The 56,645-nt window shown below is 69.9% G+C and carries 45 protein-coding genes (2 of these 45 only partly in view); 17 read left to right on the forward strand and 28 right to left on the reverse strand.

From position 1 onward, the window contains the following. The 4 genes from G4D77_RS13335 to G4D77_RS13350 all read right to left on the reverse strand — a co-directional run. A protein-coding gene (locus tag G4D77_RS13335) for a nitrate reductase subunit alpha (protein ID WP_016446635.1) crosses the window boundary here: on the reverse strand, positions 1–3,556 show its 5' portion. It extends 299 nt beyond the left edge of the window; only the first 3,556 of its 3,855 coding nucleotides appear in the window; the start codon lies at positions 3,554–3,556; its stop codon lies beyond the left edge, outside the window. Positions 3,557–3,623: 67 nt separating this feature from the next. Further along, positions 3,624–5,084, reverse strand: coding sequence for an MFS transporter (locus G4D77_RS13340; protein WP_213757968.1), 1,461 nt, complete (start codon positions 5,082–5,084; stop codon positions 3,624–3,626). A 16-nt stretch (positions 5,085–5,100) separates the two neighbouring features. Then, positions 5,101–6,429, reverse strand: coding sequence for an MFS transporter (locus tag G4D77_RS13345; protein ID WP_154835943.1), 1,329 nt, complete (start codon positions 6,427–6,429; stop codon positions 5,101–5,103). 156 nt (positions 6,430–6,585) lie between these two features. Beyond that, on the reverse strand, positions 6,586–7,548 hold the full coding sequence (locus tag G4D77_RS13350; protein ID WP_154835945.1) for a helix-turn-helix transcriptional regulator: 963 nt from the start codon (positions 7,546–7,548) through the stop codon (positions 6,586–6,588). Positions 7,549–7,678: 130 nt separating this feature from the next. Between G4D77_RS13350 and G4D77_RS13355 the strand changes: the two genes are divergently transcribed. From G4D77_RS13355 to G4D77_RS13365, 3 genes are read left to right on the forward strand one after another with little or no spacing between them, the layout of a single operon-like run. Continuing rightward, the gene (locus tag G4D77_RS13355) at positions 7,679–9,673 is read left to right on the forward strand and encodes a TonB-dependent receptor (RefSeq protein WP_154835947.1); all 1,995 of its coding nucleotides are present in this window, start codon (positions 7,679–7,681) and stop codon (positions 9,671–9,673) included. 26 nt (positions 9,674–9,699) lie between these two features. Continuing rightward, positions 9,700–10,767 (forward strand): class I SAM-dependent methyltransferase, encoded by a 1,068-nt coding sequence (locus tag G4D77_RS13360; protein ID WP_154835949.1) that lies wholly within the window; start codon positions 9,700–9,702, stop codon positions 10,765–10,767. Next, entirely contained in the window at positions 10,764–12,005 is a 1,242-nt protein-coding gene (locus G4D77_RS13365) for an MFS transporter (RefSeq protein WP_047326289.1), read from the forward strand. The genes G4D77_RS13360 and G4D77_RS13365 overlap by 4 nt, the downstream gene beginning before the upstream one ends. 4 nt (positions 12,006–12,009) lie before the next feature. On the opposite strand, the gene G4D77_RS13370 is transcribed toward G4D77_RS13365, so the two are convergent. Together G4D77_RS13370 and G4D77_RS13375 are read right to left on the reverse strand one after the other, a co-directional pair. Beyond that, positions 12,010–12,681 carry a response regulator gene (locus G4D77_RS13370; RefSeq protein WP_012203037.1) on the reverse strand — a complete coding sequence of 224 codons (672 nt, stop codon included), beginning with the start codon at positions 12,679–12,681 and terminating at the stop codon, positions 12,010–12,012. Positions 12,682–12,709: 28 nt separating this feature from the next. Then, complete coding sequence (locus tag G4D77_RS13375) at positions 12,710–14,608, reverse strand: type IV pili methyl-accepting chemotaxis transducer N-terminal domain-containing protein (RefSeq protein ID WP_154836435.1); 1,899 nt, start codon at positions 14,606–14,608, stop codon at positions 12,710–12,712. Positions 14,609–14,769: 161 nt separating this feature from the next. Here G4D77_RS13375 and G4D77_RS13380 point away from each other — a divergent pair, with 161 nt between their 5' ends. Next, complete coding sequence (locus G4D77_RS13380; protein ID WP_126311217.1) at positions 14,770–15,654, forward strand: ChaN family lipoprotein; 885 nt, start codon at positions 14,770–14,772, stop codon at positions 15,652–15,654. A 3-nt stretch (positions 15,655–15,657) separates the two neighbouring features. On the opposite strand, the gene G4D77_RS13385 is transcribed toward G4D77_RS13380, so the two are convergent. Then, positions 15,658–17,613: a putative bifunctional diguanylate cyclase/phosphodiesterase gene (locus tag G4D77_RS13385; protein ID WP_016451962.1), complete on the reverse strand. Its 1,956-nt coding sequence runs from the start codon at positions 17,611–17,613 to the stop codon at positions 15,658–15,660. Between the two features lie 73 nt (positions 17,614–17,686). Here G4D77_RS13385 and purU point away from each other — a divergent pair, with 73 nt between their 5' ends. From purU to G4D77_RS13400, 3 genes are all read left to right on the forward strand, one after another. Beyond that, a complete protein-coding gene (gene purU, locus G4D77_RS13390) occupies positions 17,687–18,535 on the forward strand; it encodes a formyltetrahydrofolate deformylase (protein ID WP_013804418.1) in 849 nt (282 codons plus the stop codon). 19 nt (positions 18,536–18,554) lie between these two features. Further along, the gene (locus tag G4D77_RS13395; protein WP_016451963.1) at positions 18,555–19,478 is read left to right on the forward strand and encodes a LysR substrate-binding domain-containing protein; all 924 of its coding nucleotides are present in this window, start codon (positions 18,555–18,557) and stop codon (positions 19,476–19,478) included. 151 nt (positions 19,479–19,629) lie between these two features. Beyond that, positions 19,630–21,141, forward strand: a complete 1,512-nt coding sequence (locus tag G4D77_RS13400; RefSeq protein ID WP_154836436.1) for an FAD-linked oxidase C-terminal domain-containing protein — start codon at positions 19,630–19,632, stop codon at positions 21,139–21,141. 87 nt (positions 21,142–21,228) lie between these two features. Here G4D77_RS13400 and G4D77_RS13405 read toward each other — a convergent pair whose 3' ends face one another. After that, positions 21,229–22,251, reverse strand: coding sequence for a hypothetical protein (locus tag G4D77_RS13405; RefSeq protein WP_016451965.1), 1,023 nt, complete (start codon positions 22,249–22,251; stop codon positions 21,229–21,231). Positions 22,252–22,370: 119 nt separating this feature from the next. Here G4D77_RS13405 and G4D77_RS13410 point away from each other — a divergent pair, with 119 nt between their 5' ends. Continuing rightward, on the forward strand, positions 22,371–22,793 hold the full coding sequence (locus G4D77_RS13410; RefSeq protein WP_016446649.1) for a hypothetical protein: 423 nt from the start codon (positions 22,371–22,373) through the stop codon (positions 22,791–22,793). Positions 22,794–22,862: 69 nt separating this feature from the next. Here the strand turns inward: G4D77_RS13410 and G4D77_RS13415 are convergent, their stop codons facing one another. The 7 genes from G4D77_RS13415 to G4D77_RS13445 form a co-directional block, all read right to left on the reverse strand. Then, positions 22,863–23,213: a DUF4148 domain-containing protein gene (locus G4D77_RS13415; RefSeq protein ID WP_016446650.1), complete on the reverse strand. Its 351-nt coding sequence runs from the start codon at positions 23,211–23,213 to the stop codon at positions 22,863–22,865. A gap of 186 nt (positions 23,214–23,399) precedes the next feature. Further along, positions 23,400–24,152 (reverse strand): carbon-nitrogen hydrolase family protein, encoded by a 753-nt coding sequence (locus tag G4D77_RS13420; protein ID WP_016446651.1) that lies wholly within the window; start codon positions 24,150–24,152, stop codon positions 23,400–23,402. Then, the gene (locus G4D77_RS13425; RefSeq protein WP_154835953.1) at positions 24,149–25,636 is read right to left on the reverse strand and encodes a purine-cytosine permease family protein; all 1,488 of its coding nucleotides are present in this window, start codon (positions 25,634–25,636) and stop codon (positions 24,149–24,151) included. Before G4D77_RS13425 ends, G4D77_RS13420 begins: the two co-directional genes overlap by 4 nt. A 200-nt stretch (positions 25,637–25,836) precedes the next feature. Then, positions 25,837–29,010 (reverse strand): CusA/CzcA family heavy metal efflux RND transporter, encoded by a 3,174-nt coding sequence (locus tag G4D77_RS13430; protein WP_154835955.1) that lies wholly within the window; start codon positions 29,008–29,010, stop codon positions 25,837–25,839. A gap of 23 nt (positions 29,011–29,033) precedes the next feature. Then, positions 29,034–30,407, reverse strand: coding sequence for an efflux RND transporter periplasmic adaptor subunit (locus tag G4D77_RS13435; protein WP_154835957.1), 1,374 nt, complete (start codon positions 30,405–30,407; stop codon positions 29,034–29,036). Positions 30,408–30,437: 30 nt separating this feature from the next. Next, positions 30,438–31,739: a TolC family protein gene (locus G4D77_RS13440; RefSeq protein WP_154835959.1), complete on the reverse strand. Its 1,302-nt coding sequence runs from the start codon at positions 31,737–31,739 to the stop codon at positions 30,438–30,440. A gap of 176 nt (positions 31,740–31,915) precedes the next feature. Continuing rightward, positions 31,916–32,326: a hypothetical protein gene (locus G4D77_RS13445; protein WP_223275155.1), complete on the reverse strand. Its 411-nt coding sequence runs from the start codon at positions 32,324–32,326 to the stop codon at positions 31,916–31,918. A gap of 153 nt (positions 32,327–32,479) precedes the next feature. Here G4D77_RS13445 and G4D77_RS13450 point away from each other — a divergent pair, with 153 nt between their 5' ends. Genes G4D77_RS13450 through G4D77_RS13460 form a run of 3 tightly spaced genes read left to right on the forward strand, consistent with a single transcriptional unit; the run spans position 32,480 to position 35,024 of the window. Then, on the forward strand, positions 32,480–33,169 hold the full coding sequence (locus G4D77_RS13450; RefSeq protein WP_070081018.1) for a heavy metal response regulator transcription factor: 690 nt from the start codon (positions 32,480–32,482) through the stop codon (positions 33,167–33,169). Beyond that, the gene (locus G4D77_RS13455) at positions 33,166–34,560 is read left to right on the forward strand and encodes a heavy metal sensor histidine kinase (protein WP_154835961.1); all 1,395 of its coding nucleotides are present in this window, start codon (positions 33,166–33,168) and stop codon (positions 34,558–34,560) included. The genes G4D77_RS13450 and G4D77_RS13455 overlap by 4 nt, the downstream gene beginning before the upstream one ends. A gap of 35 nt (positions 34,561–34,595) precedes the next feature. Then, positions 34,596–35,024, forward strand: coding sequence for a hypothetical protein (locus tag G4D77_RS13460; RefSeq protein ID WP_043789224.1), 429 nt, complete (start codon positions 34,596–34,598; stop codon positions 35,022–35,024). Positions 35,025–35,031: 7 nt separating this feature from the next. Here the strand turns inward: G4D77_RS13460 and G4D77_RS13465 are convergent, their stop codons facing one another. Genes G4D77_RS13465 through G4D77_RS13490 form a run of 6 tightly spaced genes read right to left on the reverse strand, consistent with a single transcriptional unit; the run spans position 35,032 to position 41,776 of the window. Then, entirely contained in the window at positions 35,032–35,469 is a 438-nt protein-coding gene (locus G4D77_RS13465; protein ID WP_154835963.1) for a PaaI family thioesterase, read from the reverse strand. Then, the gene (locus G4D77_RS13470; protein ID WP_012203026.1) at positions 35,466–35,690 is read right to left on the reverse strand and encodes an acyl-CoA carboxylase biotin carboxyl carrier protein subunit; all 225 of its coding nucleotides are present in this window, start codon (positions 35,688–35,690) and stop codon (positions 35,466–35,468) included. The genes G4D77_RS13465 and G4D77_RS13470 overlap by 4 nt, the downstream gene beginning before the upstream one ends. A gap of 11 nt (positions 35,691–35,701) precedes the next feature. After that, positions 35,702–37,063, reverse strand: coding sequence for an acetyl-CoA carboxylase biotin carboxylase subunit (locus G4D77_RS13475; protein ID WP_154835965.1), 1,362 nt, complete (start codon positions 37,061–37,063; stop codon positions 35,702–35,704). Beyond that, positions 37,060–39,168: an acetate--CoA ligase family protein gene (locus tag G4D77_RS13480; protein WP_154835967.1), complete on the reverse strand. Its 2,109-nt coding sequence runs from the start codon at positions 39,166–39,168 to the stop codon at positions 37,060–37,062. The genes G4D77_RS13475 and G4D77_RS13480 overlap by 4 nt, the downstream gene beginning before the upstream one ends. A gap of 10 nt (positions 39,169–39,178) precedes the next feature. Next, positions 39,179–40,198 carry a Bug family tripartite tricarboxylate transporter substrate binding protein gene (locus G4D77_RS13485; RefSeq protein WP_154835969.1) on the reverse strand — a complete coding sequence of 340 codons (1,020 nt, stop codon included), beginning with the start codon at positions 40,196–40,198 and terminating at the stop codon, positions 39,179–39,181. Positions 40,199–40,228: 30 nt separating this feature from the next. Continuing rightward, positions 40,229–41,776, reverse strand: a complete 1,548-nt coding sequence (locus tag G4D77_RS13490) for an acyl-CoA carboxylase subunit beta (protein WP_154835971.1) — start codon at positions 41,774–41,776, stop codon at positions 40,229–40,231. A 222-nt stretch (positions 41,777–41,998) separates the two neighbouring features. Between G4D77_RS13490 and G4D77_RS13495 the strand changes: the two genes are divergently transcribed. Both G4D77_RS13495 and G4D77_RS13500 read left to right on the forward strand, forming a co-directional pair. Then, entirely contained in the window at positions 41,999–43,681 is a 1,683-nt protein-coding gene (locus G4D77_RS13495) for a sigma-54 interaction domain-containing protein (protein WP_070081019.1), read from the forward strand. Positions 43,682–43,797: 116 nt separating this feature from the next. Beyond that, complete coding sequence (locus tag G4D77_RS13500) at positions 43,798–44,799, forward strand: arsenic resistance protein (protein WP_154835973.1); 1,002 nt, start codon at positions 43,798–43,800, stop codon at positions 44,797–44,799. Here the strand turns inward: G4D77_RS13500 and G4D77_RS13505 are convergent. Both G4D77_RS13505 and G4D77_RS13510 read right to left on the reverse strand, forming a co-directional pair. Next, positions 44,775–45,719, reverse strand: a complete 945-nt coding sequence (locus tag G4D77_RS13505) for a siderophore ABC transporter substrate-binding protein (RefSeq protein ID WP_154835975.1) — start codon at positions 45,717–45,719, stop codon at positions 44,775–44,777. The genes G4D77_RS13500 and G4D77_RS13505 overlap by 25 nt on opposite strands. Before the next feature lie 121 nt (positions 45,720–45,840). After that, entirely contained in the window at positions 45,841–47,868 is a 2,028-nt protein-coding gene (locus tag G4D77_RS13510; RefSeq protein ID WP_154835977.1) for a ligand-gated channel protein, read from the reverse strand. Here G4D77_RS13510 and G4D77_RS13515 point away from each other — a divergent pair. Next, complete coding sequence (locus G4D77_RS13515) at positions 47,867–48,034, forward strand: hypothetical protein (protein ID WP_193726178.1); 168 nt, start codon at positions 47,867–47,869, stop codon at positions 48,032–48,034. The two genes, G4D77_RS13510 and G4D77_RS13515, sit on opposite strands and share 2 nt — an antisense overlap. A 166-nt stretch (positions 48,035–48,200) precedes the next feature. Here G4D77_RS13515 and G4D77_RS13520 read toward each other — a convergent pair whose 3' ends face one another. Next, complete coding sequence (locus G4D77_RS13520) at positions 48,201–49,505, reverse strand: DUF445 domain-containing protein (protein ID WP_074920757.1); 1,305 nt, start codon at positions 49,503–49,505, stop codon at positions 48,201–48,203. Between the two features lie 120 nt (positions 49,506–49,625). Between G4D77_RS13520 and G4D77_RS13525 the strand changes: the two genes are divergently transcribed. Continuing rightward, positions 49,626–49,883 (forward strand): DUF3297 family protein, encoded by a 258-nt coding sequence (locus tag G4D77_RS13525; protein WP_016446670.1) that lies wholly within the window; start codon positions 49,626–49,628, stop codon positions 49,881–49,883. A gap of 123 nt (positions 49,884–50,006) precedes the next feature. Here the strand turns inward: G4D77_RS13525 and hmpA are convergent, their stop codons facing one another. Further along, positions 50,007–51,233 carry an NO-inducible flavohemoprotein gene (hmpA, locus tag G4D77_RS13530; protein WP_017407870.1) on the reverse strand — a complete coding sequence of 409 codons (1,227 nt, stop codon included), beginning with the start codon at positions 51,231–51,233 and terminating at the stop codon, positions 50,007–50,009. A 120-nt stretch (positions 51,234–51,353) separates the two neighbouring features. Between hmpA and norR the strand changes: the two genes are divergently transcribed. Both norR and G4D77_RS13540 read left to right on the forward strand, forming a co-directional pair. Further along, the gene (gene norR / locus G4D77_RS13535; protein ID WP_154835979.1) at positions 51,354–52,925 is read left to right on the forward strand and encodes a nitric oxide reductase transcriptional regulator NorR; all 1,572 of its coding nucleotides are present in this window, start codon (positions 51,354–51,356) and stop codon (positions 52,923–52,925) included. 124 nt (positions 52,926–53,049) lie between these two features. Beyond that, positions 53,050–54,231 (forward strand): Fic family protein, encoded by a 1,182-nt coding sequence (locus G4D77_RS13540; protein ID WP_016451984.1) that lies wholly within the window; start codon positions 53,050–53,052, stop codon positions 54,229–54,231. Positions 54,232–54,240: 9 nt separating this feature from the next. Here the strand turns inward: G4D77_RS13540 and G4D77_RS13545 are convergent, their stop codons facing one another. From G4D77_RS13545 to G4D77_RS13555, 3 genes are all read right to left on the reverse strand, one after another. Continuing rightward, positions 54,241–55,155, reverse strand: a complete 915-nt coding sequence (locus tag G4D77_RS13545) for a DMT family transporter (RefSeq protein ID WP_047219585.1) — start codon at positions 55,153–55,155, stop codon at positions 54,241–54,243. A gap of 88 nt (positions 55,156–55,243) precedes the next feature. Further along, positions 55,244–55,663, reverse strand: coding sequence for an FKBP-type peptidyl-prolyl cis-trans isomerase (locus tag G4D77_RS13550; protein WP_016446675.1), 420 nt, complete (start codon positions 55,661–55,663; stop codon positions 55,244–55,246). Between the two features lie 38 nt (positions 55,664–55,701). After that, a protein-coding gene (locus G4D77_RS13555; RefSeq protein ID WP_012203005.1) for a pyridoxal-phosphate-dependent aminotransferase family protein crosses the window boundary here: on the reverse strand, positions 55,702–56,645 show its 3' portion. It continues 199 nt past the right edge of the window; the window shows 944 of its 1,143 coding nt (coding positions 200–1,143); its start codon lies beyond the right edge, outside the window; its stop codon occupies positions 55,702–55,704.

Genomic DNA, 56,645 nt, shown 5'->3' on the forward strand with positions numbered 1-56,645 from the left:
GCGCCGCGATGGCGCCGTTGGCGTTGTACAGCTCCACCCAGTCGTTGTCGGCGATGCCGGCGCTCTTGGCGTCGTCCTCGCTGAGCCAGACGATGGGGCCGCCACGCGCCAGCGTGAGCATCATCAGGTTGTCGCCATAGGTGGAGTGAATGCCCCACTTCTGGTGCGGCGTGATGAAGTTCAGCGCGATCTCGGGGTGGCCGTTGGGCTTTTGGCCCTGCACTTCCTGCAGCGCCTTCATGTGCACGGGCGGGCGGTAGCTGACGAAGCCTTCGCCGAAGTCGCGCATCCACGGATGGTCCTGGTAGAACTGCTGGCGGCCGGTGAGGGTGCGCCATGGGATCAGCTCATGCACGTTGGTGTAGCAGGCGTTGTAGCTGACCTTCTCGCTTTCCAGGCCCGACCAGGTGGGCGAGCTGATGATCTTGCGCGGCTGGGCCTGGATGTCGCGAAAGCGGATCTTCTCGTCCTCGCGGTGCAGGGCCAGGTGGGCGTGTTCGCGCCCCGTCTGCTTCGACAGCGCCTCCCAGGCCTTGACGGCCACGTGGCCGTTGGTCTCGGGCGCCAGCATCATCACCACCTCGGTGGCGTCGATGTCGGTGACGATGCGCGGGCGGCCCTGGCTCACGCCTTCCTCGCGCACCAGGCCGTTGAGCTCGCCCAGTTGCTCCACCTCGGTCTCGGTGTTCCAGCCGATGCCCTTGCCGCCGTTGCCCAGCCTGTCCATCAGCGGGCCCAGGGCCGTGAAGCGCTTGTAGAGGTTGGGATAGTCGCGCTCGACCACGGCAATCTGCGGCGCGGTCTTGCCGGGGATCAGGGCGCACTCGCCCTTCTTCCAGTCGCGCACGCCATCGGGCTGGGCCAGCTCGGCGGGGGTGTCGTGCATCAGCGGCGTGAGCACCACGTCCTTTTCCACGCCCAGGTGGCCCACGCAGACCTCGCTGAAGGACTTGGCGAAGCCCTTGTAGATCTCCCAGTCGCTCCTGGCCTGCCAGGCCGGGTCCACGGCCGCCGACAGCGGATGGATGAAGGGGTGCATGTCGCTGGTGTTGAGGTCGTTCTTCTCATACCAGGTGGCCGTGGGCAGGACGATGTCCGAGTACAGGCAGGTGGTGCTCATGCGGAAGTCCAGCGTGACCAGCAGGTCCAGCTTGCCCTCGGGCGCCTTGTCGTGCCAGCGCACTTCCTGCGGCTTGGCCGAATGGCCGGCGCCGGGCCGCCCCAAGCCGGCCGCCCCCTGGGGGGAGGCGCGCAGCGCATCGGGGGGGTCTTGTTCTCCAAGGTCTTTTCCTTGCACGCCATGGGTGGTGCCCAGCAGGTGCTTGAGGAAGTACTCGTGGCCCTTGCCCGAGCTGCCCAGGATGTTGGAGCGCCACACGAACATGTTGCGCGGCCAGTTGGCCGGGTGGTCGGGGTCCTCGCAGCTCATGGACAGCGAGCCGTCCTGCAGGGACTGCACCACGTGGTCCTTCACGTCCAGGCCCTGGGCCTGGGCGTCGCGCACCAGCTGCAGCGGGTTGGCCTGCAGCTGCGGCGCACTGGGCAGCCAGCCCATGCGCTCGGCGCGCACGTTGTAGTCGATCATGGCGCCGCCGTACTGGCTGCGGTCGGCCAGCGGGGACAGCACCTCTTCCACGCCCAGCTTCTCATAGCGCCACTGGTCGGTGTGGGCGTAGAAGAAGCTGGTGGAGTTCATCTGGCGCGGCGGGCGCAGCCAGTCCAGCGCAAAGGCCAGCGCGGTCCAGCCGGTCTGCGGGCGCAGCTTTTCCTGGCCCACGTAGTGCGCCCAGCCGCCGCCGCTCTGGCCTATGCAGCCGCACAGCATCAGCATGTTGATGATGCCGCGGTAGTTCATGTCGCAGTGGTACCAATGGTTCATGGCCGCGCCGATGATGACCATGGACTTGCCGCGCGTCTTCTCGGCGTTGTCGGCGAACTGGCGCGCAATGGCGATCACCTGGTCACGCGGCACGCCGGTGATCTTTTCCTGCCAGGCCGGGGTGTAGGGCGCATCGGCGTCATAGCCGCCATCAGCGCCCTCGCCTTCCAGACCGCGGTGGATGCCGTAGTTGCCCGCCAGCAGGTCGAACACGGTGGCCACGATGGCCTCCTCGCCGTCCAGCACCATGCGCGAGACGGGCACGCGGCGCAGAAGCACATCCGTGCCCTGCTCGTTGGCGTCGAAGCCCGGCGACTGCAGGCCGCCGAAGTAGGGGAAGGCCACGTCGGCCACTTCACTGTCCACGCCCTGGCCGTCCAGCACCGAGAGCTTGAGCTGCACGTCGTTGCCCGTGCGCGCCTCCTTGGATTCGAGGTTCCACAGGCCCTCGTCGGCGCGGCCGGCCTCGCCCCAGCGAAAGCCGATGGAGCCGTTGGGCAGGGCCACGCCGCCGTCCTCGCCGTAGGCCACGGTCTTCCACTCGGGGTTGCTGTCCTGGCCCAGGTGGCCGTCGAAGTCGCTGGCGCGCACATAGCGCTCGGGAACCAGGGCCGTGCGGCCGTCGGGCAGTTGCTGGCGCTTGAGGCGGATCAGCAGCGGCAGGTCGGTGTAGCGGCGCGCATAGTCCTCGAAATAGGCCGGGCGGCCGCGCTCGCCGAAGTAGAACTCCTTGAGGATGACGTGGCCCATGGCCATGGCCACGGCCGCGTCCGTGCCCTGCTTGGGGTGCATCCACAGGTCGGCCAGCTTGGCGACCTCGGAGTAGTCGGGCGTGACGGCCACGACCTTGGCGCCCTTGTAGCGGACCTCGGTGAAGAAGTGGGCGTCGGGGGTGCGCGTCTGGGGCACGTTGGAGCCCCAGGCGATGATGAAGTTGGAGTTGTACCAGTCGGCGCTCTCCGGCACGTCGGTCTGCTCGCCCCAGGTCTGGGGGCTGGCCGGCGGCAGGTCGCAGTACCAGTCGTAGAAGCTCATGCACACGCCGCCGATCAGGCTCAGGTAGCGGCTGCCTGCGGCATACGAGATCATGGACATGGCCGGAATCGGCGAGAAGCCGATGATGCGGTCCGGCCCGTGCTTCTTGATGGTGTAGACGTTGGCCGCCGCGATCATGCGGTTGACCTCGTCCCAGCTGCTGCGCACGAAGCCGCCCAGGCCGCGCTGCTTTTGCCACTCGCTGCGCGCATCCTCGTTCTCGACGATGGCGGCCCAGGCATCGACCGGGCTCCTGGCCACGGCCAGGGCAGCGCGCCAGTGCTTGAGCAGCCGGCCGCGCACCATGGGGTATTTGACGCGGTTGGCGCTGTACAGATACCAGCTGTAGCTGGCTCCGCGCGCGCAGCCGCGCGGCTCGTGGTTGGGCAGGTCGGCGCGCGTGCGCGGGTAGTCGGTCTGCTGGGTCTCCCAGGTCACGATGCCGCCCTTGACGTAGATCTTCCACGAGCACGAGCCCGTGCAGTTCACGCCGTGCGTGGAGCGCACCACCTTGTCATGCGCCCAGCGGTCGCGGTAGGCGTCTTCCCAGGTGCGGTCCTCGCCCGTCACCTGGCCATGGCCGTTGGAGAATTCCTGCCGGGGCAGGGAGAAGTAGGAAAGCTTGTCCAGAAAATGGCTCATCGCGGGACTCCTTGTTGTTCGTTGCGGTGCGTTGCTGTTCGGTGCAGTAGTGCTTGCAGCCCAGGGCTCAGCAGGGCATCTCGGCGTTCCTGCGCGCGTAGTACCACCAGGTCACGCCCACGCACAGCACATAGAAGGCGGCAAACACCCACAGCGCCAGCTCGGGCCCGCCCGTGGCGGCGATGGAGCTGCCGTAGCTCTTGGGGATGAAGAAGCCGCCGTAGGCTCCCAGCGCGCCCGCAAAGCCCAGGGCGGCCGCGCCTTCGGTATTGCCCTCCTTGAGGGCATGGGCCTGCGCTTGCTCGCTGGGATGGGCGCCCAGTTCGCTCTGCTTGAGCGCCAGGAAAATCGCCGGGATCATGCTGAAGGTCGATCCGTTGCCGATGCCCGTGGTCAGGAACAGCACCAGGAACATCAGGAAGAAGCCCATGAAGCTGCCCTCGGCGGGACCGAAGCCCAGCGCGTAGCCGCCGCTGCCCTTGGGCAGGAAATACAGCACGCCCACCACGGCCACGGCCATGACGAGGAAGTTCCAGAACGTCACGCGCGCGCCGCCCGCCTTGTCGGCCAGCCAGCCGCCAAAGGGCCGCGACAGCGCGCCCAGCAGCGGGCCCAGCCAGGCATAGGCCAGCGGATTGACCGCCGGGAACTGGCTCTTGATCAGCAGCGGAAAGCCGGCGGCAAAGCCGATGAACGAGCCGAAGGTGCCCAGGTACAGCAGGCACATCACCCAGTTGTGCTTGCGCCGGAAGATGGCGGCCTGGGCCGCGAAGCTGGCCTTGGCGTCGGCGATGTCATTCATGCCGAACCAGGCGGCCAGCGAGGCGATGGCGATCCACGGCACCCAGATGAAGGCCGCGTTCTGCGCCCAGACCCGGGTGGTCTCGCCGGCCTTGGTGATGGTCTGCGCATCGCCGCCGAAGACGCCGAAGATGCCGGCCGTGATCACCAGCGGGCTCAGGAACTGCACCACCGACACGCCCAGGTTGCCCAGGCCCGCGTTCACGCCCAGGGCCGAGCCCTTGCGCTCCTTGGGAAAGAAGAAGCTGATGTTGGCCATGCTGGAGCTGAAGTTGCCCCCGCCCAGGCCGCACAGCAGGGCCAGGATCAGCATGGTCGGATAGCCGGTGCTGGCGTCCTGCACGGCGTAGCCGATGCCGATGGCCGGGATCAGCAGCGAGGCCGTGGACAGCGCCGTCCAGCGGCGCCCGCCCATCAGCGGCACCATGAAGGAATAGAAGATGCGCAGCGTGGCGCCCGACAGCGCGGGCGCCGCCGCCAGCCAGAACAGCTGGTTGGTGGAGTAGGTGAAGCCCAGCGCGGGCAGGTTCACGGCCACCACGCTCCAGACCTGCCAGATGGCAAAGGCCAGGAACAGGGCGGGCACCGAGATCCAGAGGTTGATCCTGGCGATGGCCTCGCCCTCGCGCTCCCAGAACTGCCTGTCCTCGGGGCGCCAGAGGGTCAGCACGCTGCCGGGGCGGCTGCGCGCGGATGCCTTTGCGGCGGTCTTGGTGTTCGCATGCATGTGCAACTCCTGCGGTTCAGCGCGCGGCCGGCTGCACATCGCTGTGGCCGCCGTGGCTGTTGAGCACGTCGGTGCGGCGCACCTCGGTGAAATACATCCAGATCAGCGACACCCAGACCACGCCGTACAGCAGCATGAAGGCGCTGGAGCGGATGCCCGTCCAGTCCAGCAGCACACCGAACAGGATGGGCAGGATGAAGCCGCCCAGGCCGCCGGCCAGGCCCACGATGCCGCTGATGGCGCCGATGTTTCCGGGGTAGTCGTCGCTGATGTACTTGAAGACGCTGGCCTTGCCGAAGGCCATGGCAATGCCCAGCACGAACATCAGCGCGGTGAAGGCATAGACGTTCAGGCCCAGGTGAAAGCGGGTGCTGCCCTCGGTGGTGAGCACCGTGAAGTCGGTCTGCGGATAGGACAGCAGGAACAGGCAGATCCAGCACACCCACAGCACCCACCAGGTCACGCTGTGCGCGCCGTACTTGTCCGACAGCCAGCCGCCGATGGCGCGCAGCACGCCGCCCGGCAGAGAAAAGCAGGCCGCCAGCAGGGCCGCCACGCGGATGTCCAGGCCGTACTCGCCCACGTAGTACTGCACCATCCACAGGCTCAGCGCCACATAGCCGCCGAAGACGATGCTGTAGTACTGGCAGTACTTGAGCACGCGCGGGTCCTTGAGCGCCTTCAACTGGTCGCTGAAGCGCACGTTGCTGGGCACCAGGTGGGCCGGGTCGCTGTGGCTGAACAGCCAGAACAGCACCAGCGCGCCCAGCATGATGGCCGCATAGGCATGCGGCACGGCGGCCCAGCCGAAGGCCACCAGGATCACCGGCGCCACGAACTTGTTGACCGCCGCGCCCGAGTTGCCCGCGCCGTAGATGCCCATGGCCATGCCCTGGCGCTCCTTGGGAAACCAGCGCGCCACATAGGGCGTGCCCACCGAGAACGAGCCGCCCGCCAGGCCCACGAACAGGCCGATGGTCAGGAAGTGCCAGTACTCGGTGGCATAGCCCATCACCCAGATCGCGGGCACGGTGACGGCCATCAGCACCGCCATCACGATGCGCCCGCCGAAGCGGTCGGTCCAGATGCCCAGCGGCACGCGCACCAGCGAGCCCGTGAGCACGGGCATGGCCGTGAGCAGGCCGAACTGCGTGGCGTTCAGATCCAGCATCTTCTTGATGGGGATGCCGATGATGCCGAACATCATCCAGACCATGAAGCAGACCGTGAAGGCCAGGGTGCTGACGGCCAGGACCGACCAGGCCTGGCGGTCGTGGCGTGTGCCTGTGCCTGTGCTGGTGCTCTTTCGGGGGTCGCCCTGTGCGGTGGGCGCTGTGTTTGCCATTTTGTTTTCCTCGTGGGGGCTATGGCTTGCATGGTCCCGCGCGAGGGCTGCGCCGCACATCCGCCAGCCGTACGCTCGGACAAGGCGGAAGAACTAGGAGCGCGCAGGCGGGCCTAGTTCCAAAGAACTATCGAGGACAAAAAAGCTTGACGCAGATCAGGAGCGGCGGCCGAAGACCGATTTCGGGCTGCGCCCGTAGAACCGCGTGAACGCGGCACTGAAGTTCGACGGATGGGCATAGCCCACCTGCCAGCCGGCCTGGGCGACCTGGCAGCCGGTCTCCAGCAACGCCCAGGCGCGGCGCATGCGCAGCTCCAGCAGCAGGGCCTGGGGCGTGGTGCCGAAGACCGCGCGAAAGCCCTGCTTGAGCCGGTGCTCGCCCAGGCCCACGGCGGCGCTCAGGTAGGCCAGGGTCAGCGCGCGGTCCATCTGGGTGGACAGCAGTTCGCGCGCCTGCTCCAGCCGGGCCAGTTCGTCGGCCGACCAGCGCGGTGCCGCCCTGGCCGGCTGCGGCGCAGGCGCGAGATGCCGCAGCTCCAGCGCGGCCAGGCTCAGCATGGCGATGTGGCGGTCCAGCGCATCGGTGGGCTGGTGCCCGGGCGGCTGGGCCAGGCGCCGCGCCAGCGCCAGGCTGGCCGGCAGGCTGGCACGGTGGTCCAAGGGCCGCACGCCGGCCGCGCCGTCCACCTGCGTCAGCCGCCGCGAAAGCTCGGCCCCCAGGTAGCGGTCCAGCGCTGCACCCGACAGCAGCAGGCGCAGTTGGCGCACGGTCTGGCCTGCCGCATAGCGGCGCTCGCCCTGGCTGCCGCGAAAGGCTGCCAGCGTGGTCTGCCCTGCGCCGAAGCGCAGCGCCGCGCCCGTGCGCGCCACAAAGCCCGATTGCCCGGCCAGCCCCAGCGTGATGACCAGGGTGCGGCCCTGGTCCGAGGCATCGGCCTGCACGCTGTCCTCCACCAGGTCGCGCAGCGGGCAGTAGTGCGAGCGCGCCAGCACGATGCCGTCGCCCAGCGTGAAGCGCTCCGCATGGCAGTCGCCCAGCTCGGCGGGCAGGGCATGCCGCGTCCAGCCCGGTGCACAGGGCTGGGGCAAGGCAAGCGAGGAAGGGATGCGGGAGGTCATGGGAGAGGAATGGATGCGCGCTTCGCATAGGAAATGCTCCGGCGCGCATACGTTTTCAAATGATAGCGATTCTCATCTTCCCTAGCATCGGTCTCCAACGAGATTCCCTTTTGGAGAGGACGAGAAAACCATGGCATTCCCCCTTCGCTGGCCGGCCGCGCTGGCCCTGGCCCCCTTCACGGTGGCGGCCCAGGGCCAGGCGCCCGAAGCCACCCTGCCCGAGATCACGGTCACGGTGAACAAGCAGGCCGAGAGCCTGGACGCCGTGCCCGCCAGCGTCTCCGTCTTCGACGGCGCGGCGCTGGAGGCGGCCGGCGTGCGCGGGCTGGACGCGCTGTCCGCCCAGGTGCCGGGCTTTGTGTTCCAGGCCTTCGGCCAGTCGGGCGTGCAGCCGCCCGTGATGCGCGGGCTGACGGCCAACTTCGTGTCGTTCTCCTCGTCCACGCTGCTGCTGGTCGATGGCGTGCCCACGCTGATGGCCCAGGGCTTCGAGCACAACCTGCAGGGCGTGGACCGCGTGGAGGTGCTGCGCGGCCCGCAATCGACCTTGTACGGCCGCAATGCCGAAGCGGGCGTGGTCAGCATCGTCACGCGCCAGCCCGGCGACACGCCCTATGCATCGATCAGCGCCGAGGCCGGCAACCACGGCCAGCGCGCGGGCAGCTTCGAGCTGGGCCGCGCCCTGGTGCCGGGCCAGCTCTACATCGGCCTGTCGGGCGAGTGGCGCGCGCAGGACGGTTTCATACGCCAGCAGGCGACGGGAGCGCGCGTGGACGACCGCGAGCGCGCCAACGGCCGCCTGGCCCTGCGCTGGACGCCCACGGCCGAGACCGAGGCCACGCTGCGCTACGCCCAGCAGCGCTGGGACGACGGCGCCGCGCAATGGGGCAGCATTGCCGCGCCACGCGCCACGGTGAACTCGGGCACGGACAGCTGGAACCGCTCGCGCGGGCAGACGCTGTCGCTCGATGTCTCGCACCGCTTTGCCTCGGGCCTGCGGCTGCGCTCCATCGCCGCGCGCAATGTCTTCGACGACCGCGTGCTGCAGGACACGGACTTCCAGCGCGCCGACCTGCTCCACGTGCGGCGCGACTACCGCCTGGCCACGACCTCGCAGGAACTGCGCCTGGAGGGCGAGGCCGCGGGCCTGTGGAACGCGCGCTGGCTGGCCGGCCTGTACCTGGACCGCGACGACCATGACCTGCGCTACGAGCAAAAGCTGCCCGCCGCGCTGATGCGGCCCACGGCCGGACTCAAGGGCAGCACGGCGGCGCTGTTCACGCACTGGACCGTCCCGCTGTCCGAGCGCTGGACGCTGGCGGCCGGCGCGCGCGCGGAGCGCAACCGCGTGGAACTGGCCCCCGTGGGCGCGGCGGCGCGCAGCGACGACTGGTCGCGCTTGAGCCCCAAGCTCTCGCTGCAATACCAGTGGTCGCCCCAGGGCCAGGTCTACACCAGCCTCAGCGAGGGCTACCGCGCGGGCGGCTTCAACGTGTTCTCTCCGGCCATGGGCTATGCGGCCTACGAGCCAGAGACCGTGCGCGCCTGGGAGATCGGCACCAAGGGCCGGCTGCTGGGGCAGCGCCTGCGCTATGCGGCCTCGGTCTACACCCAGCAGGTGCGCGACATGCAGGTGCAGCAGATGGGCCTGCCGGGCGTGGTCTACATCACCAATGCGGCGCGGGCGCGCTCCAGGGGTGCGGACTTCGAGCTGGGCTATGTGTTCGGCGGCGGCTGGCAACTGCAGACCGCCCTGGGCCTGAACCGCACGCGCTTCGGCAGCTTCCGCGACGGCGCCGCCGTCTACGACGGCCACCGCAACCCGTTTGCGCCCGACATGACGGCCCATGTGGCGCTGCGCTACGACGCGCCCGGCCGCTGGTGGGCGCAGGCCGCCGTGCAGGGCACGGGCAAGGTCTACCTGGACGCCGCCAACGCCTACCGCCGCCCCGGCTACGGGCTGCTCAACCTGTCGGCCGGCTATGCCCAGGCGTCCTGGGAAATCGCCGCCTACCTGCGCAATGCCGCCAACCGCCGCTATGACGCCGTGGGCTACCTCAACGGCCAGGTCGTGGTCTACAGCCCGCCGCGCGAGTTCGGCGTGCGGCTGACCTGGCGCATGTGACTCCCTTTCGTGAAAAGGACCTTCCGATGAATACACCCCGCTGTGAATCCCCTACCCACGCCCCCTCCCACGCCCTGCAGCCGCTGTGGGACCTGGCCGCCGCCCAGGTGCAGGCCGAGGCCCTGGTGCTGGCGCTCGAATCGGGCGCCCTGGACCGGCTGGCCACGCCCCAGACGCCGGCCGAGCTGGCCCAGGCCCAGGGCTGGAACGAGGCCAATACCTCCCACTGGCTGGAATTGCTGTGGAGCATGGGCCTCCTGCGGCGCGGCCGGCACGAGCCCGTGAGCTACCTGCTGGCCACCGACGCGCTGCGCTACCTGCACAGCGCATCGCCCGAGTCCTGCGGCGCGGCCTGGCTGTTCCGCCTGCGCTCGCTGCGCCACTCCGCCACGCTGCTGCGCGGCCTGGTCGAGCACGGCCCTGCCGGGGACGGCTCGGCCTGCAGCGCCCCCTTGGCCACGGGCAATGCCGAAGGCTGGGCCGCCGCCGCGCGCGCCCAGATCGGCCAGGAGCAGCGTGCCGTCAGCGTGCCTGCTGCGCTGAACCTGCTGCAGCAGGTTCCCGAGGCAGGCGCCGCGCGCCGCATGCTGGACCTGGGCAGCGGCCCCGGCTGGATCGCGCTGGCCCTGCTGCGCCGGCAGCCCGCGCTGCAGGCCAGCGTCTTCGACTGGCCCGAGGCCGTGGCCGTGGCGGCGGACAACGCCCGCCAGTCCCGCCTGTCCGACCGCTTCACCGCCCTGGGCGGCAATCTGGCCACGGACAGCATAGGCAGCGGCTACGACCTGGTCTGGTGCTCGTCCGTGCTGCACTTCGTGCCCGATGCGGCAGCCGTGGTCGCCAAGGTGTTCGACGCGCTGGCGCCCGGCGGCGTCTTCGTCTGCGCCCATGCCGAGGTGGATGAGACGCCCGAAGCCGCCCTGCGCACCCTGCCCTACTACCTGCCCATGCGCCTGCTGGGCCGCAGCGTGACGCGGCGCGGCGAGCTGCAGGCGCTGCTGGCGCAGGCGGGTTTCGAGCGCATAGAACGCATCGAGTCGCGCGAGTTTCCGATGGCGCCGCTGGCCGTGCTCGTGGCGCGCAAGGCCGCGCCATGAAGGCCGCAGCTCCCCGCCCTGTCTGGCTGCTCCAGGCACTTTTCGGCTGGCTGCACCTGGCGCTCACCGCGCCCAGCGTCTACCTCTGGCTGGGCCTGCCCCTGGTCATGCGCCAGCATGGCTGGTCGGGCACGGCCATCGGCCTGTTCCAGCTGGCGGGGCTGCCCGCGCTGATCAAGTTCGCGCTGGCCGCGCCCGTGGAAGCGCGCAGCGCGAACGGCCAGCCGCGCTACCGCGCCTGGGCGCTGGCCCTGTGCCTGGCCTATGCGGCCGTGCTGCTAGCCCTGGGCTGGCAGCAGTTGCTGGCCGAGCGCCTGTGGCTGTTCGGCCTGGCCTTCGCGGCCGCGCTGGCCGCCACCTGGGCCGACATTCCCGTCAGCGCCCTGGCCATCCGCCTGCTGCCCGCGTCCGAGCGCATGCGCGCCGGGGGCGTGCGCGCAGCGGCGCTGTCGCTGGGCGCCATCGTGGGCGGCGGGATGATGCTGCTCATGCAGGCGAAATGGGGCTGGCGCGCGCCCTTCCTGTGCCTGGCCGGCGCACTGGCGCTGGGCGCCCTGCTGCTGGCCTGGGTGGTGCGCCATGAGCCGGGGGATGCGCCCTCGCCCCTGCTGCTGCCTGTGCCCAAAGCTGGACTGGCCGCCATGGTCCGCGGCTATCGCGCCCAGCCCGGCGCCTGGCGCTGGACCCTGGTGCTGGTCAGCTACTTCCCCTTCATCGGCGCGGCCTGGTTCTACCTCAAGCCGCTGATGCTGGACCACGGCTTCGCGCCCGCCCAGGCCGCCCTGCTGGCCGGCATGGGCGGCGGCGTGGTGGCTGCGCTGGCGGGCGCGGCCTCGCCCCTGCTCACGCGCCGCCTGGGCACCCGGCGCGCCCTGCCCCTGTATGCGGGCTGCAACGTGGCGGCGCTGGCGCTGCTGGCGGCCGTCATCGCAGCCGGCGCCCCGGCCCCGGGCCTGATCGCGGCCGTGGCCTGCGTGGCAGCAGCCATGGGCGCCTCCTCGGCCTGCGTCTTCGGACTGATGATGCAATTCGCCCGCCCGCGCTGGCAGGCCTTCGACTACGGCCTGCAGGCCAGCCTGTTCGCCGCCAGCCGCATGCTGGTGCCGCTGGCCGCCGGCGTGGCGCTGGACGCCATGGGCGCGGCAGCCATGCTCACCGGGCTGACCGTAGCGGCCGCGCTGGCCTGGGTGTGGGCGCTGCGGTGTGCGGGGGATGGGTGGGCTTCAGCCACGGCGTAGCCCGCTAATCCCGCTGCCGCTCCGACGCATACACCGCCGCCTGCACGCGCGAGCTCAGGCCCAGCTTGCGCAGGATGTGTTGCACATGGATCTTGACCGTGGTCTCGGCAATGTCCAGCGTGCGGGCGATTTCCTTGTTGCTGGCGCCTCGGGCGATCTGGACCAGCACCTCTTCCTCGCGCGGGGACAGCGGCGAGGCCGGGGCCTCGTCCGGCTCGGGCGCCTGGGGCTCGGGCGCGCCCTGGGACTGGAAGGCGGCCACCAGCTTGCCCATCATCTCGGGGCTGACCACGGGCTCGCCGCGCGCGGCGCGGCGCAGGGCTTCGGACAGCAGGTCGCCGTCGATGGTCTTGAGCAGATAGCCCTGGGCGCCGTTGCGCAGCGCGGCCGCCAGGTCCTGGCCGTCCTCGCTCACGGTGAGCATGACGACGCGGCTGCCGGGCGATGCGGCCCGCAGGCCCGCGATGGCATCGACGCCCAGCACGCCGGGCAGGTGGTTGTCCAGCAGGATGACCTGGGGCGCCAGCGCGGGTACCAGGCGCAGGGCCTCGCCCGCGTCGCCGGCCTCGCCGACCACGCGCAGGCCTGCGTCCTGGGCGATGAGGGCGATCAGGCCGCGGCGGAACAGCGTGTGGTCGTCGATGACGAAGACGGAGATGGGGCTGGAGAAGGACATGGGGCGGCTTTTTTCTTCCGGGAGCGTGTCACGCGTTCGAGGGGAGGGCCTGCGCCGGCGCCCCGGCCGAGGCCGACGGCGGCAGCTCGATCAGCACGCGCGTGCCCTCGCCGGGGCGGGAGTGGACATGGACCAGCGCCTGGGCCAGCAGGGCGCGCTCGCGCATGATGCCCAGGCCCACATGCAGCGAGTCCGGCGCCACGTCGGCGGGGACGAAGCCGCAGCCGTCGTCGCTGACCTCGAAGCGCCAGGGGTGGCGCCCCACGCGCAGCTGCACATGCCTGGCACCCGCGTGCTTGCGCACGTTGGACAGCGCCTCCTGCACCATGTGCAGCACCTGGATCTGCACATCGGGCGCCAGCGGCAGGCCCTGGCCCGTCATGCTCAGCGAGGTGGCAATGCCCGTCTGGTGCTCGAACTTGGACAGCGTGGCGCGCAGCGCGGCCTCGATGTCCTCGGCGCTGGTGCGCGTGCGGAAATGCACCAGCAGCTCGCGCACGTCGGCATAGCATTCGCGCACGCCCACTTCCAGCTCGCCCAGGCTGCGGTCGCGCGCCTCGTCGCGGCCCTTGGCCACGGCGTCGCGCAGCAGCTGGGTCTGGATCTTGAGAAAGGCCAGCGACTGGGCAATGGAGTCATGCAGCTCGCGCGCGATCAGGCCGCGCTCCTCGGCCACGGCGGCTTCGCGCTCCAGCGCCGTGGCGCGCAGGCTTTCCATGGCGCTGGCCAGGTGGCGCGCCATGGCGGACAGCAGGTCGCGCATGTCGTCCGTGAGCACCACGGTGGAGCGAAAGAACAGGTTGACCTCGCCCAGCAGGCGCTGCTGCAGTTGCACGGGGATGCTGACCACGGTCTCGAAGCCGGCCTCGCGGCAGTGGGGCAGCTGCAGGTCGCTGGCCTGGGTGATGGGGATCACGCGCAGCCGCGCCTGCTCGCGCGGCTGGCCGCACAGGCAGGCGCCCGTGTGCAGGCAGTGCTCCTGCACCGACATGGACTGGGGCAGGCCGTCGCCGGCCAGCAGCACGTAGCGCTCGTTGGCCTCGTCGGACCAGCGCACCGTGGCCGCATCGGCCTGGGCTGCCACACGGATCTGGCGCACGAACCCTTCGGCCAGGGCCTGGAGGCTGGCCGCCTCGGAGGCCTGCACGCTGACCGCGTACAGCGCCTGCAGCTGCTGGTGCTGCACGTTGAGGCTGGCGGTCTTCTCGCGCACCTTGTCCTCCAGCTCGGCGTGAGAGCTTTGCAGCGACTGGGCCATGAGGTTGAAGCCGGCCGCCAGCTGGCCGAACTCGTCGTCCACCTCCACGTTCATGCGCGTGTCCAGGTGTCCGCGCCGCATGCGCTCCAGCGCCGAGCGCAGCTGGCCCACGGGATGCAGCACCAGCCAGTAGCTGGTGGCCATGAAACTCACGGCCGCGATGATGGCCAGCGCCATCAGACACATCTGAAACAGGTGCAGGATGGCCGTCCAGCGCGAGAGCCGGTCTTCGATGGCTTCGACAAAGCCGTCCACCTCGCGCACGAAGGCATCGGCGCTGCCCATGATGGCCTGCGCATCGACATGGTCCTCGGCCTGCCACTGCGTGCGCAGCGCACTCCAGTCGCCGCGTATGCGCTCGTAGCGCGCGCTGACCGCATCGCTCCAGGGCACGAACAGCGGCCGCGACATGTCGCCGCTGCGCAGCAGGTCCAGGCTGGCGTCGAACTGCCGTGCGCGCTCCTGCCACTGCGCTGGCGCCTCGTTCTGGCGCGCCATGGCCATGCGCACCATGCTCATGCGCAGCCGCCCGGCCTCGTTCACGGCGGCCGCGCCGCCCTCCAGCTGCCAGGCCACCCACAGCGTGAAGCCGATCGATGCCACGGCCGCCAGCAGGCAGGCCGCGCCCATGAGCAGCAGCTTGGTCGAAAGCGAGGGCTTGCCATGCATGGTCGCACTGTAGCCACGGCGCATTTGCGCGTCTTGACCTGAATCAAGCGTCACCCGTTTGCGCCGTGCCCCCGCCCCGATTCCTAGGATCCTTTCAACTGCCCCCAATGCCCACAGGGCCTATGGGGGCCCCGGGCAAGGCCAGTGTTTAGCATGGGGCCATGCAAGTCCGCTCCATCCCCCGCCCCTTCATCCGCACCCCGCGCCTTGCCGGCCTGGCAGCGGCCGCATGGCTGGCGGCAGCCCTTGCCGGCTGCGCCAGCTCCTCCGCCCCGGCGCGGGACTGGACGCAGCAGTTGCAGCGCTGGTCAGACGCGCCCATCGTGCTGCTGGGCGAGCAGCACGATGCGGCGGCCCACCAGGCCTGGCAACAGGCCACGGTGCAGCAGCTGGCCACGCAGGAGCGCCTGGCCGCGCTGGTGATCGAGATGGCGCCGCGCACGGGCTCCACGGCCAGCCTGGCGCGCGATGCCTCCGAGGACGCTGTGCAGCAGGCCCTGCAATGGCAGGACGCCGCCTGGCCCTGGCCGCGCTACCGCGGCGTGGTCATGGCCGCCGTGCGCGCAGGCGTGCCCGTGCTGGGCGGCAACCTGCCCCGCGCCGACATGAAGCAGGCCATGCGCAACCAGAACCTGGACACCCACCTGCCGCCCGAAGCCTGGCAGCGCCAGCTCGACGCCATCCGCGAAGGCCACTGCGGCCTGCTGCCCGACACCCAGCTGGCGCCCATGGCCCGCATCCAGCTGGCCCGCGACGCCAGCATGGCCGAGGTGGCCAGGGCCGCAGTCAAGCCCGGCAAGACCGTGCTGTTAGTGGCCGGGCGCGGCCACGTGCTGCGCGGCGTGGGCATTCCCACCTGGCTGCCCGAGGCCGCAGGCGCCAAGGTGGCCGTGGCGCAGGCGGGGGAGACATCGGTGGCGCAGGCCTCGGATGTGGATTGGCTGCAGAAGACGGATGCCCTGCCCGCCAAGGACCACTGCGCCGAGCTGCGGGAGAAGTTCAGGAATCCGCCGGCGCCGCGGGCGGATGCGGGTCGGGTGGACTGAGCTTCACCCCTGCACGGCCCACATTCCCTCGTTGCCCGAGACCCACTCGCCGAACGCCTGCGCAGGCATGGGCTTGCTGCACAGATAGCCCTGGAAGAAGTCGCACCCCTTGCCGCGCAGGAATGCCAGCTGCTCGGCCGTCTCCACGCCCTCGGCCAGCACCTTCAGCCCCATGGCATGCCCCAGCGCGATCACCGACCCGCTGATGGCCATGTCGTCGGCGCTGTGCGGGATGTCGCGGATGAAGCCCTGGTCGATCTTGAGCAGGTCCAGCGGGAAGCGCTTGAGGTGGGCCAGCGAGGAATAACCGGTGCCGAAGTCGTCGATGGCCAGCCGCAGGCCCTGGGCGCGCAGACGGCGCATGACGGCCAGGGCCTCCTCGGGGCGCTCGGCCAGGGCGCTTTCGGTGATCTCCAGCTCCAGGCAGTGCGGGGCGAAGCCCGTGGCGGCCAGCGCGTCGGCGGTGGCACCGGCGATGTCGGTCAGCAGGAACTGGTGCAGCGAGACATTGACCGCGATGGTCATCTCCGGCAGGCCCTGATCGCGCCAGCGCTGGCCCTGGGCGCAGGCCTCGCGCAGCACCCACAGGCCCAGCGCGCCGATGACGCCCGAGCTTTCGGCCACGGGGATGAAGCGGGCCGGGGAGATGAGGCCCTCGTCCGGGTCCAGCCAGCGCACCAGGGCCTCGGCGCCCACCAGGCGGCCAGTGGCCAGGTCGATCTGGGGCTGGAAGTACAGGCGCAGGTGGCCCAGGTCTATGGCCTGCCGCAGCCGTGCCTCCATGGCCAGGCGCTCGCGCGCGGCCGAGGTCATGTCTTCCTCGAAGAAGCACCAGGCACGGCCGCTGCGCGACTTGGCGCCGTAGACGGCCGCATGCGCGCCCTGCAGCAGGTCCTGGGCATTGCCGGCATGGGAGGGGTACATGCAGATGCCCACGCTGACGCCGGCCATGACGGACAGGCCGTCCGGCGAGCTCCAGGGCTGGCCGGCCGCCGCGATCAGTTGCCGTGCACGGGCGATGGCGTCGCCGCGCTCGCTCATGCCCTTGCACAGCACGGCCAGTTCGTCACCGGCCATGCGACCTATGAGGTCCTGGGGACCCAGGGAATCGTGCACACGGGCGGCGATGTGGCGCAGCACCTGGTCGCCGATGGCGTGGCCGTAGCTGTCGTTGACGTCCTTGAAGCGATCGATGTTCAGCAGCATCACGGCCAGCGTGCCCTGCTCGGCGGCCGCCTCGGCCACGGCGTCTTCCAGCAGCGCTGTGAAGCGCACGCTGTTGGGCAGGCCAGTGAGCATGTCGCGGTGGGCCAGGAATTCGAGCTGGGCCTCGCGCGCCTTCTCGGCCGAGATGTCGGTGAACATGCACACGTAGTGCGTGACCTTGCCCTGTGCGTCCTTGACGGCGCTGAGCGACATGCGCTCGGGAAAGACCTCGCCGTTCTTGCGGCGGTTCCAGATTTCGCCCTGCCAGTGGCCCGTGGCCTGCATGCTGTCCCACATGGCCTCGTAGAAGGCCTTGTCGTGGCGGCCGGACTTGAACATGCGCGGGGTCTTGCCCAGCATCTCCTGCTCGGTATAGCCCAGCAGCCGCGTGAAGGCGCTGTTGACCGAGAGGATGCGGCTGCGCGCATCGGTGACGACCACGCCCTCCATGGTGTTGTCCACCACGGCGGCGGCCAGGCGCTGGCGTTCGTCGGCCTCCCGCCCGGCGGCCATCGCGGCATGGGCGGTGCGCTCTCCACGGCGCATGCGCCACAGCAGCCAGCCGCCGCCCACGGCCGTGACCAGCACCAGGGCCACCGAGGACAGCATGCGCCGCTGCGCTGCCGGCCCGGGCGGTATCTGCAGGTGCGCCAGCAGCCATTCCACGCCCCAGAGCCACAGCAGACCTGCGCACACATACAGGGTCAATGCGCCCCAGAGCGGTATTCGGGGCTGCTCTCCCTGATCTTGCATGTGATTCCTCAGAACGTTCCCAGAACGTGTGACTTGCGCAGGGTCGTGTGCATGCTGCGACAATTGCGCCGCTATGACCCAAGCCTATATTCTTACCCTTTCGTGCCCCGACCGGCTCGGTCTGGTACATGCCGTCTCGGGCTTCCTGCTCGAGCAAGGCGGCAACATCGAAGAGGCCGCGCAGTATAACGACCCGGCCACCGGACTGTTCTTCATGCGCGTGCAATTTGCCTGCAACGGCTGCGATCCCGCGGCTCTGAGGGCGGCCCTGGCCGACCTGGGCGGCCAGTACCAGATGAAGTGGCGCCTGCACACCAAGGCCGAAGCCATGAAGACCGTGCTCATGGTCAGCAAGGAAGGCCACTGCCTCAACGACCTGCTGTTTCGCTGGAAGAGTGGCCTGCTGCCGGTGGACATCCGCGCCATCATCAGCAACCACCGCGAGTTCTACCAGCTGGCGGCCAGCTACAACATTCCCTTCCACCACATCCCCGTCACGGCTGCCACCAAGGCCCAGGCCGAGGCAAAACAGTTCGAGATCATCGAGGCCGAAGGCGCCGAACTCGTGGTGCTGGCGCGCTACATGCAGGTGCTGTCCAACGACCTGTGCACCAAGCTGGCCGGCCGCGCGATCAACATCCACCACAGCTTCCTGCCCAGCTTCAAGGGCGCCAAGCCCTACTACCAGGCCCATGACCGCGGCGTGAAGCTGATCGGCGCCACGGCCCACTATGTGACGGCCGACCTGGACGAAGGCCCGATCATCGAGCAGGACGTGGCCCGCGCCGACCACACCGACACCGTGGAAGACCTCACGGCCCGCGGCCGCGACACCGAGAGCCAGGTGCTGGCCCGCGCCGTCAAGTGGCACAGCGAGCACCGAGTCATCCTCAACGGCCACAAGACCGTGGTCTTCCGCTGAAGCCGGCTCCCGGCCGCCCATGGCGAACGTGACCCTTGCCGCCGGCAGCGGCTTTGCCCCGCCCGGCAGCGGCGCCCGCCGCATCCCGCCCATACAGTGCCTGCTCACTTTCGAGGCGCTGGCGCGGCTGCGCAGCGTGACGCAGACGGCCGAGGAGCTGTGCGTCACGCCCAGCGCCGTCAGCCACCGCGTGCGCCAGCTCGAGCAGATCCTGGGCACGCGGCTGTTCGGCCGCTCGGACTTTTCGCTCACCACCGAAGGCAGCGCCTACCTGTCCCACGTGCGCGAGGGCCTGGGCGCGCTGCAGCGCTTTCCGGGCGAGGTGACGGCGCCGGGCCGCCGCAGGCTCAAGCTGGCGGTCACGCCCACCTTTGCGCGCGTGATCCTGATCCCGCGCCTGCGCCAGTTCACGGAAACCTATCCCGAGATCGACATCGCCCTGCAGGTCTCCATCCCGCTGCTGGACGTGGTGGCCGAGGATGCCGACCTGATGGTGCGCTTCGGCCCCGGCCACTACGCCGACGTGGAGCACATCGAACTGGCGCGCGACGTGGTCACGCCGCTGGCCTCGCCGGCCTTCATCCGCGAGCATGGCCCCTTCGAGCAGCCCCAGGACCTGGAAGGCATGCCCCTGCTGCGCAGCCCGCTGGAGCCCTGGCGCACCTGGTTCGGCGCCACCGGCCTGGACTGGCCCGAGCCGCACGAGGGCTCGCAGTTCAACGACATCGGCCTGATGTGCGATGCGGCCTCGGCCGGCATGGGCATTGCCCTGGTGCGCCACAAGCTGGGCGCACCCTGGATGGACAACGGCACCCTGGTGCGCCTGTTCGACCTGGACACGGCCAGCCCCCATGCCCACTACCTGTGCTGGCGCACCGGCACCATGGACCGCTGGGAATGCGCGGCCTTTGCTGAATGGTTGAAGAGGGCGATGGCCTGCTGAGGCGCCCACAACGGAATTCACGGATTTCGCGGATTTCACGCGCCGTTGCAATAAACATCAGCGCAGTCCCGCTGCACAAAGACGGCGGCATCGCCTAAAGTCAGGCCCCATGACTTCCGCCAGCTCCCCAGCCAGCCCTGCCCCCGGCGCCATGGCGTCGGCCGCCGCCGATGCCGCCCACCAGCAGCCCACGGCCTCCGAACGCGCACGGCGCCAGGCCGAGGTCGTGGCCGCGCTGGCCCGCCATGTGCCCGCGCATGCCCTGCTGTGGAACGCCGAGGACACCACCCCCTATGAATGCGACGGACTCACGGCCTACCGCCAGCGCCCCCTGGTGGTCTGCCTGCCCGAGACCGAGGCCCAGGTCCAGGCCGTGCTGCGCGCCTGCCACGCCATCCAGGTGCCCGTGATCGCACGCGGCGCGGGCACCGGGCTGTCAGGCGGCGCCCTGCCCCATCCCATGGGCGTGACGCTGTCGCTGGCCAAGTTCAACAAGATCCTCCAGGTCGATGCCGCCAGCCGCACGGCCATGGTGCAGTGCGGCGTGCGCAACCTGGCCATCAGCGAGGCTGCCGCGCCCTTCGGCCTGTACTACGCGCCCGATCCCAGCAGCCAGATCGCCTGCACCATCGGCGGCAACGTGGCCGAGAACTCGGGCGGCGTGCACTGCCTCAAGTACGGGCTGACCGTGCACAACGTGCTGAAGGTGCGCGGCTTCACGGTGGAGGGCGAGCCGGTGGAGTTCGGCTCCACGGCGCTGGACACGCCGGGCTTCGACCTGCTGGCCATCCTGGTCGGCAGCGAAGGCATGCTGGCCGTGACCACCGAAGTCACCGTGCGCCTGATCCCCAAGCCCCAGCTGGCGCGCTGCATCATGGCCAGCTTCGACGACGTGCGCAAGGCCGGCGACGCCGTGGCCGCCGTGATCGCGGCCGGCATCATCCCGGCCGGGCTGGAGATGATGGACAAGCCCATGACGGCCGCCGTCGAGGACTTCGTCAAGGCCGGCTACGACCTCACGGCCGAGGCCATCCTGCTGTGCGAGAGCGACGGCACGCCCGAGGAAGTCGAGGAAGAGATCGCCCACATGAGCGAAGTGCTGCGCGGCGCCGGCGCCACGGCCATCACGGTGAGCGAAAGCGAGGCCGAGCGCCTGCGCTTCTGGAGCGGGCGCAAGAACGCCTTTCCCGCCAGCGGGCGCATCAGCCCCGACTACATGTGCATGGACTCCACCATCCCGCGCAAGCGCCTGGCCGACATCCTGCTGGCCATCCAGGAGATGGAAAAGAAATACGGCCTGCGCTGCGCCAACGTCTTCCACGCGGGCGACGGCAACCTGCACCCGCTGATCCTGTTCGATGCCAACGACCCCGACGAGCTGCACCGCTGCGAGCTGTTCGGCGCCGACATCCTGGAGACCAGCGTGGCCATGGGCGGCACGGTCACGGGCGAGCATGGCGTGGGCGTGGAAAAGCTCAACTCCATGTGCACCCAGTTCACCACGGCCGAGAACGACCAGATGTTCGCGCTCAAGGCCGCCTTCGACCCGCAGGCCCTGCTCAACCCCGGCAAGGTGATTCCCACGCTCAACCGCTGTGCCGAATACGGAAAGATGCTGGTGCGCGGCGGCCAGATCTCACACCCGGACCTGCCGAGATTCTGAGGCGTGGTGCAACCGGCGTGGTGCAACGGGCGCGGTGCAACCGGCGACGTGCGGCGTGCAACAGGCGCCGTGCAGTCCTTCCCGCCCTCAGGGCTGCTGCAGGCAGCGCGCCCACAGTCCGTCAAGCGCCCGGGCCAATGCGCCTCCCTGGCGGGGCACGGCCTGGCCCTCGCCCAGGTCTTCGACCAGGGTGTCCAGCGGCATGGCTTCGGTCAGCGTGCGCACGCCGCACTCCATGGCCAGGGCCGTGTCCAGGTAGGCCACGCGTGCGCCGGCCACGCTCCAGCGCGTGAGCTCGCGCACGCGGCCCACCTGGCCCAGCCGCAGGCGCATGGCCTCCATGCGCGCGGCCAATGAGCGGCGTATGCGCTCGCCCGCCTCGGGGCGGTCTTCCTCCAGTCGGCGCAGCGCCGCCTCCTGCTGCTCCAGGGTGCGGTCCATCGCCTGCAAGGCCGCCTCGCGGCCCAGCCGGGCCTCGTCGTAGCGCGGCAGAGCCGCGCGCAGCCGCACCAGCGTCCGCTCCCGCTCGCGCGCATAGACATGCCCGGCCGCGCGCCCGGCCTGCGCACAGGCCTGGGCTGCCAGCACCAGGCGCTGCGGCGCGGCCTCGGCACTGAGGCTTTGCGGGCGGAAGCTGCCGCACTCCTTCATGTCCCCCAGCACACGCAGATCCTCCAGGTGCCGCTGCCTGTGGTCGGCATCCCTTTGCGCCTCCTGCGCGTGGCGCCGCAGCATCTCCTGCCGCTGCCGCTCCAGCACGAGCAGCTCACGCCATTCGCCACGCAACCGCGCCTCGAACCGGGCCTGTTCGCTTTCGGCGGCGCGCTGCAGTGGCCCGACCTCCTGGCGCAGACTGGCCTGCAGGTAGTCACGCACGCCTGCGCGCTCGCAGGCGTACTCGACGATGCGCCCGCCGCTGCCGTCTCCCACGCTGCGCCAGCTGCTGCGCGCGCAGGCCGACCTGTCCTGCAGCACCTGCCCTATCGACACGCCCGAGGCGGCGCCCCAGGGCGCAGCCCGCACGGTCAGCACCTCGCCATCGTCACCGCCGCAACCGCCCAGCAGCAGGGCCAGGCCCGCAGGCAGCAGCCACACTCGTTGCCAGCGCATGGGCCCTCCTGTGCTTGTGATTTCTGGTTGAGTCTTTGATGTTAACTATCAATCACATCGGATATGTGATTTTTCACAATACTCACTGCACAATCAGACTTATCCCATAGCGTGCCCGCATGCAGGATGCGAAGCAGCGGTTTGCGCAGAAATTACGTGATTCCCTGGAGGCCCGTGGCTATGAAGCCAAGCCCTCGGTGCTGGAGCGCGAATTCAACACACGCTTCTGGGGCAAGCCCATGTCGCAGCACGGCGTGCGTCTGTGGCTGCTGGGCAAGACCATGCCCAACACCAAGAAACTTGCTGCGCTGGCCGACTGGTTGCAGGTGCCGCTGGAGGAGTTCCTGCGCGCGCCGCAGCCGGCGCGTGAGGTGCGTGAGCCCAAGGGCAGCTGGTCCGCCGGCCTGGGCTACGAGGACAACGAGCTGTTCAAGATCTACCTGCGCCTTCCCGTACCCAAGCGCCGCCTGGCGCGCGACGTGATCCTGGCCATCGCACGCGCCCATGAGGCCGAGGAAGCGGAACGCGCCGCAGGCTCGTAGCCGCGCGGCGCGTCGGTCATCCCTTGATACGGCTGCCGCGGGGCAGCACTGCATCGCTCCGCACGTGCATCAACCACCCATGGCACGCTGGCGTGCATCGCGCTGGGCAGGTGTTTCGTTGATCAGTTCATTGATCACTTCCTGCCGCGTCTTGCCGCCACCGGTCTGCGGTGCAGGCGCCGGGTAGACGCCGGCATTGAAGCGCGAGGTGCCGCCCTGGCGCACGGCCGCCTCGGCCTCGGCCGTCACCTGGGCGCGCGTCTTGCTGCTCTTGAAATGTTCGGGATGGACGACGGCACCCGCCTCGTTGTTGGCCGGGTGGATGTACCCGGCCGCCGATGCCATGCCCGGCAGCAGCAGCGCTGCCGATGCGACCAGGCCGGCGATCAGGGTAGCGGGGGTGAAACGGCGTTGCGACATGGTGTGTCCCTTTCAAAGAACGTTGGTGATTCGTTCTCCCCACGCCCCGCAAGGCGGAACGCCGGGGAGAGGACTCCAATGTAGAAATCGCCCCCCCACGCCACCCCCACAGGATGGTGACATTGCTGTCATACAACCGACACAGATGACCGCGATGACCGAGACACTGCGGCGCCTCGGCGCTCGTCAGCCCCGGTACTGCGCACGCGCGCGGCCGGGCGCCAGAGGGTCCAGGCGCACGTCCAGCAGGCCCTCGGCATCGCCCGCGATGCGCGCCAGCGTCTGGCCGAAGGGATCGGCGAACTGGCTGCCTCCGCTGAAAGCGTAGCTGTCGCCAGGGCCCACGCGGTTGGCCATGGCGATGTAGCACTGGTTGTCCATCGCACGCACGGGCACGGCGTGGCGATGGATGTGGCCGTGGGGGTGCATCATCCCGTCCATCAGCACGATCAGGTCCACGCCCTGCGCACCCAGCGCGCGGGCCGGTGCCGCAAACTCGATGTCGAAGCAGATCAGCAGTCCCAGCCGCAGGCCGCGCCATTCGCATGTGGGCCAGCGCTCACCTGCCTCGAACACGCCCTGGTCCGAGTCGTAGAGCATGGTCTTGCGGTAGTGCAGCAGCACCTGCCCGTCGGCATCGATCAGCAGGCCGGCATTGAAGCGGCGGCCCTGGTCTGCTTCGGCCAGGCCGATGGCGACAGCCACGCCGGCTTGCCGCGCGGCCTCGCGCAGCGCGGTGGCCGAGGGGCCGTCCAGCGGCTCGGCCAGCTGCGCCACGTTGTCGGGCCGGGGAAATCCGCTGATGCAGGTTTCGGGAAAGACCAGCAGGTCGGCCTGCCCCGCGCTGGCCCTGATCGTCTTCAGCGTCATCGCCAGGTTGCCGGCAATGTCGCCGTCACGCAGACGGGGCTGGATGATGCGGATGCGGTGCTCCGTCATGGTGTGCGCTCCTTGGGATGCAAAGGGTGGCTGTCCTGCCGCGGCTGGCAACGGGCGGCCTCCTCGGCCTGCAGATCCAGGTTGCGGGCCAGCACCCAGTAAAGGCTGCCGGCGACGAGAATGCCCGGCAGCCAGGCGAAGTCCACGCCGCCCAGCCGCTGCGCAGCCCAGCCGATGAAGACCGCATGGCCATCGGTGGCGTCGTGGATGTGCATGAACGGCACCATGGCCGCAAAGCCGCCCAGATAGGCGCAGATGCCGCGCCAGCCCCAGGCGCCGTAGATGCCCTGTGGCGTGAAGAAATCAGCGATGGCGTAGCGGCCCTTGCGCACCAGGAAGTAGTCCACGAGGTTGACCGCCGTCCACGGCACCAGGAAGTACAGCAGCAGCGCCAGGAAGGAATGCAGCAAAGCCACGCCGCTGCCCTGGATGGACAGCACGCACGCGAGGATGCCGACGCTGATCGCCGCGATGGCAAAAATACGGGCGGCGCGCGTGGGCCGCATGCCGCCCAGCGAATCCGCCGCCGTGAGCACGGTCAGCGCCGCGCTGTACGTGTTCAACGCGATGATGGGCAGGAAGGCCACGACGGCCAGGGCAGGCAGCAGCCGGTCCGCGCCCGGGAACAGGCCGGGGCCGATCCGTCCCAGCGCCGCCAGCGCGTCGCCGGCCTGCAGCCGCTGCGCCATCCACGCACCCAGCCCGATCATCCAGGCTCCGGACAGCGAGGCGCCCAGGAAGATGGCCGCGATCAGGCGCCGGGGCTCAGTGTGGCGCGGCAGGTAGCGCGAATAGTCGGACACATAGGGCGCATAGGAGATGTTGTAGCTGGCCGCGATGGTGAACTGCGCGGCAAAGGCGCTCCATGCGAATCCTGGCAATGGCTCCGACCGACCGTGCAAGGCGGGCTCGCCCACGCCTGCCAGCAACGCCAGCGTGGCCAGCGCATACAGGGGCAGCACCAGCACCAGTGCATGGCGGAAGGCCTTGTGCATCACATCGTGGCCGCAGACCGCCAGCAAGGCGCCTGCCGCCACGGCCACGCAGGCCGTGGGCGCTGGCGGCAGGCCGAACACGGCCTGCATGCCCTGCATGATGAGCGAGACGTTGACGACGTTGAACCCCGTGAACACCAGCAGCGTGGCGCACAGCGGCAGGGTGACGCCGCGAAAGCCGAACTGCGCGCGCGACTGGATCATCTGCGGCAGCCCCAGCTGCGGCCCCTGCGCGCCGTGCAACGCCATGAACAGCGTGCCGAACATGATGCCCAGCGTCCCGGCCAGGGCGCTCCAGGGCGCCGAGAGCCCCAGCGACGGGCCGACGAAGCCGATGGAAAGCGTGAAGAAGTGGAAGTTGCCCAGGAACCAGAACGGCCCCTGGTCGGCGAGCCGCGCGTGGCGCTCGCTGTCGGGAATGCAGTCGATGGACCGGCTCTCCACGGCGATGCGGGCACGGCCGTGCTGTCCGCTGGCGGGGCTGTTCATGGCCTTGTCCCTCCCGTTGTCCTTGCTGTTGTGGGACGAATTCTAGGCAGGGGCTCGCAGCCGCTCCATGCCAAATGCGCGAGGTTCACATCGATGAAAGAAGATGTGTGGCCCGGGATATCCCGGGCATGAAGAAACCCGCGGCAGCCAGGCTGCAGCGGGTTCCAAAGTGGCCGCCCGGGTGCTGCCCGGGCGCCGCGTCACACGGCAGGTGCCGGCGCGGCGGGCACGGGGTCTGTGCCGCTGGCCTCCGACGGATCGTTGCGATGCACCAGGCGGTACAGCAGCGGCAGCACCAGCAGGGTCAGCAGCGTGGATGACAGGATGCCGCCGATCACCACCGTGGCCAGCGGCCGCTGCACCTCGGCGCCCGTGCCCGTGGCAATGGCCATGGGCACGAAGCCCAGCGAGGCCACCAGGGCCGTCATCAGCACGGGGCGCAGCCGGGTGAGCGCGCCCTCGGTCACGGCGTCGGGCACGCTGGCGCCCTGTTCGCGCAAGGTTCTGATCCAGGAGATCATGACCAGGCCGTTGAGCACGGCCACGCCCGACAGCGCGATGAAGCCCACCGCCGCCGAGATGGACAGCGGTATGTCGCGCAGCCACAGCGCCAGGATGCCGCCCGTGAGCGCGAACGGAATGCCCGTGAAGACCACCAGCCCGTCGCGCACATTGCCGAACATGGCGAACAGCAGCACGAAGACCATCAGCAAGGCCACGGGCACCACGATCTGCAGGCGGCGCGTGGCCGACTCCAGGTTCTCGAAGGTGCCGCCCCAGCGCGTCCAGTAGCCGGGCGGCAGCGACAGGCCCTGCAGCTTCTGCTGTGCCTCGCCCACGAAGGAGCCCATGTCGCGCCCGCGCACATTGGCGCTGACCACGATGCGGCGCTTGCCGTCTTCGCGGCTGACCTGGTTGGGGCCGGGCGCGGTCTCGAACGTGGCCACGGCCGACAGCGGCACGAAGCCGATGCGCCCGTCCGCCCCGCGCGGCAGGGCGATGGGCAGGCGGCTCAGGGCCTGCAGGTCGTTGCGCACGGCGTCCGGCAGGCGCACCTGGATGTCGAAGCGCTTGTCGCCCTCGAACACCGTGCCGGCCTCGGTGCCGCCCATGGCGGTGCTGATGGCGTCCTGCACATCGCCCATGTTCAGGCCGTAGCGCGAGGCCTTTTCGCGGTCGATCTGCACGGTGAGCATGGGCAGGCCCGTGGTCTGCTCGACCTTGACCTCGGAGGCGCCCGCGATCTGCTGCAGCATGCCGGCCACGGTCTGGGCGCTTTTTTCCAGCACGGCCATGTCGTCGCCGAAGATCTTCACGGCCACGTCGCTGCGCACGCCCGAGATCAGCTCGTTGAAGCGCAGCTGGATCGGCTGGGAGAACTCGTAGTTGTTGCCCGGGATGCGGTCCACCGACGCCTGTACGGCGGCCAGCAGCTCATCGCGCGGGCGCGCCGGGTCGGGCCACTCGCTGCGGGCTTTCAGCATGATGTAGCCGTCGGAGATGTTGGGCGGCATGGGGTCGGAGGCGATCTCGGCCGTGCCGGTGCGCGCGAACACGCGGTCGATCTCGGGGAACTCCTTCTTGAGCGCCTTCTCGATCTGCATCTGCATTTGCAGCGACTGCGTGAGGCTGGTGCCGGGGATGCGCAGCGCCTGGATGGCGAAGTCCCCCTCGTTGAGGTTGGGCGCGAACTCGCTGCCCAGGCGCGTGGCCAGCAGCAGGCTCAGCGCCACGGCCACGGCGGCGGCCGTGAGCACCACGGCGGGCGCGGCCATGACGCGCGCCAGCACGGGCGCATAGCCGCGGCGTGCCCAGCCCATGAGGCGGTTTTCCTTCTCGGCCACCTTGTCGCCCATGAACAGCGCAATCGCCGCCGGGATGAAGGTGATGGACAGCAGCATGGCGCCGGCCAGCGCGATGACCACCGTGAGCGCCATGGGATGGAACATCTTCCCCTCCACACCCGTGAGCGCGAAGATGGGCAGGTAGACCACCATGATGATGAGCTGGCCAAACAGCAGCGGGCGGCGCGCCTCCTTCGCGGCGGCGAAGACTTCATGGAAGCGTTCGCTGCGCGTCAGCGACCGTCCTCGCGCCTCCTGCGCATGGGCCAGGCGGCGCACGCAGTTCTCCACGATGACCACGGCGCCGTCGATGATGATGCCGAAGTCCAGCGCCCCCAGGCTCATGAGGTTGGCGCTGACCTTGTAGTGCACCATGCCCGTGAAGGTGAACAGCATGGACAGCGGGATGATCAGCGCCGTGATCAGCGCCGCGCGCAGGTTGCCCAGGAACAGGAAGAGGATGACCACCACCAGGGCCGCGCCCTCCACCAGGTTCTTCTTGACCGTGGCGATGGCCTTGTCCACCAGGTTGGTGCGGTCGTAGACGGTGATGGCCTTGACGCCCGGGGGCAGGCCCCGGTTGATCTCGGCCATGCGCTGGTCCACGGCGCGCGAGACGGTGCGGCTGTTCTCGCCGATCAGCATGAACACCGTGCCCAGCACCACCTCGCGGCCGTTGTCGGTGGCCGCGCCCGTGCGCAGCTCCTGGCCCAGCCCCACCTCGGCCAGATCGCGGATGCGGATGGGCTGGCCCTGGGCCGAGCCCACGATGACCTCGCGGATGTCGGCGATGCCGCCGACCTGGCCCGGCGCGCGGATCAGGTACTGCTCGCCCTGGCGCTCGATGTAGCCGGCGCCCACGTTGGCGTTGTTGCGCTGCAGGGCGGTGACGATGTCGGCCAGCGTGAAGCCGTAGGCGGCCAGCTTCTCGGGCGCGGGCGCCACCAGGTACTCCTTGGCGTAGCCGCCGATGGAGTTGATCTCGGTGACGCCGGGCACGTTGCGCAGCTGCGGCTTGATGACCCAGTCCTGGATCTCGCGCAGGTCCATGGGCGTGTAGGGCGTGCCGTCGGGCTTTTTCGCACCGTCCTCGGCCTCCACGGTCCACAGGTAGATCTCGCCCAGGCCCGTGGAGATGGGGCCCAGCGTGGGCGTGATGCCCGCAGGCAGGCTGTCGCGCGCCTGCTGTATGCGCTCGCCCACCAGCTGCCGCGCGAAGTAGATGTCCGTGCCGTCCTTGAACACCACGGTGACCTGGGACAGGCCGTAGCGCGACAGCGAGCGCGTCTGCTCCAGGTGGGGCAGGCCGGCCATCACCGTCTCTATGGGATAGGTGACGCGCTGCTCGGTCTCCAGCGGCGAGTAGCCGCTGGCCTGGGTGTTGATCTGCACCTGGACATTGGTGATGTCGGGCACGGCGTCGATGGGCAGGCGCTGGTAGTTGTAGATGCCCAGGCCCGCCATGGCCAGCACGGCCAGCAGGACCAGCCAGCGCTGCTCTATGGCGAATCGGATGATGCGTTCAAACATGGAGTTCTCCGTTCATGGCCGCATCAATGGGAGTGCTCGGCCGTGGCCTTGCCCAGCTCGGCCTTGAGCATGAAGCTGCCCTCGGCCACGTAGGATTGGCCGGGTTTCAGGCCTTCCAGCACCTCGGTGGTCTTGCCGTCGGCGCGGCCCACGCGTACCGGCTGGGCGCGAAAGCCCCCCTGCACGGGCACGAAGACCACGGTCTGCTGCTCCATCTTCTGCAGTGCCTGCGTGGCCACGGCCAGCGGCGCCTGCCGGGACGATGCCGTCAGCTCCACATTCACGAACAGGCCCGGGCGCCACACGCCGTCGGGGTTGGGCAGGGTGATGCGCGCGGGGGCCGTGCGCGTGTCCTGGCCGATCAGTGCGCCCACATAGGCCACCTCGCCCGTGGCCGAGGAGTCGAAGGCCGTGGCGCGCACCGTGGCCTTCTCGCCCACGCGCACGGCGGGCAGGTCGGGCGCGGCCACGCGCATCTCGGCCCAGACGCTGCGCAGGTCGGAGATGGTGAAGACCTGGGTGGTGTCCTGCACGGCCTCGCCCACGGACAGGTGCTTTTCCACGATCACGCCGTCAAACGGCGCGCGCAGCTCGAAGCGGTTGAGCCCGCCCGCACCACCGCCGGCACCGGCGCCCGTGGCGGCCAGCTTCTGCTGGGCGTTGGAGACGGCGATCTCGGCCTCGCGCAGTGCCTGGCGCGCCTGCAGGTAGTCCTGCTCGGCCGAGACCTTCTCCTCCCACAGCTGCTTTTCACGTGCGTAGGTGGTGCGGGCCAGCTCCAGGCGCTTGCTGGCGGCCAGCAGTTCGCTGCGCTGCTCGGAGACGGCGGCGCTGCTGAGCACGGCCAGCAGCTGGCCCTTCTTCACGTTCTGGCCCAGGTTGGCGGGAACGCTCTCGGCAATGCCGGCCACGCGCGGCACGACGTGGGCCGTGCGGTCTTCGTTGAAGCGGATCTCCCCGGGCAGCTGCAGCACGGAGCGCACGGTGGCCGGGCCGGCCTCGGCCAGGCGCACGCCGGCCGCCTGCATGCGCTGGGCGTCCATGGCGATCAGGCCTTCGTCGTCGCCATGGCCGGCTTCGGCGGCGGCTGCGGGTTTGGCTGCGGGCCTGGCCTCGGCTTTTTCCGCCTTGGAATCTTCATGGTGCTCATCGTCGGCATGGCCTTCGTCGTGCTTGTGGCCATCGGCTGCGGCTGCGGCTGCAGCGCCGTGGTGCTCGCCATCGGCATGGCCTGCGGCCTCGCTGTGGCCGTGGCCATGGCTGTCGGCCTTGGCGGCACCTGGCGGGCCGCTGCGCAGGATCAGCGTGGCGGCCAGCGCACCCACGGCCAGGATGACGGCAATGGCCACGAGGGTGCGGCGCGGTGCCAGGGGGGAGGAGGAGGGCTTGTTGTTCATGGTCTGGATGCAATCAGGTGGCTATCGGGGTCAGAGGCCGGCTTCTGTGCCGAGCAGGCGGTCGATGTCGGCGGCGGCGCGGTGCGTGGCCAGCAGCTGGTCCAGGTACTGGCTGCGCGCCTCGGACCAGGTGCGCTGCGCGTCCAGCACGTCCAGGTAGGCGAACTTGCCCAGCGCAAAGCCGCGCGAGGCCAGCTCGTAGGCCGTGCGCGCCGTGGGCAGCACCTCCTCGGCCAGCTGGCGCGCCTGCTCGCGGCTGGACTGCAGCAGCTCGCGCGCCTCGAACAGCTGGGCCTGCAGCTGAACGCGCGTGGCCAGCAACTGCTCCTCGGCCTGGTCGGCCAGGCGCAGGGCCTGCAGCTGGTTGCCCCGGTTGCTGTCGAGCACGGGCAGGGGCACGGAGACGCCGACCACGAGCTGGTTGCGCCCGACCTCGGTGGCGCGCTTGACGCCCAGGCTGACGGTGGGATCGGGCAGGCGGCGCGCACGCTCCAGCTCGGCCGTGGCGCGGCTTTGCTCCAGCGCCTGGCGCGCACGCAGCACGGCGGGAGCCTGTTCGATGCGCTGCTGCAGGGCTGCCAGTTCCGGCAGCTGGGGCAGCGCGTCCACGGCGCCCTCGGCCTGGCCGAAGGGGCGCACGCTCTCGCCCCACAGCGCCTGCAGCTGGCCGCGCGCCACGCGCAGGGCAGAGCGGGCCCGGGCCTGCTCCAGCAGGGCGCCGGACTCGGCCACGCGGGCCCGGGTCTCCTCCAGCGGCGCCACCTTGCCGGCCGCCACGCGCCGGGCCGCCGCCTCGCGCGCGCTGCTGGCGATCTCCAGCGTCTGCCCGGCCAGGACCACGCGCTGCTGCGCGGCCAGCACGCCGAAAAAGGCCGCGCCCACATCGGCGCGCAGCGCGGCCTCGGTCCCTGCCAGTTCAGCGCGGGCCAGGTCGCGGCCGCGCTCGGCCACGCGCATGCGGGCCTCGCGCTTGCCGCCCACTTCCAGGGTCTGGTTCAGCTGCACGGTCAGCGTGCGGGTGCTGCGGCGCGTGTCCTCCTGCGACCAGGCCAGCTCGGGATTGGGCCGGGCCTGGCTTTGCAGCACGGCCCCCTCCGTGGCGGCCAGCGCCTGGCGGGCCGCGCGCAGGCCGGGATTGCCGTCCAGCGCCAGGGCCAGTGCCTGCTGCAGGTCCAGCGGCGGGCCATCAGGAAGGGATGCGCCTGCAAAGGCGGGTGGCGCCACGGAATCGGCCGGTGGCTCGGCGGCCTGCACGACGCCGCAGGCGGCCAGCGCCGCCAGCACCCACGGTGCGAAGGCTGTCCTCGACGGAAAGGACGAAGGAAAAGACATACACGGGCTCCTTGCCCGCAGCGCGGATCAGGCGTGATCGCTTGGTCGATCAGGCCCCACGCCACAGGGCGCGCACGGACGAGGGCCGCTGCGCGCGAAGGGATTTCTGGAAAATGCCGGCCCGGGGCGAAACAGGGCGATGAACGCCGAATGCCTGGCCGGCGGCTGCAGGAGCGTCAGCCCTGCCAGCGGGGCCGGTCGGGACGCAGCAGCACGGCCGAGGCATGCCGGCGCAGCGGCTCGGCGAATTGCGCGGGCGGCGGGGCCACCGGCGCCGCCTGCCAGTGCTGTGTGGCAGCGGCCACCCAGGCGTGGCACATGGAGCAGTCCACGCTGAGCGAGGACTGCAGGCCCTGGTCGGCCTTTTGCGCAGGCGGGCCGGACTCGGCATCCGTGCCCGTGCCCGCATGGCGCTCGGCGCCCATGCCGTGCAGGCTCACGCCATGGACATGGTGGCCGAAGTGCCGGGTCTCATGCCCGTCGTGGCGGCACAGCGCAGCGGCCGCCATCCAGGTCCACTGGAACAGCAGCGCGATCACGAGGATGGCAAGGGCGGCAAGACGGGGCCGGGTCATGGAAGAGGGCATGGCAGAAGTGCGGGATTGTCGGGCATGGCGTTTGACCCCAATCGCGACTGCCCCATGCCGGCGAGTCTAGGGCGGCGCAGCGACCCGGCGCTGTCGGGCACATGACAAATTTGTCATCTCCGAAAACCCTTGCCTGCCCCGACAATGCTCGGCATGAAAGTCCTGGTCATCGAAGACGAAACCAAGCTGGCCGACTACCTCCGCAAGGGCCTGACCGAGGAGGGGTTCGTGGTCGATGTCGCGCACAACGGCATCGACGGACTGCACCTGGCCACCGAGCTGGCCTACGACCTCATCGTGCTCGACGGCATGCTGCCCGGCATCGACGGCCTGGCCGTGCTGGCGGCGCTGCGCCAGTCGCGCCAGACACCGGTGCTGATGCTGACGGCGCGCGGCCAGGTGGAGGACCGCGTGCGCGGCCTGCAAGGCGGCGCCGACGACTACCTGGTCAAGCCCTTCGCGTTCTCCGAACTGGTGGCGCGCATGCATGTGCTGCTGCGCCGCAGTGTCGGCACGGCGCATCCGGCGGCCGAGGCCACCATGCTGCGCATGGCCGACCTGGAGCTGGACCTGATACGCCGCCGCGCCACGCGCGCCGGCCAGCGCCTGGACCTGACGGCCAAGGAATTCAACCTGCTGAGCCTGCTGCTGCGCCGCCAGGGCGAGGTGCTGTCGCGCACCGAGCTGGCCTCCCAGGTCTGGGACATGAATTTCGACAGCGAGACCAATGTGGTCGAGGTGGCCGTGCGCCGCCTGCGCCTGAAGCTGGACCAGCCCTTCGCGCAGCCCCTGCTGCACACGGTGCGCGGCATGGGCTATGTGCTGGAGTCGCGCGCACCGTGAGCGCCGCCCCTGCCGCACCTCCCGCCGCCGACATTCCCCATCTGGGCCGGCGCCTGTCGCGCTGGCTGGCCCTGCAGACCATGCTGGGCCTGGGCCTGGTGTGCGCGGCCGTCTACGGGGTGGCATCGATGACGCTGGAGCAGCACCAGCACGAGACGCTGGACCTCAAGCAGCAGGCCGTGCTGCACCTGATGACCGAAAGCCGCAGCGCCCACAACGAGGCCGGTCTGGCCCACATGCTGGACGACTTTCTCACGGGTCTGGACGAGATGTCGCTGCGCATCACCGACCTGCAGGGCCGCGTGCTCTACGAACGCCTGCGCACACCCAAGAATCCCGGCCGCACGCTGCAGCGCAGCTTCGAGGTCGTGCTGGCCGACTCCGGCCAGCAGGCCCGTGCCCAGCTCACGCTGGACCGGGCCGAAGACGACCGGCAACTGTCCCTGCTGGCCTGGACGCTGGCCCTGGCTGCCGTGGGCGGCGCGCTGCTGGTGTCGCTGACCGGCATCTGGCTGGTGCGCCTGGGCCTGGCGCCGCTGCGACAGCTGACCGAGCAGACGCGCAAGCTGTCGGCCCAGGACCTGCAGCGGCGCCTGGACGACAGCGGACAGCCGCAGGAGTTGCGGCCGCTGATCGCGCAATTCAACGCCTTGCTGGAACGGCTGGCCGTGGCCTACCGGCAGATGGAGGCCTTCAACGCCGACGTGGCCCATGAACTGAACACGCCGCTGACCACGCTGATCAGCAGCTGCGAGCTGGCCCTGCGCAAGCCTCGCAGCGAGGCCGAGCTGCGCGAGGTGCTGGCCTCCAACCTGGAGGACCTGCGGCGCATGGCCGGCATCGTGGCCGACATGCTGTTTCTCTCCCAGGCCGACCGGGGCCAGGGCGCGCGCCTGGCGCCCTGGGCCAGCCTGGCCGCGCTGGCCCATGAGGTCATCGACTTCCACGAGGCCGCGCTGCAGGAGGCCGACCTGCAGGTCGTCGTCCAGGGCGACGCGGCCGCCGAGGTCGATGCGCGGCTGCTGCGCCGGGCGCTGTCCAACCTGCTGGGCAATGCCACACGCTATGCACAGCGCGGCTCCACCATCACCGTGCAGATCGGCGCGCGGCCCTGTACCCACCACGGGGGCGCCGGCGATGTGGCGCTGGCGGTGCTCAACCGGGGCCCGGCCATCGATCCCGTCCACCTGCCGCGCCTGTTCGACCGCTTCTACCGCGCCGACGCCGCGCGCAGCCAGGCCGACCGCAACCATGGCCTGGGCCTGGCCATCGTGGCCGCCATCGCGCGCATGCACGGCGGGCGCTGCTTTGCCGAGTCCGAGGGCGGCTTCACGCGCATCGGCCTGGAGCTGCCCGACAGCCCGAGCCCGCCGCGCGATTCCCCGGCCTGAACACAGGCACCGGAGCGGCGGCACAATGGCGCCCCATGACGCAAGACGCCCCCTCATCCTACGCAACGCTGCTGGCCGAAGGCAATGCCCTGGTGGCCCAGGCGCAGCGGGCCGCCACCCAGGATTTCGCCCAGGCCCGGGCGCTGTGGCAGCAGGCCGGCAAGCATTTCTATCTGGCCCATAAGGCCGACCCGGACCAGGCGGAAGCCGCGTTTCGCCTGGCCCAGGCCTGGATGGCCGAAGCCCATGCGCTGCAAAAGGAAGACTCGCCAGACGCCGTGGTGATGTGGCGCAACGCCGCCGCGCAATGCGAGCTGGCGTTCGACCTGGAGCCCGAGAACGGCCGCCTGGCCATGACGGCCGCCAGCTGCCACATGTTCGGCGGCCAGCATGACGCGGCCAAGGCCTGGCAGCAGATCGGCCAGCATCTGCTGCCGCCGGCGCCCGAAGGCGACGGCGCCTGAAGCCAGGCTACAGCGCGATCAGCTTGAACACGGCCCGCGCCGTGCACACGGCCTGGCCCGCGCTGTCCAGCACATCGCCCTCGCAGAACACGGTGCGCGCGCCTGCGCGCAGCACGCGGGCCTCGATCAGCAGGTCGGTGGTGGCCGAGGCGAGGAAATGCGTGCTCATCTCGATGGTCACCACGCCCAGCCCCAGCGGGTTGGACGAGCGCGCGGCCGCGCTCAGCGTGAAGTCCAGCGCGCTCATCAGCGCGCCGCCATGGCCATGCCCCCGGCTGTTGGCCAGGTGCGGGCGCATGGGCAGCCGCGTGCGCGCCAGGCCGGGCGCCAGGCTCACGGGCTCCAGGCCGATATGGGACATGAAGGGCACGTCGATGCCGAAGTAGCCGCGCGCCAGCGCGGCGGCCTCCAGGTCCGGGGTGGTGGAGATTCCAACGGCGTTCATCCGATCTCCGCAATCGCCTGGCCTTCGGCCACCGGCTCGCCCACGGCCACGAGCATGCGGCGCACGACGCCTGCCACCTCGCTTTCCACGGGAATCTCCATCTTCATGGACTCCACGATGATGAGGGTGTCGCCCAGGGCGACGGTGCCGCCTTCGGCGGCTTCCACAGCGGCCACGAGGCCGGCGATGGGGCTTGTGATCATGTTCGGGGTGGTGGTCATGGGTAGGGCTTTCAAAGGGGGGCCAGCACGCGCTGGGCGATGCCGGTGTCGATGCGCAGGTCCAGGAAATCGGCGTGGCCCAGGATGCGTTCGATGAAGGGGATGTTGGTCTTCACGCCCTCGATGCGGGTCTGCGCCAGTGCCTGGCGCAGCCGTGCGATGGCCTGGGCGCGGTCGCTGCCATGGGCCACGAGCTTGGCGACCATGGGGTCGTAGAAGGGCGTGACGCTGCAGCCCTGGGCATAGCCGGTCTCCACGCGCAGGCCTTCCCCCTGGGGCATCTCGAAGCGGTCCAGGCGCCCTGGCGAGGGCAGGAAGCGCACGGGGTCTTCGGCATAGATGCGCGCCTCGATGGCATGGCCGCTGGCCACGGGCTCGGCGGGCAGCACCTCCCGCATGCGCTCGCCGGCGGCCAGGCGGATCTGGGCCTCGACGATGTCGATGCCCGTGATCTCCTCGGTCACCGCATGCTCGACCTGCAGCCGCGTGTTCATCTCCAGGAAGACAAAGCCGTGCTGCGGCGTGTAGAGCATCTCCACGGTGCCGATCACGTCATAGCCCGTGCGCGCCAGCAGGCCGGCCAGCAGTTGCCGCATGTCGGCCAGGGCCTGCGCGGGAATGCCTGCGGGGCGGGCCTCTTCCACCACCTTCTGGTGGCGGCGCTGCACCGAGCAGTCGCGCTCGAACAGCACGCGCACCTCGCCATGGCGGTCGGCCAGCACCTGGAACTCGATGTGGCGCGGCGCCTCGATCAGCTTTTCCAGGTACAGCTCGGCCGTGCCGAAGTACTTGGCGGCCATGCCGCTGGCCTTGGACCAGGCGGCCTCCAGCTGCGGTGCATCGTGCGCGGGCAGCATGCCGATGCCGCCGCCCCCGCCTGCGGGCTTGACCAGCACGGGAAAGCCGATGCGCGCCGCCTCCGCCTGCGCCTCCTGCACGCTGTGCAGCACGGCCGAGCTGGCCGCCTGCGGCATGCCCTGGGCGGCCATGAAGGCCCGCGCCTGGGTCTTGTGGCCCAGCGTGCGTATCCAGTGCGGCGAGGGGCCGATGAAGCACAGGCCCTGGCGCTGCACGGCCTCGGCGAAGTCCGCGTTCTCGGAGAGAAAGCCGTAGCCCGGGTGCACGGCATCGGCGCCGGTCTCGCGCGCCACCTGCAGCAGCCGCGCCTGGTCCAGATAGCTTTGCGCGGCGGGCGCAGGGCCAATGCACACGGACTGGTCGGCCGCGCGCACATAGGGCAGGCTGGCATCGGCCTCGGAGTACACGGCCACGGATTCAAGGCCCATGCGCCGCAGCGTGCGGATCACGCGTGCGGCCACGGCGCCCCGGTTGGCGACCAGCACGCGGTGGATGGGGTGCGGGGCGCCGCTCATGCCGCCTCCGAGGACGCCGCTGGCGCGGCGGCCACGGCCACCACCGCATCGACGATGACCGGCGCCTGCGCGCCGCGCGCCACGAGCACGGGATTGGCATCGACCGACTGCACGCGCCCGCCCTGGGCCAGCATCCAGTCGCCCAGCCGCACCATCATGGCGGCCACGGCGTCCGGCTCCACGGCCGGCATGCCGCGCACGGCCGCAAAGGCCGGGGCGATGGACAGGCGCGCAAGGGCATCCAGCGCCTGCCGCGCACGGAAGGGGGCGACAAGGAACTGCACGTCCCTGAGCGCCTCCACCAGCACGCCGCCCTGGCCGACCATGACCACCACGCCGAACTCGGCATCCACATGGGCCCCCAGCGCCAGCTCGAAGTCGGCCTTGTGCTGGGCGCCCAGCAGCAGGCCGCCATCGGCCGCGCCCAGGCGGGCCAGCGTGGCGGCGAAGTCACCAAAGGCCTGCAGTGCCTGCTCCGCCTCGTGGATGTTGAGCCGCACCAGGCCATGCTCGGACTTGTGCGAGAGATCGGCGGACACGCCCTTGGCCACCAGGGGCCGTGGCAGGGACTCGATGGCGGCGCGCACCTCGTCCTCGCTCCTGCAGACCAGATGGCGCATCACCGGCAGGCCGGCGCGGGCGAGTTCGGACAGGCTGGAGGGCTCGTCAAGCGTGAGGGTGCGGGAGGCCGCCACCGGCACCGATGCCTCGGCAGACGGCACCTGTGCCTGCCTGCCACCGGCCTGCTCGGCCAGCAGCGCCAGGCCGCGCATGGCGGCGCGTTCGCTCCAGAAGGTGGGCACGCCCTGGTCCTGGAAGGCCTGGGCCACCCAGTCCTGGTTGACGCTGACCGCAATGGGCACGCCGGTATCGCGCGCAAAGCGGCTGGCCTGGCCCGCGAAGTCGGCGAAGTCATAGCCCTCGCCGCCGATCGGGAAGCCCACGTGAACGAGGTCCGCCGCACCGCTGCCCGACAAGGCCCGCAGCGTGTCGCCAAAGGTCTGCGGCCTGCCCAGCAGGGCCGTGGTCATGTCGATGGGATTGCGCGCCGTGACATAGGACGGCAGGGCCTGGGACAGGCCGTCCAGCGTGGCGGCATCGAACGGCTCCAGGGCCAGTCCGTATTCCTCGGCCGCGTCGGCCGACAGCACGCAGGTGGCGCCCGAATTGCTGATGCTGACCACGCGGCGACCGCGCGGCGCGGGCTGGGACAGGAACAGCGGCGCGTAGTCGATCAGCTCGCGGAAGTCGGCCAGGCGCGGTATGCCGTGCTGGCGCAGGAAGGCATCGGCCAGCGCGTCCTCGGCCGCCAGCGCGCCCGTGTGCGAGCTGGCCGTGGCCTGGCCTGCGCGCGTGCGGCCGGCCTTCACGGCCAGGATGGTGACGCCGCGCGCATGCGCCAGGCGCGCGGCCTCGGCCAGCCAGGCGCTTTGCCGCAGCGTCTCGATGTAGAGCACGACCAGGCGGATGCCTTCGTCCTCGACCACGGCGCGCACGGCCTCGGCGGCACAGACATCGGCCTCGTTGCCCGTGGACAGCATGTAGCGCACGCCGATGCCCGCGCGGCGCAGGCCGCCGTAGAGAATGGCCGCGCCCGCACCGCTCTGGCTGACGATGGCCACGGGGCCGTCGGCCGGCGCGTTCTCGTTGATCATGGTCGAGAAGTTGAGGATGGCGCCCGCGGCGAAGTTGGCCACGCCCTGGCAGTTGGGGCCGAACAGGCGCAGCCCGCCGCCTGGCGCCCGGCGCGCCCGCGCCACCAGGTCGGCCTGCTGCAGGCGACCGTCCTCGCCCAGCTCCGCAAAGCCGGACGAATAGATCACGGCCAGGCGCGCGCCCACGGCCACGCAGTCGTCGATGGCGGCGGCCACGTCCTCGCCGGGCAGGCTGATGACCACGGCATCGGGCGCCTCGGGCAGCGCGCGCAGCGAGGGGTAGGCAGCCAGGCCCTGGACCTCGGCGCGCTTGGGATTGACGGGCAGGATGCGGCCCGCGAAACCGTGGCGCCGCAGGTAATCGATGGGCCGGCCACCGGCCTTGATGGGGTTGTCGGAGGCGCCAAGGATGGCGACGGAGCGGGGGTTCAGTGCTTGCAACAGTGACATGCGTACCTCATCAATCCAGGGAAAGTGCTTCGCGCTGGATCACTTGCCCCCAGTCGGCCACTTCCTTGGCGATGCGCTGGCCGAACGGCGCGGGCGGCATCATCACGGGCTCGCCCTGGCTGCTGAGCACGGCGCGGATGCGTGCGTCCTGCAGCACGCCCCTGGAGGCCTCGTAGAGCCGGTTGACGATGGCCGGCGGCGTGCCCGCAGGCGCCAGCAGGCCGGCCCAGAAGGTGACGTCGAAATCGGCATAGCCGGCCTCGGCCATGGTGGGCACCTCGGGCAGCTGCTGCATGCGCCGGGGCGCGGTGACGGCCAGCGCCACGAGCTTGCCGCTGGCGATGTGGGGCAGCGCGCTCCAGGTGTCGAACTGCGTGTCCAGCTCGCCGCTGAGCACGGCCATCTGGGCCTGCGATGCGCTCTTGTAGGGCACATGCGTGGTCTTCACGCCCGTGCGGTTGCTCCAGGCCGCATAGGCCAGGTGGGCGATGTTGCCGGGGCCGGCAGAGCCGTAGCTGAGCTTGTCGGGATGGCCCTTGGCGAAGGCGATCACATCCTTGGCCGAGCGTATCTGGTGCTTCTGCGCCCACTCGGGGTTGACGGTGAGGATGAAGGGCGCATCCAGCACCATGGTGATGGGCGCGAAGTCCTTGGCGCGGTAGGTGATCTTCTTGTAGATCTGGGGGTTGATGGTGATGCTGCTGGAGTTGGTGACCAGCAGGGTGTAGCCGTCGGGCGCGGCGCGCGCCACCTCGCCCACGCCGATGGCGCCGTTGGCGCCCGGCTTGTTCTCCACCACCACGGGCTGGCCCAGCGACTTGCTCAGCGGCTCGGACAGCGCGCGTGCAATGGTGTCGGTGAACGAGCCTGCAGGAAAGCCGACCACGATGCGCACGGGGCGCGTGGGCCATTTGTCCTCCTGGGGGACCTGGGCCTGGGCCGCCGTCGCGGCGCACAGGGTCAGGCACGGCGCCAGGCACAGGGCCAGGGCGGTGCGGCGCGAGGGCGCGCGCGGTTGTCTGGTTGCCATTGCTTTGTCTCCTTGGGGTTTTTTATGCGTTCAGGGCCGCAGGCCGAACTGCGGCGCTCCGGCCTCGCGCAGCGGCGCGGCCAGTTCCACGAATTCGCTGAGCAGGGCGCGCGTGTCGCGCGGATCGATCACCTCGTCGATGCCGAAGGCCTCGGCCGTGCGGAAGGGCGAGGTCAGGCTGCGCACGCGCTGCTCGATCTCGGCGCGCTTTTGCACGGGGTCGTCGGCGCCTTCGATCTCGGCCTTGTAGGCCACCTCCAGCCCGCCCTCGATGGGCAGCGAGCCCCAGTTGGCCGAGGGCCAGGCATAGCGGAAGTTGAAGCGGCCCATGTGCTGGTGGCCGGCCGCCGCCACGCCGTAGGCGCGGCGGATGAGGATGCTGCACCAGGGAACGGTGGCCTGGTAGACGGCGGCCAGGGAGCGCACGCCGTAGCGCATGACGCCGGCCTTCTCGGCCTCCACGCCGATCTGGAAGCCCGCGATGTCCACCAGGTTGACCACGGGCAGGTGGAAGGTCTGGGCCATGTCCACGAAGCGCGTGAACTTCTCGGCCGAGGGGCCGTCCCAGCCGCCGCCGTAGAAGTACGGGTCGCTGGCCACCACGGCCACGGGCCAGCCGTCGATGCGCGCCAGCCCGGTGACGATGGCCCGGCCCCAGTGGCGGCCCGACTCCAGGAAGGAGCCCTCATCGACCAGGCATTCGACGATGGGCCGGATCTTGTAGACCTTGCGGCCATCGCGCGGAATGGCCGACAGCAGCCATTCGTCGCGGCGCCGCGGATCGTCCTGCGGCGCGGTGCGCGCAGGCAGCTCGTACACCGACGATGGCAGGTAGGACAGGAAGCGGCGCACGCGCTCGAAGGCCTCCTGCTCGGTGGCCACCTCGTCATCGACCACGCCGTTGCGCGTGTGCACCTGGCTGCCGCCCAGCTCGTTCTTGGTCACGTTCTGGCCGATGCGCGCCACCACGGGCGGGCCGGCATTGAACAGCTGGGCGGTCTCCTTGACCATCACCGAGTAGTGGCTGGAGGCCACGCGCGCCGCGCCCATGCCGGCCACCGAGCCCAGGGCCAGCGAGACCACGGGCACGGTGGACAGGTTCTGCACCACCTGGCTCCAGACCTTCATGGTGGGCACGCTGGTGTAGCCCTTGGTCTCGATATTGCGCACCGAGCCGCCGCCGCCCGTGCCGTCCACCAGGCGCACCATGGGCAGGCGCAGGTCGTGCGCCATCTTCTCGGCAAAGATCAGCTTGTCGCCCACGGCGCCGTCGTTGGCGCCGCCGCGCACCGTGAAATCGTCGCCCACCACGACCACGGGCCGCCCGCCCACGCGCGCCCGGCCCATGATGAGGTTGGAGGGCGTGAAGTCCGTCAGCCTGCCCAGGCTGTCGTACTGGCCCGAGCCGGTGAGCGAGCCCACCTCCACGAAGGACTGCGCGTCCGTGCAGGCCTCGATGCGCTCGCGCACCGTGAGCTTGCCGGCAGCCTTGTGCCGCGCCACCTTGTCCTCTCCGCCCAGTTTGGCCGCCAGTGCGCGGCGGTATGCGATCTCGTCCACTTCGGGTTGCCAGCTCATGTCGTCGTGTCTCCTTGTTCCTGTAAAGATGCACAAGGCGTGCCAGAACGCAGCGCGTTGAATTCAAAGGATTTTTTCCACAGCCGACCTACACATGTCCACATCAAGGACAACCTCGAAGACACGGGTTGGGCACTGTCTTCAATGGAGACACCACGGGGACAGACCCGTGGCCTGCGCGCCGCTAGAGTGCGTTCACCCCAGCCACTGCCCGCCATGCCCATGCCCAGCTCCCCCGACCACCGATTCGGCGTTCTCGTCTGGCGGCGCGACTCGCCCGAGCCCGTGGCGCGGCTGGGCCTGGCGCAGGAGCCGCTGCTGCATGCAGCCGTCACCGAGGCCCTGGCCCGCGCGCACGGCGACGGGCACAACCCCATCGGCCATGGCCAGCTGCTGCACGTGGAAACACCGGGCCCGCGCGGCACGGTGGCCCGCCATGTGGCCGTGGTGCTGGCCGATGCCGAGGGCGAGGTCGCCCTGCTGCGCCCGGCCGACGAGGCGGCGGCGCTGTTCGACATGGTGGCCAGCGTGCCCTTCGCCTTCGCCATCCTCAACATGTTCCTGACCAACCCGTACCAGGCGATCACGGTGGCCGACCATGAAGGGCTGATGCGCTACATCAGCCCCGTGCACGAGAAGTTCTTCGGCCTGGCGCCAGGCACGGCCGCAGGCCGGCGCGCGGAGGACGTGATCCCCAACTCGCGCCTGCCCCATGTGGCACGCAGCGGCCGGGCCGAGATCGGCGACCTGCAGCAGCTGGGGCCTGGCGTGAGCCGCATCGTCAACCGCATGCCGGTCTACGAGGGCGGCGCCGTGGTGGGCGCCGTGGGCCAGGTCAGCTTCAGCGGCGTGGAGGCACTCAACCGCATGCAGCAGCGGCTGAACCAGCTGCATGACGAGGTGCAGCACTACAAGCGCGAACTGAGCCAGTTGCGCGGCGGCACGCCCACGGCGCAGATGGTGGGCGCCAGTGCCCCCATGCAAAGGCTGGCCCGCGAGATCGACGCCGTGGCGCGGCTGGACGTGCCCGTGCTCATCCTGGGCGAGAGCGGCAGCGGCAAGGAGCTGGTGGCCCAGGCCCTGCATGCGCGCGGGCGCGATGCCGACGCGCCCCTGGTCAGCCTCAACCTCGCGGCGCTGCCGGCCACGCTGATCGAGTCCGAGCTGTTCGGCTACGAGGCCGGCGCCTTCACGGGCGGGCGCAGGCAGGGCCAGCCCGGCAAGCTGGAGCAGGCCGAGGGCGGCACCCTCTTCCTCGACGAAGTGGCCGACATTCCCATGGAGATCCAGGTCAAGCTGCTGCGCGTGCTGGAGGACCGCCAGGTGCAGCGCCTAGGCGCGCACAGCGGCCGGCAGGTGAACTTCCGCATCGTGGCCGCCACGCACCGCGACCTGCGCGGCCTCATCGACAGCGGCCGCTTCCGGCTGGACCTGTTCTACCGCCTCAGCGGCGTGGTGCTGCATGTGCCGGCCCTGCGCCAGCGCCTGGAGGACATCCCGGCCCTGGTGCAGCGCTTTGCCCAGTCGTTCTGCGAGCGCAACGGCATTGCGCTGCCCCGCATCGCGCCCGGCGTCATGCCCTACCTGGCCCGGCAGGCCTGGCCCGGCAATGTGCGCCAGCTGCGACAGCGCGTGGAAGAGGCCCTGGTGTTCTGCGACGGCCAGCTGCTGGGCGTGGACAACTTCGCGCGCCACGAGGACCCGCTGGCCGGCGCACGGCCTTCGCCCGTTGCCGAGCCCGGCCTGCCCGCCACCGGCGCCGTGGCCCCGCTCAAGGACCAGGAGCGCAACGCCATCCTCGACGCCATCGCACGCTGCGGCGGCAACAAGAAACTGGCCGCGCAGGAGCTGGGCATCTCGCGCTCCTATCTGTACAAGGTGCTGGGCGCGGCAAACCAGGGCTGATCCCTGCGGGCCCAGGGTCTGCAGGGGAATGAAGCAGCGGGCCGGCTGTGCCGTTGCCATACTAGGCGCCCCACATCCGCCCCACATCCGCGTACCCGCCGCCATCGGCCTCCTGAATGCAAGACACCCGAGACGCGCTCGAACAGCGCCAGATCCCCATCTACTTCGCCGCCGTGGCCCTGGCCGCAGTTGCCGCCTGGGCGCTGCCCGGCACAGGCGTGCTGGAGCGCGCCATCAACCCCGCGCTGGCACTGATGCTCTATGTGACCTTCTTGCAGGTGCCCTTGGCCGAGCTGCGGCGCGCCTTCGGCCAGGTGCGCTTCCTGGCGGCGCTGATGACGGCCAACTTCATCGTGGTGCCGCTGCTGGTCTGGGCCCTGCTGCAGTTCCTGCCCGCCGACCCCCTGCTGCGCCTGGGCGCGCTGCTGGTGCTGCTGGCGCCCTGCATCGACTACGTGGTCACCTTCTCCCACCTGGGACGCGCCGATGCGCGCCTGCTGCTGGCGGCCACGCCGGCCCTGCTGATCGCGCAGATGCTGGCCCTGCCCGGCTACCTGGGCCTGTTCCTGGGCGACGATGCGGCGCGGCTCGTGCAGGCGGGGCCTTTCCTGCATGCGTTCGTGTGGCTGATCGCCGTGCCGCTGGCCCTGGCCGCTGCCACCCAGTGGTGGGCGGCCCGCAGCCGGCGCGGCGCCAGCGCCTCGGCATGGCTGGGCCTGCTGCCCGTGCCGGCCACCGCGCTGGTGCTGTTCGTGGTGATCGCCTCCGTGCTGCCCCAACTGGGCCCGGCCACGCACGCGGCCTGGAGCGTGGTGCCCGTCTACGCGGCCTTTGCGGTGGCAGCGCCCGCGCTGGGCTGGCTGGTGGCGCGTGCCTTCCGGCTTCCAGCGCCCGCAGGCCGAGCGGTCGCGTTCAGCGCGGGCACGCGCAATTCGCTGGTCGTGCTGCCGCTGGCCCTGGCCGTGCCTGGCGCCATTCCCGTGCTGCCGGCCGTCATCGTCACGCAGACGCTGGTGGAGCTGCTGGCCGAGCTGGCCTATGTGCGCGTGATTGCGCTGTGGGGCCGGGACCGGGAGCCGGCCCTGGCCCGCGGTCAACGCGATGACGCAGCGCCATAGGCCTGGCGCAGCTGCGCCATGTTGTCCAGCAGCGCCGTCGGCCCGGCGCTGCCCATCAGGTACCAGCCCTTGGGATCGAGGAAGACGACCTGCCCCTTGCGGCCGGCCGCCGTGGCGTGGATCTGCGCGTTGTCGAACACCTTGCGCGAAGCCATGATCTCGCCGCCGCCTGCCGCCTGGCCCGTGGCCGTGTTGCGGTCGATGACGTAGATCCACTCGGGGTCCAGCCGCGCCACATCAGCGAAGCCGTAGGCGGTGCCGCGGGCTGGCAGTTGCGCAGCCGATAGCGCCGAGCGCGCACCGAACACATCGAACAGAAAGCCGAAGCGCGATCCCGGCGCCTGCGGCAGGAGCTTGTCGTTCACGGCCATCAGCAGCAGGCCCGGCGCGGCCTGCGAGGCCTGGGCACGCAGTCCCTGCAGCTCGGCCTGGATGCGCTGCACCAGCGCACGGCCCTGCGCCTGGCGGCCGAACAGCAGCGCCAGCGTGGCGATGTTGCGTTCGATATCGGCCAGCATGTGCTTGCCGCTGACGCTCAGGTCCAGCGTGGGCGCGATGCGTCCCAGCACCTCGGCCTTGCCGGCCGAGCGCCCGCCCACGACGATCAGGTCGGGCGCCAGCCGGCTCAGCGCCTCGTAGTCGGGCTCGAACAGCCCGCCCGCCGCAGGCCGCTGCGCGAAGCTGTCCAGGTACCGGGGCAGCTGCGCCCGGGGCACGCCTGCGACCGCCGACGCGGGCACGCCCAGCGCATGCAGTGCATCCAGCGCCCCCAGGTCATAAACCACCGCGCGCCGGGGTGCGCCGGGCAGGCTGGTCATTCCCCCGGCATGCCGCACGGACAGCGGGGCCGCCACCGCAGTCCCCAGGAACAAGGCCGGCAGGGCCAGCGCCGCCGCGCGGCGCGTGATATCGAAGGTCATGGCAAAGAATCCCAGGAAAAAATGAAAGGAGTTCCGGCCTCCGGAGGCGGGTGCCGCGCCGGGAAGCGGCGCGGCCCGATCCGCAGGCCACGGGCAGCGGCCGCCCTTGCGGCCGGGATGCCTAGAACTTCACGTTCATGCCGATCCAGTAGCGCCGGCCGTCCTGCACCGTGGCGTAGTCCTCGTAGTACACGTCCTTGTCGAACAGGTTGTAGATGCCTGCGTAGAAGGTCACGTCCTTGCTGTAGTTGTAGGAGCCGCCCATGTCGAACATGGCATAGCTGCCGGCCACCCAGGTGCGCGCCGAACGGCCGCCCGTGGGCTGGCTTTCCTTGCCCCGGTAGGACAGCTTGGCCCAGCCCGCCCATTGCTGCGAAGGCTTCCAGTTCAGCGCCAGGTTGAGCATGTGGCGCGGCAGCTGGCTCAGCGGCTGCCCCGCGAACTCGCCGCTCTTTTGCTCGGACTTGGTGAAGGTGTAGCTGCTGCTCAGGTCCAGCGTGCGCGCCAGCGGGGCCTTGAACGTGGCTTCGATGCCGCGCGTGATGGCCTTGTCGATATTGACGTTGGTGGTGGGCGTGTTGCCCGAGGAGTTGGCCGGTCCGCACTCGGGACAGGCGATGCGCGTGATCTTGTCGTTGAACTCGTTGTCGAACACCGTCAGGCCTGCCGACAGGCCGGCGCCGTTGTTGTAGAGCACGCCCAGTTCCTTGCTCAGCGAGGTTTCGGGCTTCAGGTCGGGGTTGCCGTAGATGTTGCCGCCGCGGCTGGACTGGCCCCAGTCGCCCAGGGTCTGGCGCAGCGAGGGCGCGCGAAAGCCGGTGGACACGCCGCCCTTGACGGTCCATTGCGCGTCGAGGTTCCACACGCCGTACAGGCGCGGGCTCCATTGCGATCCGCCCTTGCTGTCGTGGTCGTAGCGCAGGCCGCCGGTCAGGGCGAAGTTCTCGCGCAGGCGCCACTCGTCCTCGGCGAACCAGGCGTACTGCGTGCGATCGGCCGTGGTGCGCGCCGAGTCCGGCAGCGTATTGGTCGTCGTGTCGCGCAGGTCCTGCTGGTTGTAGTACACGCCCGTGGTCAGCAGGTGCTGGCGGCCCAGCGGCGCCACCCAGCTGCTGTTGAACACCGTGTTCCTGATGGTCATGTCGCGCGACAGGTTGCGCGTTTCCTCGCGCTGCAGATAGGTGTCGGAGGAAGCCCAGCCCCAGCGGCCCTTGTGCTGCAGCGAGTAGTTCTCGCGCTCGAACTTGCGGTCGCTGGGCGCATCGGTGGGCAGCAGGGTCATGCCAGGCGACGAAACGAAGTGCTGGCGCGAAGTGCCGATCTCGGCGATCAGGTCGTGGTCCTTGCTGGGGGTCAGCGCCAGGCGCAGGTTCAGCGAACGGTTGTCGCTCTTGTTGTAGCCCTGGTAGATGCGGTCCTGGTCGCGCTTGCCGTAGTTGCCGTACAGGCTCAGGCCCAGCAGGTCGGTCTTGATCGGGCCTGACAGGTAGAAGTTGGTCTGGTAGGCATCGCCCGAGGTGGAGCGCTCCTGCAGCGTGGCGTCGGCGCGCACCGAGCCATGCCAGTTCTTCGCCACCTTGCGCGTGATGACGTTGATCACGCCGCCCATGGCGTCCGAGCCGTACAGCGAGGACATGGGGCCGCGCACCACCTCGATGCGCTCGATGGCCTCCAGCGGCGGAATCCAGCTCTGGTCCGTGCCCGTGCTGCCGTTGGTCTGGGTCTCGCGCGTGCTCATGCGCTTGCCGTCCACCAGGATCAGGGTGTAGTTGGCGCCCATGCCGCGCAACGAGATGTCGTTGGAGTTGTTGTCCGAGGGCGTGAGGATCACGCCGGGCACATCGCGCAGGGCATCGTGCAGGTTGCGGTAGGCGCCCTGCTCCAGTTCCTGGCGCGTGATCACCGAGATCGAGGCCGGCGCCTGGCTGATCTCCTGCTCGAAGCCGCTGGCCGTCACGACCAGGGTTTCCAGCGCGGCCCCGTCTGCTGCCTGGGCCAGCGCGCTGCCCGAGGCCAGCAGGCCCAGGCAGGCGCCCAGCGCGGTGCGGCGCAGGGGAACGACGGTGGAGGGAAACGAAGCACGCAGGGAGGTGCAAAGGGCGGACAGGGCAAAGCCACGGCCCGCCGCGGGGGCTGTGCAGTTGTGCATGGGAAAGCTCGCAAGAAGAATCACGGACGGTCGAACGACCGGGGTGCGCATCCGCTCTGTTGTTTTTGATGAGTGCGAATCGTTCTTATTTTATTTTCCCGACGACAACGGCCTGGCCGACGGCAGCGCAGCTGCTGTTTTTCTTTACAAGCGCACCGATCTGTGAGCAATTCATTCAGGATGCTGAATGTTGCCTTGTTCATCAATGACATGCAGAGCCGCCAGTGCCCGGGCGCGTGCAGCGCCCGGCCCGATTCACGGCGTTCCGGCGAACACGGCGGCTTTGTAAAGTTGGCCCGATGTGGCCGGCAGGCAACATCCTGATACGAAGATCAGGACCACAGCCGCCCCGCATTGGAGACCAGGAACAGCAGCAGCCCCACGGCACCACCGACCACGGTGCCATTGATGCGGATGTACTGCAGGTCCTTGCCGATGTGCAGCTCGATCAGCTCGGACAGCTCGCGCGCATCCCAGCGCCGCACGGTGTCGGCGATGTGCTGGGCCAGGAACTGCGAGACATCGGGCGCCAGCGCCTGGGCCCAGCGCTTGAGGCGTTCGTTCATGGAGTGGCGCAGCGCCTCGTCATGCGCCAGCGACTGGCCCAGCCAGCGGCCCATGGCGGCGGTCTTGCGCGCCACCTGCGAATGCTCGTTGGCCAGGTCGGCCTGCAGCCTGGCGCGCAGGCCCAGCCACAGCGCCCGCAGGTAGCCGGCCAGCTTCTCGTCGTGCAGCAGGTAGTCGCGCAGGCGCTCGGCGCGATCGGCCATGGCCGGGTCGGACTGCAGCCGGTCAATCAGCCGCTGCACGGAGGCATCGAACGCCTTGCGCATGTGGTGCCCGGGATCGCTGGCGATGTCCTGCAGCAGGCTGTCCAGCGCCCCGGCGATGGCCGTGGCACCCTTGTCGCCGAGCCAGTCCGTAGGCAGCATCTTTTCCTTGAGCGGATGCTCGCGCTTGAGCCACAGCACGATGGTCCGGGCGATCAGCACATGGGTCTCGGATTCGCGCAGCACGCCGCTGACGCGCGCCAGCACATCGTCGAGCACGGCCTGGTGGCGCCCGTCCTGGGTCAGGCCCGACAGCAGGTCCGCCGCCGCGCGCGGCAGGTCCAGATGCTCCAGCAAGGCCTTGAACGAGTGCGAGAGAAAGCGCTCCACCTGCCGGTCCTGCACCATCTCCAGCGCCGCCAGCGCCAGCCGCGCCACCTGCCGCCCCAGCAGCGTGCTGTTGGCCGGTGAGGTCAGCCAGCCCGCCAGCACGCGCGCGGGATCGTGGCGCTCGATCAGCGCCACCAGCGAAGGCCCGTCCAGGAACTTGTCGCGCACGAAATTCGCCAGGTTCAGCCCGATGCGGTCCTTGTTGCGCGGAATGATGGCCGTGTGGCGCCCGACCACGGGCAGCGGAATGTGCCGGAACAGGGCAGACACCGCAAACCAGTCGGCCAGCGCGCCGACCAGCGAGGCCTCGGTCACGGCCTTGATGCAGGCCAGCCACAGCGGCACCTGCTGCCAGTGCGCTGCCGCCACCGACGAGGCCACGAAGCCCAGCGCCATGAGCAGCAGCAACGCCAGCGGCAGGCGCTTGGCCGACTTCAGTGTTTGACGTTGCTCTGGCGACAGCATGGAGCGCAGCATACGACGCCCGCCGGGCCCCGCGTGGCGATGCCTGCCGCCAATGCCTGTCAGCCAGCGCCTGACCCCGGATTGCGCGGACAATACCGGCTTTCTTCAGAACCCTCTTGCGAGAACAAGACCATGACTGACGCCAACGCATCCGCCGAGCGCCCCGCCCTGCCCGACCATCTGTCCATCGACCCGCGCAGCCCGCACCACGTGGCGGCCGTGTTCGAGCACGACATCGGCATCCGCTTCAACGGCAAGGAGCGGTTCGACGTGGAGGAGTATTGCGTGAGCGAGGGATGGATCAAGGTGCCCGCGGGCAAAACGGTGGATCGCAAGGGCAGGCCCTTGCTGATCAAGCTCAAGGGCACCGTGCAAGCCTTCTACCGCTGAGCCTTCGGACCTTGTCGCGCCTCTTGCCACAGAGGTGCTACAAGGGACGCGACAAGGGCGCGACAAAGGCATGCCAGGGGTGCGGCAGAGCCAGGAACCACCCAGGGCAGGCTCCGGCAAAGCCTACTGGAGCGCCTCGGCCGGCCCAAAAAACTCATACCGCACCTGCTCCTGCGGCACCCCCAGGGCCTTCAACGATTCCTTCACCGACCGCATGAACGGCCGAGGCCCCAGGAAGTAGACATCGGCATCCACGGCGGGCAGCCATTCACCCAGCTGGCGGGCGGTCAGCAGGCCCTGCGCATCGACCCCATCGCCCTCCTCCGCCCGGTCATAGCAGTAGTAACGGGTGAGCTGCGGATGCACGGCAGCCAGCGCATCCACATGCTCGCGGAAGGCATGCACCCCGCGCTCGCGTGCGCAGTGGATGAAGACCACGGGCCGCCGGGTCGGCAAGGCCGCGTCCAGCATGGGCAGGGTCGGCGTGATGCCCACGCCGCCGCTGATCAGCACCAGCGGGCGCTCGCCGGGCTGCAGCGTGAAGTGGCCTGCGGGCGGGAACAGCTGCAGCGTGTCGCCGACCCGGACCCGGTCGTGCAGGAAGTTGGAGACCTTGCCACCCGCCTCGCGCTTGACGCTGATGCGCAGGCTGCGCCCGTCTGCGGGTGCGGACAGGGAGTAGTTGCGCCGCTGCTCCTGGCCGTCCACCACCAGGCGCAGGCCGATGTACTGGCCGGGCTGGTGGGCGATCACGGGGCCGCCGTCGGCGGGCACCAGGTAGAAGGACGTGATCTCGGCGCTTTCCTGCACCTTGTCCTCCACCACGAAGGCGCGCTCGCCGCGCCAGCCGCCTTCGGCCGCCGCCGTGCGGTCATAGGCCTGGCGCTCGGCGCCGATCAGGATGTCGGCCAGCTGCTGGTAGGCGGCGCCCCAGGCAGCTATGACCTCGTCGGTGGCGATCTCGGCGCCCAGCACTTCGCGGATGGCGCGCAGCAGGCAGGTGCCGACGATGGGGTAGTGCTCGGGCTGCACCTGCAGCGCAACGTGCTTGTTGATGATCTGCGCGGGCAGGTCGCCCAGGGCGTCCAGCCGGTCGATGTGCCTGGCGTACATGAGCACGCTGTAGGCCAGGGCACGCGGCTGGGCGCCGCTTTGCTGGTGGGCCATGTTGAACAGGGCGCGCACCTCGGGGTACTCGCCCAGCATGGTTTGGTAGAAATGCGTGATCAGCGCTTCGCCGCCGGTTTCAAGCAGCGGAACGGTGGATTGGACGATGGCACGTTGGCGGTCGGTCAGCACGGGAAACTCCTTGGGTACGGGGACGGACATGCCCGGTGCGATGCCGGACATGCCTTGGCAAAGGCAAGGGCCGTGCCAGTCCCGCGACCCTTGAAGAACAAGGGCTTGGCGTTTCATGCGTCAATATGACTCCCGTCAAATCGAGTCCTTTTGACAGCCATCGCAGTCTTTATGACCACATCCACCGCCCTGCACGCCCTCACCCCTCTGGTGGCCGACCTGGCCCAGGACCTGCCTGAGCGCGAGCGCTTTCGCCGCCTGCTGGCAGCCCTGCGCGCCGTGCTGCCGGCCGATGCCGCCGCCCTGCTGCGCCTGGAAGGCGAGTGGCTGCGGCCCGTGGCCATCGATGGCCTGGTGCCCGATGCGCTGGGCCGGCGCTTTCGCATTGCCGAGCACCCGCGCTTCGCCCAGCTGCTGGCCGCGGGCCAGGCCATGCGCTTTGCGCCAGACAGCCCGCTGCCCGATCCCTATGACGGCCTGGTGGCCCAGGGCCACGGGCCGCTGGAGGTGCACGACTGCATGGGCTGCGTGCTGCAGACCGGCGGCCTGCCCTGGGGCCTGCTGACGCTGGACGCGCTGGACCCGGGGCGCTTTGCCGACCCGGCCGCGCTGGCGGCGCTGCAGGCCTTCAGCAACCTGGCGGCGGCCACCGTGACCACGGCCGAGCGGCTGCGCCGGTTGGCGCGCAGTGCGCGCGCCCTGCCCGCACCCGGCGCCGCCCCGGGGGGCGATTCATCGCGTCCGCTGATCGGCCAGAGCCCGGCCATGCGCGCGCTGCAAAAGGACATCGCCCTGGTCGCGGCCAGCGACCTCAATGTGCTGATCACGGGCGAGACCGGCACGGGCAAGGAACTGGTGGCCCAGGCCGTGCATGCCCAGTCGGCGCGCGCGGACCGGGCGCTGGTCAGCATCAACTGCGCGGCCCTGCCCGACAACCTGGTCGAAAGCGAGCTGTTCGGCCATGTGCGCGGAGCCTTCACGGGCGCGCTGTCCGAGCGCAGCGGCAAGTTCGAGCAGGCCGACCAGGGCACGCTGTTCCTGGACGAAGTGGGCGAGCTGTCCCTGCCCGTGCAGGCCAAGCTGCTGCGCGTGCTGCAAAGCGGCCAGCTGCAGCGTCTGGGTTCGGACCGCGAGCACCATGTGGACGTGCGCGTGATCGCCGCCACCAACCGTGACCTGGCCGCCGAAGTGGCGGCCGGCCGCATGCGCGCCGATTTCTTCCACCGCCTGAGCGTCTACCCGTTGCGCGTGCCCGCTCTGCGCGAGCGCGACAGCGACGTGCTGATGCTGGCCGGCTTCTTCCTCGAGGAAAACCGTTCCCGCCTGGGCCTGGGCGGACTGCGCCTGCACCCCGCTGCGCAATCGGCCTTGCTCGCCCAGGACTGGCCCGGTAATGTCCGGGAACTGGAGCACCTCATCAGCCGCGGCGTGCTGCGGGCGCTCAGCCGTGCGCCCTCCGGCACTCCGGCCGGTGGCCGGGCGCGCATGGTCACGCTGGGGCAGGCAGATCTCCAGGATGACGCTCAGCCCCCGGCGACGGCCACCCCGACCCTGCCCGTCCCACAGGCCGCATCGCCCGGCGCCAGCCCCCAAGGCCTGCGCGAAGCCGTGGAGAGCTACGAGCGCCACCTGATCGACGCCAGCCTGCAGCGCCACCACGGCAGCTGGGCCGCCGCCGCACGCGAGCTGCAGATGGACCGCGCCAACCTGCAGCGGCTGGCGCGGCGGCTGGGACTGGCATGAGGGGTCATGCGGCCGGCCTGCCGCCTTGAGACGAAGGCTTATTTAAGTCTGCTTAACTTGGCTCTCTCGTTATTTAAGAAAAACCGCATTTGCTTAAATAAGCGTCCGAAGCCATAGTCAGCCCATGCCCGATTCCCCTACCAGCCAGCGGCTTGGCCGCTTCATCGAGACATCCGCAGCGGGCGAAAAGGTGCGCGCCTTCGTGCCGCCACCGCTTCCGCCGGAGCCGGCCATCGATGTGCTCGTCCTCCTGGAAAAGCTCAGCCTTGCCGAGCGTGCGCTGGGACGGCTCGATGGCATCACCATGCTGCTGCCCCGCCAGGAGCTGTTCCTCTACATGTACGTGCGCAAGGAGGCCGTGCTTTCTTCGCAGATCGAGGGCACGCAATCGACGCTGTCGGACCTGCTGCGCTTCGAAGCCGAGGCCCAGGCGGGCCAGCCCATCGACGACATCCGCGAAGTTTCGAACTATGTGGACGCGATGATGTACGGACTGGAGCGCCTGCGGGACCTGCCGCTGTCACTGCGCCTGATCCGCGAGATGCATGGCCGGCTGCTGCAAAGCGGACGCGGCGGCACCAAGAGCCCCGGCGAGTTCCGGCGCTCGCAGAACTGGATTGGCGGCACGCGTCCAGGCAATGCCTTGTTCGTGCCGCCGCCCGTCAACGAGCTCGGCCCCTGCCTCGACGCATTTGAACGCTTCATGCACGAAGATGCTTCCCGCCTGCCCGCCCTCATCAAGGCGGGCCTGCTGCACGTGCAGTTCGAGACACTGCATCCGTTCCTCGATGGCAATGGCCGCATCGGCCGCCTGCTGGTCACGCTGTACCTCTGCATCAACGGCGTGCTGAACAAGCCGCTGCTCTACCTCAGCCTATTTCTCAAGACGCATCGGGCCGAGTACTACCGGCTGCTGCAGGAAGTGCGCGAGAACGGCAACTGGGAAGCCTGGCTCGACTTCTTTCTCACCGGCGTGGCACAGACCGCGAACCAGGCCTTCGAGGCCGCCACGCATATCGTCGACCTGTTCAGGCAGGACCGCGAACGCATCGCGACCGAAGGCGAACGCGCCAGCTCCACGCTGCGCATCCACGACCTGTTCCAGCTCAACCCCTTCCTGACGTCCAACCAGCTGGTCCGGCAGACGGGACTGTCCTCGCCCACCGTCAACACGGCGCTCGCCGACTTGCAGCGCCTGGGCATCATCGAGGAAGTGACCGGCCGCAAGCGAGGCCGGGTCTTCAGCTATCGGCGCTATCTTTCCGTGCTCAACGAGGGCACGGATCCGCTACCCCGGCCGGCCTGATCCCTGGCCTCACCGCCTGAGGGACTTCAGCCACCCATACCCGCTCACCAGCAGCACCCCTGCCAGCACCATCAGTGCCCCGGCCAGGAAGTTGGGCTCGATGGGCTCGCTGAGCAGCCAGGCACCGAAGACCACGCCGAAGATGGGCGTCATGAACGAGAACACGCCCAGGCGCGAGGCCAGGTATTGCGTGAGCAGCCAGAACCAGACCAGGAAGCTCACGAAGCAGACCAGCACGGACTGGAAGGCCAGGCCCGCCCAGGCCAGGGGCGTGGGCTCGAAGCGGGTCTGGCCCAGCAGGAAGGCGGCGGGCAGCAGCAGCGCAAAGCCGGTGGCCAGCTGGTAGAGCAGGGTCTGCGCGGCGGGCAGCGATGCCAGCCGCGTGGTGCGGATGGCCACCGTGGTGGCGCCCCAGGCCACGCCGGCGGCCAGCGCCAGCAGGTCGCCCAGCAGCATGGCGGCGCCGGCCGCCTTCGAAGGCTTGCCGCCGCCCAGGAAGGCCAGCGCAATGCCGGCAAAGGCCAGCACGATGCCCAGCCATTGCAGCGGCGCCAGGCGCTCCGAGGGCAGCTTCCAGTGCAGGCCCAGCGCCGCGAACACGGGAGCGGAATACAGGAAGACCACCACATGGGCGGCCGAGGTGTGGTTGATGCTCTCGCCCACCAGCAGGAATTCCAGCGCAAACAGCGTGCCCACGGCCAAGCCCGGGCGCCAGCTGCCGTCGCCCCACTGCACGCGCATGCCGCGCCAGCGCATGAACAGCCACACCAGCACGGCGCCCGCGCCCGAGCGCAGCGCGATCTGCAGCGTGGGCGCAATGGCATCGGCCGTGGCCTTGAGCAGGATCTGCTGCAGGCTCCAGATCAGGCACAGCATGAGCATCAGCGCGGCGGCGCGCGCGTCCAGCGGTTTGCGTGGGTCCACGACGTCTTCCTTTCAGCGACCGTGAAAAAGCCGGCCCGCAGGCCGGCTTCGCATCAGGCGGGGGATGGCCCGGCCAGCGGGCCGGCCATCACTTGATGCCCAGCAGTTCCACCTCGAAGTTCAGCGTGGCGTTGGGCGGGATCACGCTGCCCGCGCCACGGCTGCCGTAGGCGATGGAGGGCGGGCAGGTCAGCTTGGCCTTGCCGCCGACCTTCATCTTCTGCACGCCTTCGGTCCAGCAGGGAATCACGCCGGTCAGGGGGAACTCGATGGGCTGGCCGCGCGTGATGGAGCTGTCGAAGTCCTTGCCCGTGTCGGGGAAGTAGCCGCGGTAGTGCACGCGCACCGTGTCGCTGGCCTTGGGACTGGCGCCCGTGCCTTCCTTGAGGCTTTCATAGACCAGGCCGCTGGCCGTGGTGACGGGTTCAGCCGCATGGGCCGCCACGCCGGTCAGTGCGGCGAGCATCAGGCCGCAGGAGGCGGCCAGGGTGGTGAGGGTCTTGTTCATGAGGGCTCTTTCAATGCAATGTTTGCAGCGGGTTCGGTTCACGCCTTGGCGGGGACACCAATGTCGTCCAGCGCTTTGGCGATGTGGCCGACGGTGCGGTCCACGTTATGCCATTTTTCCAGGCCGAACAGGCCGATGCGGAAGGTCTTGAAGTCCGGGCCTTCGTCGCACTGCAGGGGCACGCCCGAGGCGGTCTGCAGGCCGGCTTCCATGAACTTCTTGCCGCTCTGGATGCCGGGGTCGGTGGTGTAGCTGACGACCACGCCGGGGGCCTTCCAGCCTTCGGCCGCCACGCTGGGAAAGCCGCGCGACTCCAGCAGGGCGCGCACCTTGGCGCCCAGGGCGATCTGCTCGTCGCGCACCTTGGCGAAGCCGTAGGCGCGCGTCTCCAGCATCACGTCGCGCAGGCGGACCAGGGCGTCGGTGGGCATGGTGGTGTGGTAGGCGTGCTGGCCTTTTTCGTAGCCCTCGGCGATCTGCATCCACTTCTTGAGGTCGCAGGAGAAGCTGGAGCTTTGCGTGTGCTCGATGGCTTCGCGCGCGCGCTGCGAGAGCATGACCATGGCGCAGCACGGCGAGCTGCTCCAGCCCTTTTGCGGCGCACTGATCAGCACGTCCACGCCGGTCTTTTCCATGTCCACCCACATGGCGCCCGAGGCCACGCAGTCCAGCACGAAGAGCGCACCCACCTCGTGCGCGGCATCGGCCACGGCGCGCAGGTAGCTATCGCTGAGGATGATGCCGCTGGCCGTCTCCACATGGGGCGCGAACACGACCTTGGGCTTCTCGGTGCGGATGGCGGCGGCCACGTCCTCGGCCGCGCAAGGCGCCCAGGGGTCCTGGCTGCCCGGGCCCTGGCGGCGGGCCTTGCAGACCACGGCGCCACCGCCCAGGCCGCCTTCCTCGAAGATCTGCGTCCAGCGGTAGCTGAACCAGCCGTTGCGCACGATGAGCACCTTTTCGCGATTGGCGAACTGGCGCG

Origin of the sequence: Delftia sp. WY8, from assembly GCF_018437695.1 — a bacterium.
GTDB classification, from domain to species: domain Bacteria; phylum Pseudomonadota; class Gammaproteobacteria; order Burkholderiales; family Burkholderiaceae_C; genus Comamonas; species Comamonas tsuruhatensis.

Excerpts from the sequence above, each read along its gene's own strand:
- G4D77_RS13360 (WP_154835949.1), top strand. The coding sequence starts at position 9,700 with ATGAATACACCCCGCTGTGAATCCCCTACCCACGCCCCCTCCCACGCC.
- G4D77_RS13525 (WP_016446670.1), top strand. The coding sequence starts at position 49,626 with ATGACTGACGCCAACGCATCCGCCGAGCGCCCCGCCCTGCCCGACCAT.
- G4D77_RS13375 (WP_154836435.1), bottom strand. The coding sequence starts at position 14,608 with ATGCATGGCAAGCCCTCGCTTTCGACCAAGCTGCTGCTCATGGGCGCG.
- G4D77_RS13435 (WP_154835957.1), bottom strand. The coding sequence starts at position 30,407 with ATGAACAACAAGCCCTCCTCCTCCCCCCTGGCACCGCGCCGCACCCTC.
- norR (WP_154835979.1), top strand. The coding sequence starts at position 51,354 with ATGACCACATCCACCGCCCTGCACGCCCTCACCCCTCTGGTGGCCGAC.
- G4D77_RS13340 (WP_213757968.1), bottom strand. The coding sequence starts at position 5,084 with ATGCATGCGAACACCAAGACCGCCGCAAAGGCATCCGCGCGCAGCCGC.
- G4D77_RS13355 (WP_154835947.1), top strand. The coding sequence starts at position 7,679 with ATGGCATTCCCCCTTCGCTGGCCGGCCGCGCTGGCCCTGGCCCCCTTC.
- G4D77_RS13480 (WP_154835967.1), bottom strand. The coding sequence starts at position 39,168 with ATGTCACTGTTGCAAGCACTGAACCCCCGCTCCGTCGCCATCCTTGGC.
- G4D77_RS13440 (WP_154835959.1), bottom strand. The coding sequence starts at position 31,739 with ATGTCTTTTCCTTCGTCCTTTCCGTCGAGGACAGCCTTCGCACCGTGG.
- G4D77_RS13510 (WP_154835977.1), bottom strand. The coding sequence starts at position 47,868 with ATGCACAACTGCACAGCCCCCGCGGCGGGCCGTGGCTTTGCCCTGTCC.
- G4D77_RS13405 (WP_016451965.1), bottom strand. The coding sequence starts at position 22,251 with ATGCGCTGGCAACGAGTGTGGCTGCTGCCTGCGGGCCTGGCCCTGCTG.
- G4D77_RS13495 (WP_070081019.1), top strand. The coding sequence starts at position 41,999 with ATGCCCAGCTCCCCCGACCACCGATTCGGCGTTCTCGTCTGGCGGCGC.
- G4D77_RS13540 (WP_016451984.1), top strand. The coding sequence starts at position 53,050 with ATGCCCGATTCCCCTACCAGCCAGCGGCTTGGCCGCTTCATCGAGACA.
- G4D77_RS13550 (WP_016446675.1), bottom strand. The coding sequence starts at position 55,663 with ATGAACAAGACCCTCACCACCCTGGCCGCCTCCTGCGGCCTGATGCTC.
- G4D77_RS13365 (WP_047326289.1), top strand. The coding sequence starts at position 10,764 with ATGAAGGCCGCAGCTCCCCGCCCTGTCTGGCTGCTCCAGGCACTTTTC.
- G4D77_RS13520 (WP_074920757.1), bottom strand. The coding sequence starts at position 49,505 with ATGCTGCGCTCCATGCTGTCGCCAGAGCAACGTCAAACACTGAAGTCG.
- G4D77_RS13475 (WP_154835965.1), bottom strand. The coding sequence starts at position 37,063 with ATGAGCGGCGCCCCGCACCCCATCCACCGCGTGCTGGTCGCCAACCGG.
- G4D77_RS13415 (WP_016446650.1), bottom strand. The coding sequence starts at position 23,213 with ATGTCGCAACGCCGTTTCACCCCCGCTACCCTGATCGCCGGCCTGGTC.
- G4D77_RS13380 (WP_126311217.1), top strand. The coding sequence starts at position 14,770 with ATGCAAGTCCGCTCCATCCCCCGCCCCTTCATCCGCACCCCGCGCCTT.
- hmpA (WP_017407870.1), bottom strand. The coding sequence starts at position 51,233 with ATGTCCGGCATCGCACCGGGCATGTCCGTCCCCGTACCCAAGGAGTTT.
- G4D77_RS13345 (WP_154835943.1), bottom strand. The coding sequence starts at position 6,429 with ATGGCAAACACAGCGCCCACCGCACAGGGCGACCCCCGAAAGAGCACC.
- G4D77_RS13490 (WP_154835971.1), bottom strand. The coding sequence starts at position 41,776 with ATGAGCTGGCAACCCGAAGTGGACGAGATCGCATACCGCCGCGCACTG.
- G4D77_RS13465 (WP_154835963.1), bottom strand. The coding sequence starts at position 35,469 with ATGAACGCCGTTGGAATCTCCACCACCCCGGACCTGGAGGCCGCCGCG.
- G4D77_RS13425 (WP_154835953.1), bottom strand. The coding sequence starts at position 25,636 with ATGAACAGCCCCGCCAGCGGACAGCACGGCCGTGCCCGCATCGCCGTG.
- G4D77_RS13370 (WP_012203037.1), bottom strand. The coding sequence starts at position 12,681 with ATGTCCTTCTCCAGCCCCATCTCCGTCTTCGTCATCGACGACCACACG.
- G4D77_RS13385 (WP_016451962.1), bottom strand. The coding sequence starts at position 17,613 with ATGCAAGATCAGGGAGAGCAGCCCCGAATACCGCTCTGGGGCGCATTG.
- G4D77_RS13450 (WP_070081018.1), top strand. The coding sequence starts at position 32,480 with ATGAAAGTCCTGGTCATCGAAGACGAAACCAAGCTGGCCGACTACCTC.
- G4D77_RS13505 (WP_154835975.1), bottom strand. The coding sequence starts at position 45,719 with ATGACCTTCGATATCACGCGCCGCGCGGCGGCGCTGGCCCTGCCGGCC.
- G4D77_RS13350 (WP_154835945.1), bottom strand. The coding sequence starts at position 7,548 with ATGACCTCCCGCATCCCTTCCTCGCTTGCCTTGCCCCAGCCCTGTGCA.
- G4D77_RS13420 (WP_016446651.1), bottom strand. The coding sequence starts at position 24,152 with ATGACGGAGCACCGCATCCGCATCATCCAGCCCCGTCTGCGTGACGGC.
- G4D77_RS13470 (WP_012203026.1), bottom strand. The coding sequence starts at position 35,690 with ATGACCACCACCCCGAACATGATCACAAGCCCCATCGCCGGCCTCGTG.
- G4D77_RS13485 (WP_154835969.1), bottom strand. The coding sequence starts at position 40,198 with ATGGCAACCAGACAACCGCGCGCGCCCTCGCGCCGCACCGCCCTGGCC.
- G4D77_RS13460 (WP_043789224.1), top strand. The coding sequence starts at position 34,596 with ATGACGCAAGACGCCCCCTCATCCTACGCAACGCTGCTGGCCGAAGGC.
- G4D77_RS13410 (WP_016446649.1), top strand. The coding sequence starts at position 22,371 with ATGCAGGATGCGAAGCAGCGGTTTGCGCAGAAATTACGTGATTCCCTG.
- G4D77_RS13500 (WP_154835973.1), top strand. The coding sequence starts at position 43,798 with ATGCAAGACACCCGAGACGCGCTCGAACAGCGCCAGATCCCCATCTAC.
- G4D77_RS13400 (WP_154836436.1), top strand. The coding sequence starts at position 19,630 with ATGGCGTCGGCCGCCGCCGATGCCGCCCACCAGCAGCCCACGGCCTCC.
- G4D77_RS13515 (WP_193726178.1), top strand. The coding sequence starts at position 47,867 with ATGGGAAAGCTCGCAAGAAGAATCACGGACGGTCGAACGACCGGGGTG.
- G4D77_RS13430 (WP_154835955.1), bottom strand. The coding sequence starts at position 29,010 with ATGTTTGAACGCATCATCCGATTCGCCATAGAGCAGCGCTGGCTGGTC.
- G4D77_RS13395 (WP_016451963.1), top strand. The coding sequence starts at position 18,555 with ATGGCGAACGTGACCCTTGCCGCCGGCAGCGGCTTTGCCCCGCCCGGC.
- purU (WP_013804418.1), top strand. The coding sequence starts at position 17,687 with ATGACCCAAGCCTATATTCTTACCCTTTCGTGCCCCGACCGGCTCGGT.
- G4D77_RS13445 (WP_223275155.1), bottom strand. The coding sequence starts at position 32,326 with ATGCCCTCTTCCATGACCCGGCCCCGTCTTGCCGCCCTTGCCATCCTC.